Source organism: Staphylococcus sp. GDY8P120P (assembly GCF_017892065.1).
Lineage (GTDB): Bacteria > Bacillota > Bacilli > Staphylococcales > Staphylococcaceae > Staphylococcus > Staphylococcus nepalensis.
The window spans coordinates 57,672-115,342 of the sequence record NZ_JAESKI010000012.1 but is presented as its reverse complement, the minus strand read 5'-3'; the positions used below and the strand labels follow the sequence as shown (position 1 = coordinate 115,342).

Here is a 57,671-nt window from a genome sequence, read left to right as displayed (position 1 = left end):
CAGCCGCTGCTCGCATTATGGCTGAGGAAGGCGCGCACGTGTTAGCTGTCGATATATCAGAATCTGTCCATGACACTGTGAAAGCAATTAATAATGCCGGGTATAAAGCTTCAGGCTATACAGTTGATGTCTCAGATGAGCATGCTATAGAACGACTGGTTCAATCTATTGAATCGGATTATGGACAAATTGATGTATTATTTAATAATGCAGGTGTTGATAACCCAGCAGGCCGTATTCATGAATATCCAATTGATGTATTTGACAAAATTATGAGTGTAGATTTAAGAGGAACATTTCTCATGACAAAGTTTTTCTTACCATTAATGATGTCAAAAGGCGGTTCCATTATTAATACTTCGTCATTTTCGGGCCATGCTGCAGACCTAAATCGTTCGGGTTATAATGCCGCAAAAGGAGGCATTATTAATTTTACGCGTTCAACGGCAATTGAATACGGCCGTGAAAATATTAGAGCAAATGCAATCGCTCCCGGTACTATAGAAACGCCACTTATAGATAAATTGACGGGGACAAAATCCGAGGAAAATGGACAAATATTCAGAGAAAATCAGAAGTGGATGACGCCTTTAGGTCGATTAGGAACGCCTGAAGAAGTAGGTAAACTTGTTGCATTTTTAGCATCAGATGATAGCTCGTTTATCACTGGTGAATCAATTACAATCGACGGTGGTGTGATGGCATACACATGGCCAGGTGAAATGTTGAGTGATGATAGTTGGAAAAAATCCACTAAATAACGAATTGCTAAATTCATATAATTTGAAACCAAATGTTATAAAGTGGTATTAAAAAGCCGTGAGCAAATCAATTTGATTAATGCTCACGGCTTATCTTATTTCATATTTAGTTTATTACCAGATGATTTCATCCACTGTTTCATCATTTAGAGATTTGACTATTTCAGTTACTAAGGCTACAGAGTTTTTATAATCGTCTGTATGCAATACGGAAACATTGGAGTGCATATAACGTAGTGCAACACCAATTGATACTGTAGGAATACCTTCGTTAGCGACATGAATACTACCAGCGTCAGTGCCGCCACCAGGCGTGGAATCTAATTGAATATCTATGTTATGTTTTTGAGCAACTGCTTTGATGTGTTTTGTAAACCCAACATGGCCTATGTTGGATGCGTCCATAATAATGACAACCGGTCCTTGACCAATAGCCGTTTCGCTTGTTTGGCCAGACATGCCTGGTGTGTCATATGCAACAGCTACGTCTACTGCAAGTGCTAAGTCAGGTTTGATTTTATTAGCTGCAACTTTGGCACCACGAAGACCGACCTCTTCTTGTACATTTGCACCCGAGACTAAGTTAATATCGATAGATGCGTTGGTAAGGTTATTTAAGACATCTACCGCAAGGGCACAACCATAACGATTGTCAAAAGCTTTTGCAGTTAAATATTTATTGTTCGCAAGTGTTTCAAATTCACTATATGGTGTGACCATATTACCAATTTCAATACCGAATTGTTCAGCTTCTTTCTTACTTTTTACGCCAATATCAATAAACATATCTTTGATTTCTACGTTTTTTTTACGTTCTTCAGGCGATAATACATGTGGTGGTTTTGAACCAATGATGCCCCTGATTTTTTTGCCATGATCCGTTGTGATTGTCACTTTTTGTGATAACATAACTTGGTTCCACCAACCGCCAATAGGTGTGAATTTTAGGAAACCATCGTTATCGATTTTAGTCACTACAAAACCAATTTCATCTAAATGGCCTGCCACCATTAATGTTTTATTTCCGTTAGTAGTAGATTTTTTTCCAAATATACCCCCTAAATTGTCTTCGACGATTTCATCACTTACGGGTGTTAAATAATCGCGCATAAGTGTTTTTACCGCTTTTTCATGTCCTGCGATGCCATCCACATCCGTTAACGTTTTTAATAATTTTACTGAATTGTCCATATAATTCCCCCTAATATGATAATTATATTTATTTTATCATGAACTGCTAGATATTCTAATGGATTGCACTTTGGACCCTTCATTTGTAAAAAATATAACACGTTAATTTAATTCTTAGTAATTTGCTAAGACTAAAAAGGTGCAATCGAATCTTTTCCGTGATTCAATATAAATATAGATAAAGTGGGGGGATCAATTATGACGGAAATTAAACATTTAACATTTGGCTCAAATGATGCACCTATTAAAGTGGAATCATTTATAAATTTTGCGTGTCCTTATTGTAAAAATTATTTTTATGCTGCTGATACTGTATTAACGCCTTTAGTTGAGCAAGGAAAGGTGCAGCATGTCATTAAGCATTTTGATAAAACAAAACAAGCATTATTGAAAGGAACAGTAGCCAATATATATCTAGATTATCAACAACCAGAAACAACCTTAGAGATTATACGTGAGTTATATCAAACTCAGAACCAATGGAAAGTCGACTTTTCTACAATTGAAGCAAAGATGAAGCAAGCCTTTAATCTTTCACCTCATAAAGAAGCAGATGAACGTTCTTTAGCTATTCATGAAGAAGCATTTGAAAGAGGTATTAAAGGTATTCCTATTGTTTTTATCAATGATAATCCATTTGAATTTAATCCTTTAGATGATGATCAAGAAACAATAGAAGCCAAGTTAAACAAACAGATTAAATAAAAATAATAAGAAAAAACGCTCTGATATTTCAAAGTTTGACATTCACTTTAAATTATTAGAGCGCTTATTTTTGATATCAGTTATGTTCAAGTAGTTTTAATTTATAATCATATATAGATTGTAAGTTGCCGTCTTTCTTTTTGATAATAATATGTTCTTTGGATATTTGGGTAGGTGAGGCTGCACCTACCGCAGCGGCGATGTTAAATAACCCTTCGTGTAAACTGGTTACAAAATTAGTGACGCGATATTCTTTTTCTTCTATAATTAGGCCTTTTTCTCGTTTAGGGTCAGTGGTTGCGACGCCTACTGGACATGTGTTCATATGACATTGTCTACTCATAATACACCCGACGCTAATCATCATACCACGTGCAACATTGACTAAATCAGCACCTAAACCTAAAGCAATGGCGATTTTATCGGGTGTTACAAGTTTACCTGATGCAAAAATTTTGATGTGTTTACGAATACCATATTTTTCTAAAGTACCTGTCAATATAGGAAGAGCAGTGAACAATGGTAGACCCACGCTATCTTGTAATTCTTGGAATGTTGCGCCGGTTCCACCTTCACCGCCATCAACCGTAATGAAGTTAGGGTATTGATCTGTTTCAATCATAGTCCGCACAAGTGTTTCTACTTCTGAAACTTTACTTATAACCATTTTAAACCCAACAGGTTTTTGGCCATGTTGTTGTAGTTTTGTTATCCAATCCAATAAATCTTTAGAATTATTAATCGATTCAAAACGGTTTGGTGAATTAATCGTTTTCCATGGTTCTACTTTACGAATTTTTGCGATTTCTTCTGTCACTTTATTACCTTGCATGTGGCCACCACGTGTTTTCGCACCTTGGGCCAATTTAATTTCAAATGCTTTTATAGTCGTTTGTTTAGCCAAATTTAAAAAAGCATCCATATCAAATTGGCCATCTTCATTGCGAACACCAAATAAACCAGGCCCGATTTGGAAAATGATATCAACATTTCCAGATAAATGGTGTTTAGACAAACCACCTTCACCAGTATTCATCCAAGTTCCAGCTCGTCCTAATCCTTTTGATAGTGCTCTGATGGCATGACTTCCTAAAGCACCATAACTCATTCCAGATTGACCAACTAAACGTTTTAATTTAAACGGATGCTTTAATTCAGAACCTATGATAATGGCGTCTTCATCTGCTAAATAAAAAGGATCGATTTCTGCTTCAATCCGATGTTCATCTCGATCAAATAAGCGTTCGTTATCAATGGTATAAATAAATGACGAAATCATAGGTGACTGATCAATATGTAATTCTGTAGATTGTAATGGAAACATGGTATTTTGAATATAAAACCCATCTTCATAGTCATTTTGCGTGCCATAACTCGTCATTCTCGAATTATATTTTCCAGCTAATACAATATTAGTGAAATCATTTCTGGAAAAAGGTTTTCCTTTAGTATCTGCTAAAAATAAATATTGACGCAACTCAGGCCCTATTTTTTCACCGAAATAGCGAATACGCGCTAATAATGGATAATTGCGTAACACACTATGTTGTTTTTGGCGCTTATCTTTTATAAGTAAGATAGCCCCTAAAATTAGTACACTTAATATGAAAATAACAATGATAATGTTAACGATGAACTGCAAAATGGACAGTATAGTCATGTAACATTCCCCCTTTATATAATTATATACTACAATAAATCATACATTTTACAATGATATAAATATGTTATTCGAAATTTTATTTTTAAAAACACAAAAATTATAAAGTAACTTATAATTGAGGTATAGAATTATGTTATATTATTGATAAATAATCATAAGGAAGGTGTCATATGACTGACAAGCCATCAGAATCTCATATTACTCAATTTACACATACAAATATATGGCAAAAACAAAAAGTAGTAAAAAGAGATTTCTGGTTAATCCCCATTTATATCTTAGCGAATAATATCATACCGCTAATGTTATTAATATTTTTATTAGCCTTATACTCTGCTTTTAATTTAGATGATACTTCGCTTTTTAGTAATCATAATGTATTGATTATTGGCGGTGTCATAGCAGAAATAAGTATTATTTTCAGCTTTTATTTGATGCATATAAACGATAATTTGAAAACAATGACTACAAAAAGATTCAAACAAGTTCGTAAGTATGTACTTGTTATTTTTATTACATACATTTCTACTATTGGTTTAAATAGTTTTTATGATTGGCTTATGACACTTTTACCAGAAACTTTGCAATATAGTGAGACGCAAAACCAAATGATATTGGAGGATATGTTTGAAAATAATTGGATGCTTCCCTTTTTATTTGTGGACATTGTTGTTTTGACGCCAATCATTGAAGAATTATTATTTAGACATTTAATTATTCATGAATTAGGTAAAAAAATAACGTATGGTGTTGCAAGTGTACTCTCTGTTATATTATTTGCTGGTATACATGTATTAGGCGCAACATCGCCATTTGAAATTGGTAGTTATATATTTATTGCGTTAGGATTAGTATTTGTATATTTAAAAAGTGGTAAAAATTTAGCTGTTTCAATCTCTTTACATGCTTTCAATAATTTAATTTCTTTTATTGCTATAGTCTTTTTAAAATAAATAGTTATTTCATTTAATGGCATATTGAGAGTATAGATTAAAGTTATTTAACTTTTTCTAATGAATGACATAATAAAGTAATTATATTAGGGAATACGACTTATATATGTATTTAGGAGGTTCAAAATGTTAGAACTCAGAAATGTTTCATATCAAATAGATAACCGTAAAATCATTCAAGAGATTAATTTGAAAATAGAATCAGGGGAAACGATTGCTGTTGTTGGGCCTTCTGGAAGCGGTAAAAGTACATTATTTCGCCTAATTAATAATTTGATAAGTCCAACGCAAGGAGAATTATATCTAAATGGGGACGCATATGAAACGATTAACCCAGAAGAATTACGTATGGAAGTGAGTTATTTGCTACAAGAAAGTGATTTGTTTGATAGAACGATTGGCGATAACTTAGCTTTCCCTGCTAATATAAGAAACGATAAATTTAATCGTAAAAGAGCTAAAGCACTATTGAAAGCGGTTGGTCTAGGACACTATAACTTTAATACCAGTGTAAGTCATCTTTCTGGTGGAGAGCGACAACGTATAACCATAGCTAGACAGTTAATGTATAAACCAAAAATATTATTACTAGATGAAGCTACGAGTGCTTTAGATATACATAATAGTGAAAAAATTGAATCTCTCATTTTTAAACTTGCCGATGAAGGTGTAAGTATATTGTGGATTACACATAGTAATGACCAAAGTATGAGACACTTTCAAAAACGCATTAGAATCGTTGATGGTCAAATAGAGAAGGAGGAGGATTTAAGATGAGCACGACAGCTTTAGTACTTACCGGCACACTCTTACTTTTCCCAATTATCGTCTCATATAAAGAGAAGTTACATATCATAAAAGATTTGTTAATTGCTACTATTAGAGCGGTCGTTCAATTAGTTATCTTAGGTTATTTACTTCATTTTATATTTGATGTAAATCAAGCTTGGTTATTATTATTATTTGTCTTAATCATAATTGTTAACGCCTCTTGGAACACTATTAGTAGGGCTTCGCCAGTCATGCATAATGTTTTTTGGATTTCTTTCATTGCTATATTTGTCGGGGTTGCGTTACCATTATTTGGGGTTATATTAACTGGAGCAATTGATTTTAAACCCAATGAAGTTATTCCGATAGCAGGAATGCTTGGAAGTAATGGGTTGATTGCTATTAACCTTGCTTATCAAAATTTAGACCGTGAATTCGTGAAAGAAATGAGTCAAATAGAAGCAAAATTAGCATTAGGCGCAGATCCAAAACTATCTTCAAAAGGTACAATACGTGAAAGTATAAAAACAGCGATTGTACCAACGATTGATTCTGTGAAGACATATGGTATTGTGTCTATACCAGGTATGATGACTGGTTTAATTATTGGCGGTGTAGCACCATTAGAAGCAGTGAAATTTCAACTGATGGTCGTGTTTATTCATACGACTGCAACTATTATGTCAGCATTGATTGCAACTTATTTAAGCTATCGTCAATTCTTTAATCAACGCGATCAATTAATTGGCCGTCATATATCAGAAGATAATCGATGAAAATGTATATGATTGTTACAGTGCATGTCTGGCTATAGTGCATGCTAGTTATATATGCGAGAGAACTACAAAACGATGCACGATTTAGAAATACCTTGATTGCTGATTGCCCATTTATTTACAATCAATTTGTGCGGCAGGGGACAGAACATGAGACCAAATTCAATTTTGGATTTCTGTTCGTTTCCTGCCTTTAATTTGGAAATTAAAAATTTTACATATAGTGACATATTCATATATATTGACGAATGGTTTATAATAAAACAGTTATAAAATTTTTGAAATCAAAGCAAAGAGAGGAGGATATTTATGTCAATTATGCGTATTATTACGTTTATTTTAAGTATATTTATTGTTGGAATGGTCGAAATGATGGTTGCAGGGATTATGAATTTAATGAGTAATGATTTACAAGTCTCTGAACCTGTCATAGGGCAATTAGTAACTTTATACGCTATTACATTTGCCGTAGCTGGTCCTATATTAGTGAAGTTAACCAACCGTTTTTCACCACGAAAGGTTTTACTATGGGCTTTAGCAGTGTTTGTTGTAGGAAATCTTATTATTGCTATAGCGCCTAACTTTTCTATTCTAGTAGTCGGACGAATATTATCATCTGCAGCAGCTGCTTTAATTGTAGTTAAAATACTAGCGTTAACAGCCTTGTTAACTGCACCTCAACACCGTGGCAAAATGATAGGTATTGTGTATTCAGGCTTTAGTGGCGCAAACGTTTTTGGTGTACCGATTGGCACAATTATAGGTGATTTAGTTGGTTGGAGATATACATTTCTATTTATTGTTGTTATTAGTATACTTGTAGGGGTTTTAATGTATGCGTATGTTCCGAAATTAAGCAGTTATCCATCTACCAATACAGAAACAGATTCGAAACGTTCAAGTAGTTATTCTAAAGTGCTGAGACCAGTTGAAGTAACAAAATACTTAGGTATCACATTCTTATTATTAGTAGCGAACTCAGTTACATTCATATATATTAATCCATTGATGCTTTCTGGGGGACATGATCTGTCATTTGTTTCTGTTGCATTATTAATTAATGGTGTAGCAGGTGTAATAGGTACCTCAATGGGTGGTTTTTTATCGGATAGACTTACAAGTAAACGTTGGTTAATTATCGCTACTACTATATTTATTATCATGATGCTTATCCTTAATGTTTTCTTACCAGGAACAGGCTTATTATTAATGGTTATCTTTATTTGGAATATTATGCAATGGAGTACTAATCCAGCTGTTCAAAGTGGTATTATTGAACATGTTGAAGGTGATACAAGCCAAGTAATGAGTTGGAATATGTCCAGTTTAAATGCCGGCATCGGTATTGGTGGTATTGTGGGTGGTTTAGTTGTATCTAATTTAAACGTATATGCAACTACCTACTTCTCAGCTGCGATTGCTATCGTAGCATTCATTTTAGTGATTAGCCTTAAAAATGTCGCAAAATATAAAAATACTCAAATAAACACATAGAAAACAGCGGAGCCAAAAGGCTTCGCTGTTTTTATAAAGTGCATATTAAAAAGTTACAACGCCGATTAACATAGCAATGAGTAACATTACGATTGCAAATCCCCAAACCCAGAAGAAAGCATACTTAATATAAGTACCCATGTTTGCTTCTGCAAGACCTATAGCTAACCATAGCGCTGGTGAAAATGGACTGACGAATGTTCCTATAATATTACCAATAACCATAGAATAAGCTGTAGAAATACTAGGTACACCGAATTGACTTGCTGTTTGTTCTACGATTGGTAATACAGCAAAGTAATAAGCATCCGTACTCGTTAATAAATCTAGAGGTACACCAAATATACCCACTATAATATGTAAATACGGACCTACTGCGTCTGGAATAATATGAATAAAGCTGAGTGCAATAGATTCTAACATACCAGTTTCATTTAATACTCCTAAGAACATGCCTGCTGCAATGATAACTGCAGCCATCATTAAAGCATTTGGCGCATGCGCTTTTAAACGACTCATTTGTTCATCGACATTTGGGAAATTAATAATTAAAGCAATTGCAACACCAATCATAAATGCGAATTCTGGTGGAGCAATGTTAGCTAACATTGCTACAATGACTGCGATGGTTAATGCGACGTTCACCCAATTAATCCAAGGTTTTGTAACAGCAACACCACGGATAGGGAACTTAATATCTTGATCATGCTCATAAATTTCTACTAATTTATGTATGTCCACGTCTTGAGTATCTGGTAATTTACCAGAACGAATATCACGGCTGATGCGTGTTTTTTCTCTGAAACCTAAATATACAGCAAATATGAGTATAAGGAAGAACCCTATAATTTGAATAGGAATAACACCATACCATAGCTCGTTCACGTTTTTTATGTTTAAGACTGAAGCCGTACGCGCCATCGGGCCGCCCCAAGGTACCATATTCATAATAGCGGCACTTAAAGCAAGTAATAAAAGTAATAGATATCGATTCATATTTAAGGCTTTATACAGTGGTAATAATGCAGGAATTGATAGCAAGAATGTTGTTGCACCTGCACCATCTAATTGCGCGAACGTACCAATGATTGCTGTGACAATACAGACGATGATGACGTTACCTCTCGTTAACAAAATTAACCTTTTCACTAAAGGTTTAAATAAACCACTGTCACTCATGATTCCAAAGAAAATAATGGCAAAGATAAACATGATGACAACGTTGATTACTTGATCTAACCCACTATTAAAGAAATCTACTAAGTCTCCAATACTATAACCTAATATTAAAGCCCCTATACTTGGTATTAAAATCATACCTACCACAGGGCTGATACGTTTGGCTATCAATAAACCAACGATTAAAATGATAATAATGAGACCAACAATTGTTAACCAAATATTATCTTGTTGCATAAAACATCCCCTCCATAAACTTAAAGCGCTTACATAAATCATTTAACGCTTTACCACACACACTTAAAAAGTGATTATTTATAAGTGTAACAGAGATTAGGGATTGATTTTAATATTTTATAATGATTTTAATATAATTTTACTTATATTAAACCATAAGAAAAGCAAATCGCTACATAGATTAAAGATGTATTTTGATAAAGTGACTTATTTGAAAAAAGGGAGGCATGTTTGAATGTATTAAATAGTACATTGATACAAACTTCTTTGTGACTCTTATGTTTTTATAGTGTTTAACATATACATAACAATAGCATCCATTTTAAGTTTAATGGAGTGCTATTGTTGAAAAAGGTATTGAGACATAAATAATGTTTTAATCTTGAATATTGTGTTGGCAGGAGGTGAATGGAATAAAAATATAAAGCCTTACTTTACTAAAGAAAAACAGGTCTAAAAAGCTATTTCAAAAGTGCTACTTCTAAAGTGCTACTTCTTCATTTATGAAGATTAGTAGCACTTATGCATGAGTCGAAGCTCATGTAACCCACTGGGGGCTAGTAGCACTTATGCATGAGCCGAAGCTCATGTAACCCACTGGGGGCTAGTAGCACTTATGCATGAGTCGAAGCTCATGTAATCCATTGGGGGCTAGTAGCACTTATGCAAGCAATTCGGCTCTGGACTATTTTTTCTAGTTCTTCTTGATGGCGTGGATAAACGAAATCATTTTATAAAAATTTGGTTTTTGTCCCAGTCCTCATTTTTTGGAACATTTTTAGCGAATTGTATAGATTCAATAGATAAGTTTGATTTTTTATTAGAAAAATGAGCAATCAATGCAGAAATAAAAATATATGCAAATGTTCCCATAATATAACCTAATTTCAAATCTGAAATTAGCAAGTATGATTGATAGAGTAAAACGACAATGGCTGCCGTAGCGATGACCACTAGTACTGGATAAGGCAATTTAAAGAAAGATTGCTTATAAGCTTCAGGATATTTTTTAGGTAATTGTGTAACAGCTAGCGCAGGGAAAGCAAATACGATAAGTGAAATACCTGTACCTAACTGTGCGACAACATCTAGAGACATACCACTTACAATTGGTAAAATTCCGATAATATAAAATATTAGTAATAACCAATGTGGCGTGCCAAAGCGTTTATTAACAGTGCCTAACGTCTTGGGCAAGTATCCATCTTCGATAGCAATTAATAAACTTTTTGTGACCCACGTGAATGTTGCGTTCAGAGTCGTAGCTAAAGCGAACATCGCTCCTCCAACCATAAAGCAAATAAATACTGGTGATGGTAGCACTTCTTTAGCGACACTTGTTAAAGGTCTGCCTGCAACTTCAGGTATTGGTAAAACCCCAACTGCAATAGAGGCGATAAAAGCATATAATAACCCTACAAAAATAGTAGCTACAACGATTACAAGTGGTATATCTCTCTTAGGGTTTTTCATTTCTCCACCAAGTTCAGCTACTACTTGAGCTCCACCTGTAGCGAATGAAACGAGACCCACTGCTGTAAAGAAACCAGTAAAACCATCAGGAAACATGGATGAGGTGCTGAATACGCTAAAATTAACATGAGGTAAACCAAAAAGAATAAAGAATGATAAAGCTAAGATTAAAGTTATTACCATTAAGTTACCGACGATTGAAGCAGATTTAATGCCCACGATATTAACTACAAACAAAACGGTGAGTAGTAAAAAGGCTACAGTTCTTACTGGAACACCAGGGAGTAAACCTTCAAGATATTGTGCAAAAGAAAGCGCATATAAAGATAATGTTATTTGTAAAAAGATGAATAATAATAACCAAAAAACACCTGTTTTAGGTGACAGTAACCGACTAGTATATTGATACATACCCCCTGTAGTAGGTAAACTAGAAGCTAAAATTGCTATAGGTAACATCGTAAGTAATGTTATAAGTGATGATAGAATGAATGCTGGCGTAATGCCACTTCCTGTCATTTGTATACCAATACCCGTTAAGGACATGACACCAGCGCCAATAATTTGTCCGATAGCAATACCCATAACATCAGATAAACTCAGCACTTTTTTTAAATGTTTTGATTGTTGCATTAGAACACCTCTTTATTTTATGTAAATTGAAAATAATAAAAGCATCATAACACAAATTATATTTAAATCATATTACACTAATCGGAAAACTTGGTTTGTTCTTTAGAATACTTTTGTAATGGCTTGAATTGCACTATTCATAGTAAAATGAAAATAAATAAAAAATAAAGGGTGAGTGCTTATGGTTGAAAAAAATAAAAATATAAAGGTAGATGCATTTATTGATGGATTAAACGATTGGCAAGCCTCTTTTAAATTACTTAGAACAATTTTGCAAGAAACTGAATTAGTAGAAGATTATAAATGGATGCATCCTTGTTATACTTTAAATCATAAGAACGTTGTAATTATACAAAATTTTAAACAATACTGTGCTTTGTTATTTGAAAAGGGGGCTATCATGGAAGACCCCTATCATTCATTGATTCAACAAACAAAAAATGTTCAAGCAGCGAGACAATTAAGGTTTGAAAGTCTAGAAGAAATCAAAAACAGAAAAGATGAAATTAAATGGTATATTGAGGAAGCGATTCGTCTTGAAAAGTCTGGAGAAAAGGTACCTATGAAAACAACAGAAACATATCATATGCCTGAAGAATTAAAAAATAAATTAGAAGCATCACCAGCATTAAAAGAAGCATTTAATCATTTAACACCAGGTAGACAACGTCAATATATGTACTATATTGGAAATGCTAAAAAGGCATCAACAAGACAAAATAGAGTTGAAAAATATATTGAGCATATTTTAGAAGGCAAAGGGATGAATGATGACTAATCGCTCAATAAATTGGCGTTTTACTATACAAATCAGTTGTAGTTTGTAAACACACATTGCATGTTTTGTGTGTTACGAATATAAAAAGGGTTGTATAGTTATATCATATGTTTAAGTTAGTAAAAGCACGTATCACCACTTGATTAAACTGTTATAAAGTTATATAAAAAATATAATAATGTTGCAAGTTGATAATTTATCGTTTATAGTTTGCTCGGATAAACAAAAGATAAAAATACAAACGAAATTAAATTATTTAAGGAGGTGTAGTCATGGCAAGAGCGTCTAAACGTACGCAACTATTACAAGCAGCAGCGGCTATTGTTAACGAACAAGGCAGTGAATATTTAACTCTGGATGCAGTAGCCAAAAAAGCAGGTGTAAGTAAAGGTGGTTTACTGTATCACTTTAAAAATAAATTTGCGTTAATACAAGGACTTGTAGATCATGCAGATGAATTGTATAGAAATAATGTCAATGAGCATGTACAAAAAGACGATCAAGATGAAGGTAAATTACTTCGCGCCTTTATTGAAGCTACAAGAGAACACCGTTCAGAAAATGCATCCATTACTTCTGGAATGTTGGCTGCACAAGGTATAAACAGTAATTTATTATTGCCGTTACAAGATACCTATAAAGCATGGCAAGATAAAATAGAACGAGACGGACTTGATAAAGTAGATGCGACAATTATAAGGTTGGCAGTAGATGGTTTATGGTTATCAGAGGTGTTTGGATTAGATGCATTAGATGAGTCAATGAGGTCAAAAGTTTTAGAAAGATTAACATCTTACACTGAAAAAAATCGAATGCGACGAAACGATGCATAAAAAAGTTAAAATTATAAAAAAATAATTAAATTCTCAAATCATGAGAAGTACTGATAGTATAGGGATAAATGACGAGACATCATCATTTATCCCTTTTTTTGGCCGTTTTAAGGGTTGAAACTAAACCGTCCAGTTGGTACACTATCCTATGTGATAAAAACTCTGTTGGAGGTTTATATATGAAAAAAGTTATGCTAACAGCAGCTTTAACAGGTGCTGGAGATACTGTAGATAAAAATAAAAGTGTTCCTGTAACGCCTCAAGAAATTGCAGATTCAGCAATTAAATGTGCAAGAGCAGGAGCTACTGTAGCACACATTCATGCAAGAGACCCAGAAACAGGGGGTATAAGCCATGATGTTGAATTTTTTAAAGAAGCAGTCAGATTAATTAGAGAAGCTGATGAAGATATTATTATCAATATTACTTCAGGTGGTGGCGGAGACTTTATCCCTAACCTTGAAGATCCGTATACAGCGGCTAAAGGCTCAGATATGCAAACACCTGCTGAGAGACACGAAGCAATTGGTGCCTTATTACCAGAAATGTGCACGCTTGATTGTGGAAGCGTGAACATGGGAGATGCTGTGTATTTAAGCCCAGCAGATTGGTTAAGAAAACAAGCACAACTTGTAAAAGATGCAGGCGTAAAACCTGAATTAGAATGTTTTGATAGTGGACATATTTCGTTTGCTAAACAATTAGTTAATGAAGGCCTTATTGAAGGTGAACCAATGTTCCAATTCTGTTTAGGCATACCGTGGGGCGCTGAAAATGACGCGGAAACAATTGAATATTTTAAAACACGTATTCCTGACAATGCACATTGGTCAGCGTTTGGAATTGGAAGAATGCAATTGCCAACTGTAGAAGAAGCAGCAAAACGTGGAGGCAATGTGCGCGTTGGATTAGAAGATAATTTATATTTATCTAAAGGTGTCAAAGCTTCTAACGAGCAACTTGTTGAACGTGCGGTTGAAATATTAAAAGATTTAGATATAGAACCGATGACGCCAGCTGAAGCGCGCGTGAAATATCAACTTAGAGATCCAAAAGGAGGCAAATAATGAAATTTGCAGTGGTAGGTACAGGTGTTATAGGTAGTGGTTGGATTACGCGTATTTTAGCCCACGGTCATGAAGTGGTAGCAACTGATCCGAGTGAAGGTGCTTATGAAAGAATGTTAAAGCAAGTAAAACAAAATTGGCCATATGCTGAACAATTAGGTTTAGCAGAAGGTGCATCTTTAGATAAGCTTTCATTCACAGCAAATTTAGAAGAAGCTGTAAAAGATGCTGATCATATTCAAGAAAATGTTCCAGAAATCGAATCAATTAAAGATCAAGTATTAACTGAAATTGATGCTTACGCTAAGCCAGATGCAATGATTGGATCGAGTACTTCTGGAATTATGCCTTCAGAATTACAACAAAATTTAAAACACCCTGAACGTTTAGTGGTGGCGCACCCGTTCCACCCAGTGTATATTTTGCCATTGGTAGAAGTTGTCCCTGGCAAACAAACGAATGAAGCTACAACGGTTAAAGCTGAAGAAATATATGAAAGTATTGGCATGGATGTATTACATGTGAGACATGAAATTGAAGGTCATATCGCTGATAGGTTAATGGAAGCATTATGGAGAGAAGCATTACATATTGTTAATGACGGCGTAGCGACAACAGAAGAAGTAGATAAAGCATTTACACATGCAGCAGGATTACGTTACGCACAATATGGGCCATTTATGACGTTCCATCTTGCAGGCGGCGAAGGTGGCATGCGTCATATGTTGAAACAATTTGGACCAGCATTGAAAAAACCATGGACAAAATTAATTGCGCCTGAATTAACTCAAACACTATATGATGATGTCGTTAATGGCTGTGAAATAGCTTCACAAGGTCAGTCAATGTCTGAATTAGATCAAAAACGTAATGAATTCTTAGTTAAAGTAAAAAAATTAGCGGAAGCTTATTGGCCGGGAGATACTGCCTCAATGAAAAAAGTTACAAAATAAACGGAGGTTAATATGACTCAATTTCAATATCGAACAACTGTTAAAGATATTTGGGTAGACCATAATCAGCATATGAATGATGCTGAATATAATCGTGTATTTAGTGATGCTACAGATGCTTGGCTTGCGGAGCTAGGTTTAGATATGGAAGCCATTGACAAACTTCAGTACACCATTTTTACTTTAGAGAATCATGTTATGTATTTAAAAGAAATTAAAGTAGATGAACCGATTACGGTAAAAGTGGCATTATATGATTATGATGCTAAACGGTTGCACGTATTTATGAATTTAGTAGATTCTCAAAACACACGCTGTGCAACGTATGAAGTGATGCTCATGGGGATGGACACAACGACTGGTAGACCATCAGCGTTCCCAGGAAAAATTAAAAATGCTATAGATGATTATGCGCAGTTGGGTGGGATTCAAGTAAAACCAAAAGAATTAGGACACCTTATTGACATAAAACGAAAATAAAATTTTAGAATTAATTTTGAGCTATTGAATGTAAATTTACTTCAATATTTTAATAAACAAAATTTACAGTTATAAATTGTTTATTTTCATTTATTGAGTTATCTTAATATATAGTATGGATAAAATAAGTCGAAATTAATCTTTTTGACCGACACATGAATAAAGTAGGGCTAGTTGTGCTACATGTTTTTACTTATTTTCGGATTTGTATAACATCCACAGGTAGCCCTATATTTATAAGAAACTTTTAATTGAGAATATAAGTATAGAAAGGAATTAACACATGTTAAGTATAAAAAACTTATCTAAAGTCTATGGCGGCACAAAAAAAGCTGTCGATAATATTTCATTAGAAATTGAATCTGGTGAATTTATCGCATTTATAGGTACAAGTGGAAGCGGTAAAACAACTGCTTTAAGAATGATAAATAGAATGATTGAAGCTACAGAAGGAGAAATTGCAATCAACGGCAAAAATGTTCGTAAAATGAATGCTGTTGAACTACGTAGGAAAATTGGTTATGTAATTCAACAAATTGGATTAATGCCTCATATGACCATTAAAGAAAATATTGTATTAGTCCCTAAGTTATTAAAATGGTCTGAAGAAAAGAAAGAGAAAAAAGCGAAAGAGTTAATTAAACTTGTCGATTTACCTGAAGAATATTTAGATAGATATCCTTCTCAACTTTCTGGCGGGCAGCAACAACGTATTGGTGTTGTTCGTGCATTAGCTGCTGAACAAGATGTCATTTTAATGGATGAACCGTTTGGCGCATTAGATCCAATCACGAGAGACACGTTGCAAGACTTAGTGAAACAATTGCAACAAAAATTAGGTAAAACATTTATTTTTGTTACACATGATATGGATGAAGCGATTAAACTGGCAGACAAGATTTGTATTATGTCTGAAGGGCAAGTCGTTCAATACGATACGCCAGATAATATTTTACGTCATCCTGCAAATGATTTCGTCCGCGACTTTATTGGTCAAAATAGATTGATTCAAGATAGACCTAATATGAGAACTGTTAAAGATGCAATGATCCGACCAGTAACAGTACATGCAGACAGTTCATTAAACGAAGCGGTTAAAATTATGAGAGAACGTCGCGTGGATACAATATTCGTAGTTGGAAACAATAGTAGGCTGCTTGGTTATTTAGACATTGAAGATATAAACCAAGGACTACGTGGTGGGAAAGAACTTATAGACATGATGCAACGTGATATTTATAGAGTGAGAGTAGATAGTAAATTACAAGATACAGTACGCACAATCTTAAAACGTAATGTAAGAAACGTACCAGTTGTAGATAGCGATGAAGAAACACTGATTGGATTAATTACAAGAGCAAACTTAGTTGATATTGTTTACGATAGTATTTGGGGCGAATTAGATGAAGATATCAGCGCACAAAAAAATGCTATTGTTGAGCCCGACAATGTAGGAGCTGATAAGTAATGAAAGACTTTATAGATCAATATGGTGGGCAACTGATATCTAAAACAGTTGAACATTTCTATATCTCAATCATCGCTTTATTAATTGCTATTGTAATCGCGGTACCAATAGGGATTTTACTATCTAAAATGAAAAGAACATCTAATATTGTATTAACAATTGCTGGGGTGCTTCAAACAATCCCAACATTAGCGGTATTAGCTGTCATGATACCGATATTTGGTGTTGGTAAATTACCTGCAATCGTAGCATTATTTATATATGTATTATTACCAATTTTAAATAACACTGTATTAGGTGTACAAAACATAGATGACAATATTAAAGAAGCAGGCACAAGCATGGGTATGACACGCTTTCAATTAATGAAAGATATTGAATTACCATTAGCCTTACCGCTTATTTTAGGGGGTATCCGACTATCTTCTGTCTACGTAATTAGTTGGGCTACTTTAGCCAGCTACGTAGGCGCGGGCGGTTTAGGTGATTTTGTATTTAACGGATTAAACTTGTATGACCCATTAATGATTATAAGTGCAGCGGTATTAGTTACTGCATTAGCTTTATTCGTAGACTTCTTACTTTCAATCGTAGAAAGATGGGCTGTACCTAAAGGATTAAAAGTATCCAGATAATTTGAGGAGGACATTATGAAGAAATTGAAACAATATTGTATTGTGCTTGTGTTGTGTCTGACGGTCTTATCTGGATGTAGTTTACCTGGATTAGGTGGCAACAGCTCAGAAGATGATGTCAAAATTACAGCGCTAGCAACAAGTGAATCACAAATTATGTCTCATATGTTGAGACTGTTAATAGAACATGATACAAACGGTAAGATTAAACCGACACTAATCAACAATTTAGGATCAAGTACGATTCAACACAATGCGTTAGTTAATGGTGACGCTAACATGTCAGGTACAAGATATAATGGTACAGACTTGACTGGCGCATTAAACGAAGATCCGATTAAAGACCCTAAAAAAGCAATGAAAGTAACACAAGATGGTTTCCAAAAGAAATTCGATCAAACATTTTTTGATTCATATGGTTTTGCAAACACATATTCATTTATGGTAACGAAAGAAACTGCAGAAAAATATAATTTAGATACTGTATCAGATTTGAAAAAGCATCCAGAACTTCGACTTGGAGTGGACAGTTCATGGTTAAATCGTAAAGGTGATGGCTATCCAGGGTTTACTCAAGAATATGGATTTAAATTTGACACGATTAGACCAATGCAAATTGGTTTAGTATACGATGCGTTGCATTCAAATAATTTAGAAGTAGCAGTGGGTTATTCCACAGATGGCCGTATTGCAGCTTATGATTTAAAAGTATTAAAAGATGATAGACACTTTTTCCCACCCTATGATGCGAGTGCGGTAGCTACAAATGAATTGTTAGACAAACATCCAGAATTGAAGCCAATTATTGATAAATTAGCTAAGAAAGTATCTACAGATGAAATGCAAAAATTGAATTATCAAGCAGACGGTGAAGGTCAAGAGCCTGCTGTGGTTGCAGAAAAATTCTTGAAAGCACATAATTATTTTGAAGACGATAAGAAAGGTGGTCAAAACTAATGGAAGGTAATTTATTACAGCAATTAGTAGAATATTATTCAGTTAACTATGGCTACCTTTGGGATTTATTTTTAAAACATTTATTAATGTCTGTATATGGTGTATTATTTGCATCCATTGTCGGTATCCCAATTGGTATCGTCATCGCAAGATACAGTAAGTTCTCTGGTTTGATTATTACGATTGCGAATATTATCCAAACAGTTCCAGTCATTGCGATGTTAGCGATTCTTATGTTAGTTATGGGGTTAGGTACGACAACAGTTGTAGTCACAGTCTTCTTATATGCTTTATTACCAATTATAAAAAACACCTATACAGGTATTATGGGTGTAGATGTAAATATTAAAGATGCTGGTAAAGGCATGGGGATGACACGAAACCAAGTGTTGAGAATGATTGAACTACCTTTATCGCTTTCAGTCATTTTAGGTGGATTAAGAATTGCACTTGTAGTAGCAATTGGCGTTGTAGCAGTGGGATCATTTATCGGTGCGCCAACTTTAGGCGATATTGTTATTCGCGGTACAAACGCTACAGATGGTACGACATTTATCTTAGCTGGTGCAATACCTATCGCATTAATTGCTATTTTAATTGATGTAGGTTTAAGATTATTAGAAAAACGCTTAGACCCAGCACACAGAGCAGAGAAAAGAAGTAAACAACAACCACAAACGATTAATGAATAGAAGGTCGTGAAACAGTTGGCAATATTATCGATTAATTATAATTCAAAAACAATAGGCATGCATCATCATTTTATGGTGGTTTTACCAGAAGATGCAAGTTATTTTAACAAAGAAGCACAGCCTAAACCCTTAAAAACTTTATTATTATTACATGGTTTATCAAGTGATGAAACGTCCTATATGCGCTACACCAGTATTGAACGCTATGCGAATGAACATCAACTTGCAGTTATTATGCCTAATGCAGACCATAGCGGTTATAGCAATATGGTATTTGGCCATAAATATTATGATTATATATTAGAAGTGTTTGATTATGTACATCAAATCTTGCCATTATCTCATAAAAGAGAGGATAATTTTATTGCAGGTCATTCTATGGGTGGCTATGGAACAATTAAATATGCTTTAGCTGAGGGCCATCGATTTGCAAAAGCTTGCCCATTATCTGCTGTATTTGATGCTCAGGCATTTATGGATTATAAATGGTACGATTACTCAGGAGAAGCAATCGCTGGCATATCTAAAAATGCAAAGGGCAATGAACTAGACCCATATTATTTAGTTGAACAAGCTATGCAACAACATAAAGCGATACCAGAATTATTGATTATGTGTGGCACAGAAGATGAATTATATGAAGATAATAAGAAATTTATTAATTATTTAGACGAAAAACAAGTGTCATACTTATTTGAAGATGGACCAGGCGCACATGATTATGCTTATTGGGATTATGCGATTAAACGTGCGATTCAATGGTTCGTTGAAGCATAATCATAAAGTGTTATCTTTTTAATTCTAAAATAAAAAGAAGACAATTTTCCAAATTACTGGGAAATTGTCTTCTTTTATGTGAAATGGGTTATTTTAATGTAGCTCTAATGTCATTTAATACGGGATGCTATATTTTGATTAAATGCACAGTACTATAATTATTATCGAAATACAAGGATATAAAGGTATATTATTTGAATTTTCTGATAATGGTAAACATATAATACAGATTTATATATTGAATGATCAAAGTAGAGGTATTGTGCTAATGAGATAAAATATTTGGTCACGGTAACTCATAAATAAGATAGTTTATATAAATGTTAAATTTCTTTCTAGGTATATTTATACACTATATGCACTGTTTTTTAGCAATATTAACCACTTAGTGTTATTTTGGATATATTGACTTTTGAAAAATCATTTGTTTTTTTGATAAGTAAAAAGTCATATCTATATTATAGTAATTATTTTAAAAGGGAGAAAAATGTTTTTGTGGTTTGATAGTCAAAGCCACTGATAATAATTACTGCTTGTTTCATGGGGGATTAGGAGGCAAAAAATATATGGAAACAGAACGACCGTTTGAAGGAGATAATCGGCTTCTTCTAGGTATTTTTTTAAGTGTGATCACATTTTGGTTGTTTGCTCAATCACTCGTTAATATTGTTCCCGCACTGCAATCATCTTTTGATACGAACTATGGAACAATTAATGTAGCTGTAAGTTTAACAGCATTATTATGTGGTCTATTTGTCGTTGGTACAGGTGGACTTGCTGATAGGTATGGCAGAGTTAAAATGACTTACATAGGTTTATTTTTAAGTATATTAGGTTCTTTACTTATTATTATACCTGGATTCATTCCATTACTCGTTATTGGGAGAGCCATACAAGGATTATCAGCAGCTTGTATTATGCCTTCAACATTGGCAATTATCAATGAATATTATATTGGTAGAAGGCGCCAACGTGCGTTAAGTTACTGGTCTATAGGTTCATGGGGCGGTACAGGTATCTGCTCATTCTTTGGTGGTATTATGGCTACATTTGTAGGCTGGCGTTCTATATTTATAATATCTATAATCGTAGCATTATTATCTATGTATTTAATGAAACATGCGCCGGAAACGAAAGCAGTTCAAACTGAGCTATCCAAACGTGCCAAATTTGACATCGTAGGATTAATTATACTGATAGTTGCAATGCTGAGTGTCAATCTAATTATTACACAATCTTCAAATTATGGTTTCTTTTCACCGTTTATTTTGATGTTAATTGTGATATTCATCATTTCAATTATTGTATTTATATTATTTGAAAGTAAAATTAAAAACCCATTAATCGATTTCAAGTTGTTTAAACATAAAGCGTATAGTGGTGCTACAGTCTCTAACTTTTTATTGAACGCTGTAGCAGGTACATTAATTGTTGCAAATACGTATTTTCAATCAGGTTTGCATTTCACATCTTTTCAATCAGGTGTAATGACAATCACTTATTTAGTAGCAGTTTTAGTTATGATTCGCGTTGGTGAAAAAGTTCTACAAGCAATCGGTCCCAAAAAACCGATGCTTATAGGGGCAGGGCTGAACGCTATAGGTATTATCTTAATTTCATTAACATTTTTACCGACAACAGTTTATGTTGTTAGTTGTGTGCTGGGTTATTTAATATACGGTATCGGTTTAGGGATGTACGCAACACCTTCAACAGATACAGCTGTCACCACAGCACCAGAAGACAAAGTTGGTGTAGCGTCCGGCGTTTATAAGATGGCGTCATCGCTAGGTAATTCATTTGGTGTAGCTATTTCAGGTACCATATTTAGTATGATGACAGCGAAGCAAAATATTCATGTGGGCGCCATGTATGGTTTATGGTTTAATGCTACACTTGCAATTATTGCGTTTATTGCTGTGTGGTTGCTAGTACCGAAACGCCAATTTAATAATTAAATATAATAAGCTAGCTCGTAAATTGAGCAGAAAAGATGATGCACCCCAAAAGTTGGATGGACAATTTGACTTTGAGGGTGCATTTTTAAATGCATATTATTGATTTAAGGAAGTAGTAATATAATTTTGTGCGGTAAAACTAAGTTAATTGTATATTTTAATGAAAATATTGGTTATCATCTAAGATACATATTATAATTTAGTGAACGTTTACATAGGAGGGGTAAATTTGAAAAATACACTATGGCAAAATGAAAAAGAGCGACTCGCTTTATTAAAACGGCTTGTAAAACATCCAACGGTTACGAATACCCAAGGTGAAAAAACTTTTCCTAGTTTAGTGCACCAATTATTGTCACAACTTAATTATTTTCAAAAAAACTCTGACCATATACAAAAAGTGTTGACTGAAGATGATAAAGAAGCACTCATCGCTTTTTATCATGGTACACGGACAGGTAAAACAATCGTTCTAGTAAGTCATTATGATACAGTAGGGGTATCCGAATTTGGTTTTTCAAAGGATATCGCTTGTGACCTTGATAAATTAGCTTATTATTTTCAACAAAATAAAGGCTATCTAGATGAAGATGCTGTAAATGATTTAATCAGTGGAGATTATTTATTTGGACGCGGAACAATGGATATGAAAGCAGGTTTGATGTTGCACCTGTCATTAATTGAGTTAGCTTCAGTGGAAGCGTGGGATATTAACCTTATATTAGTAACAGTGCCAGATGAGGAAGTAAACTCTTCCGGTATGAGAAAAGCAGTAGAAAAACTCGCGGCATTAAAAACTGAATATCATTTGGATATTCAATTACATTTAAACAGTGAGCCTACGTTTCAACAAGCATCTATTGATGACCAACATTACATATATTCAGGGTCAATTGGAAAAATAATGCCTGGTGTGCTTTGTTATGGTAAAGAAACACACGTAGGCCAACCACTTGAAGGATTGAGTTCTAGCTTTATGATGAGTTACATTACGCAAGCACTGGAATATAATACCCAATTAAAAGAGTGCTTTGAAAATGAATCAACGCCTTTGCCTGTTACATTGATGACGAGAGACCTCAAAGATACATATGATGTTCAAACACCTTTTAAAACCATGGGATTATTTAATATATTTTTATTCAAAAAGACTCCGAAAGATATCTATAGCGCTTTTATTAATACTGTGATTACGGCTGTAGAACGTTGTGAATCAGAATGGCTTTCTATATTAGAAGAAGAAAATTATCAATTTGATACGAAAATAAACGTTCTGACTTATGAGCAACTTAAGCAGTATGCAATCAAACGATATGGTGTGGATCATATAAATCAAGTTATAAACCAGACAATCAAAGAAACAAGTGAGTTACATTTACAAAGCGTTAATGTCGTAGATAAATTGATGCAATTATGTAAAAATATTGCGCCTGCTGTTGTAACATTTTTTGCTTCACCATACTACCCTGCGGTTAATACTTCGTATGACGAGGGTATAGAATCAACGATTCATTTAGTCCAAAACACACTGAAAAATCAATTCCAACGTAATAGTGAACGTGTACATTATTTTAATGGTATAAGTGACGCCAGTTATTTGAAGTTTGAAACTGATATGGATGATATGACATTATATGCTCAGAATGCGCCCAATTTTAATCAAACGTATTCAATTCCTTTTGAAGCCATCAAAATGATTAGCGCACCTACATTAATGCTGGGTCCCATCGGTAAAGATGCGCATCAATTAAGTGAACGTTTGCATAAACAAAGTGCATTTGTAGAATTACCAGTTATATTAGAAACTGTTATTAAATCATATATTGAATCATAAAGATTATCATATTTACTGTTTAAGTATAATTCTACTTGTTAGTGGATAAGCTATTACGATATATTATGAAGTATAAATTTAAATATTGGTTTTTAGGGTTAATTTTAAACGGAAAATGGAGTGTCAAATATGGTAGAAGCCTATAAAGATTTTTGGAAAAAATATATAGATTTTCAAGGTAAATCAAATAGATTAGAGTTCTGGACACCAGTATTGATTCATATCATTTTGGTATTTATTGTAGCTATCATAGGCATTATTTGCTTTGTTACAGGGGTGTTTACGGTTGCAGCAATCATATCCGCTATCGTAGGCGTTTTTGTATTAGCGATGATTGTGCCTATGTTTGCAGTCACGTTACGGCGATTTTACGACGCCGGTAGAAAAAGAAGTACTGCTATTTTGCTTATTGGTATAACTATCGTGGTGAATATTTTATTTGATATAATTCAAATCAATAGCATCGCTGTGATACTTAACGTGATTGCGTGGCTTTGTACAATTATATTAATTGTTGAAACTTTACTACCATCACGTCACGTTGGTGAATCAGAACTAAAATGGTTGTAATGCGTTTCCAAACACTTAAATAAATGTACATCTGTGAACCATTCCGAATGAATATGAGATTAACGATAGTTGACCGAAACAAAAATGAATTGACGCCTAGCTTAAAAAGCACTACTTTTAAAGCGCCGTATCTAATGAATAACTAATGCATGAAACTAACTCATGAGACTTATTTTTATAGTCATCCATGTATGGACGTATAGACGGAATAAGGAAACCTTTTAATCAATAGAGGTTCTATTTCGTCTATTTTTTATATTATTTGTTAAAGATTAAAAATTTTCAACTGAATATTATCAGAAAATTCATTGTATTGAAAAAATGAAACCTTTAATATAAAGAAAAAAGGAGGACAGAAAATGGAATGGCTAAAATTGTTAGGTATTTTAATTATCGTATTAGGATTTTTATTTAAAATTGATACAATCGCTGTTATTTTAATAGCCGCGGTGGTAACAGGAATTGTATCTGGATTGGATATACACGCAATTCTTGAAACATTAGGTAAAGCATTTGTTGATAATCGTTTAGTAACACTTTTTATCTTAACACTACCTATGGTCGGTTTAATTGAGCGATTTGGCTTAAAGAAGCAAGCTTCGAATATGATATGCAAAGTAAATAAGGTGACGAGTGGTCGTTTAATGACAATATACTTATTGATAAGAGAGATTGCAGGTGTCGCTTCAATACGTATTGGTGGGCATCCGCAATTTGTTCGTCCACTAATTAACCCAATGGTGCAAGGGGCTTTAAGAACACGTTATAATTTGCAAGAAAATGAAGTAGAACCAGAAGATATTGAAAAAATTAAAGCTCAAACTTCTGCTATGGAAAATTATGGTAATTTCTTTGGACAAAATTTGTTTGTTGGTGCGGCTGGCGTACTCTTAATGGTGGGAACATTTCAATCATTAAATATAAAAGTAAATGCTATAGACCTTGTTCTAGCATCATTACCCATTGCTGTTATCGTTTTTATGATTGTATGGATTAATAATGTAAGGTTTGATAAATATTTAGATAAAAAGTATGGCAACAAGCAGGTGAAACCACATGAGTGATCAAACATTAAATCAGATTTTAGAAATTTTTTACATATTGATTGGCTTACAATTACTTTATACCGCTTATCGTGTACTAAAAGCCACCTCAAATAAAAAGAAATATGGTACAGCATTATTTTGGATTTTATTAGCCATCTTATTTATTGGCGGTCCATATATACCCAATGTTGTTAATGGCATATTTATTTTAGTTATGGGGGCATTAACGCTATGTAAACAAGTCGTTATTAAAAACATTGTAGATGTAAATGATACACAAGGAGATAAAGGTTCGAAAAAATATGGAAATAAATTATTTATACCAGCTATAGTGCTGGCAGTCGCTGCGGTTATTGTTTCAAACTGGACACCATTAGGCGGAGCTATCGGACTAGGAGTGTCTTCTATATTAGGACTCATTGCTGCTTATATAGTCATAAAACCAAATGGAAAGTATGTATTGTATGATAGTGATAGACTAACACAGCAAATTGGTACAGTAGGGATATTGCCACAATTTTTGGCAGCGTTAGGTGTGCTATTTACCGTTAGCGGCGTTGGTGATGTCATTTCCAAAGGGATATCCTCATTTTTGCCCGAGGGAAATCATTTAATAGGTGCTGCGGCCTATGTGATTGGTATGGTACTTTTTACAATGTTGATGGGGAATGCATTTGCTGCTTTTACAGTTATCACAGCAAGTATTGGTGTTCCTTTTGTTATTGCGCAAGGTGGGGATCCAGTTATTGCAGGTGCACTAGCAATGACAGGTGGATTTTGTGGAACGTTATTAACACCGATGGCTGCTAATTTTAATACATTGCCAGTCGCACTATTAGAAATGAAACAAGAATTTGGTGTTATTAAAGCCCAGGCGCCTGTGGCGTTTATATTGATTTTGATTCATATAGGATTGATGTACATTTGGGCTTTTTAAGTAATTTGATGAATATTTAAACAATGAAAGGAGATTTCAAATGATGAAAATTTTAGTAACAGGTTTTGACCCTTTTGGAGGAGATACAATCAATCCAGCATTAGAAGCGGTTAACTTATTACCATACGAGATACAAGGTCATACGATAGAAAAATTAGAAATCCCGACAGTTTTTAACAAAAGTAAAGTAACCATAGAAAATAAACTTAAAGCAACCCATTTTGATATTGTCTTAGCTATAGGGCAAGCTGGTGGTCGATTTGAATTAACACCAGAACGCATAGGTATCAATATAGATGATGCACGTATACCTGATAATGAAGGCAATCAGCCTATAGATGAGATGATACAATCATCAGGTGACGCTGCATATTTTTCTAATTTACCAGTAAAACGTATGACAGAGGCAATTAAAACAGCGGGTGTACCAGCAAGATTATCTAATACAGCAGGTACGTTTGTATGTAATCATATTTTATATCAATTGGGGTTTTTACAAGCAACTCAGTTTCCAAATATTAAATTTGGTTTTATTCATGTCCCTTTTATTCCAGAACAAGTTACAGACAAACCAGAACAACCTTCTATGTCCATTCAAACTATCGCAAAAGGATTGAAAGCTGCGCTTGAATCCATTATTGAATCAGATGAAGATATCAAAGTCGCTCTAGGAGAAACGCATTAAGTATACTTTCTAATCAGTTAATGTAATAGAATAGCAGTAAAATCCATCTAGATAACGATTTAATTTAATGTTATTTACAAGTTCTTATTTGAGAGAAAAATATATCCAAAATTAATTTAATAGAAGTTAAGACATGATTTAGAAAAAGGAAAAGGCGTGAGACAGAAAAATACAAGCGCACTAGCGCTTGTATTTTTTTATGTTTTGTTTTTTAAAATAGTTTAATGATCATGTTCTGTTCTTATATAGTCCATACGAATTTCGTTATAAGTTTTTCCAAAGTAAGTCGGTTTCTTATCATCAGTTACCTTAAATCCAATTTGCTCATAAAAATGAATAGCATTTTCATTCTCTTCGACTACCCATAGTGTTACATTATCAGGATAAGACAACTCTAACGCGCGTTGTGTAAGCGCATAGCCAATCATATGACGTTGATACTCTTCTAGTAAATACAGCGCAAATATTTCACTCCAGTCATCCGAAGAAGAAGAGGACTGTGTTTTACCGTAAGATATAAACCCTACGACTTCATTGTCGACAATCGCAACTAAGGTTGGCACATTGTGTAAAAAAGACTGTTTAATAAATTGTTCTTTATCAAGATTTTCTAAGTAATTATTTTTGGAAAGGTGATTGTAGGTTTCTAGCCAACTTTCATAGTGAACAATTGCTTTACCACGCTTATCTGTTTCTGTTAAGGGTCTTATAGTAAATTCCATACAAAACTCCCCCTTTGTCTACCAAATTGAATTTATTATAGCATCAAAAGTTTATAAAAGAAATTTTTTAAATACAAAATGATATTCATTAAAAAATATATAACGGGAACATATTGCTATACTTACTAAGTTATTTTAAGCCTTGTTTTATGCATTTGTTGTTGTAATTGAACCGCTTCTTTTTTGACTAATCTACTATAATATGTATGCGCAAAGTGCATTGTAAAATTAAAAACAACCCGCTAAATGACCAATACAAACCTAGTGCAGCAGCAGAATGTAATGAAATGTACGTAATGAAAATGGGAGAGAGCACCATTAATATATAGTGAGTTTTTCTTTGGTCTTTAGGATAATGTATTGTATTCACGAGAGGTTGAACAAAATAAATAAGTGCTGCGATGAATGACATCCATAAATTAGGTTTCGTTAAATCGAACCATAAAAAATATGGAAAACGGTCAATACCACCATTACTAGGGAACTTTAGTGTAATAATAAGACCAAATAATATTGGGAATTGGGTTAAAATAGGTAAGCAACCAATGAGGCCTTTCAATGGATTGATACCATATTGCTTGTAAGTAGTGATAAGTTTTTTGTTAGCTTCGCGTTTGTCTTCTTGTGTTTGTGCCTCATTTAAATGTTGTTTGATAACATCTACCTGTGGTTGAACTATTTTTGTTTTTTCTCTCATCAGATGCATATTTTTAACTTGGATTAACATAAAGGGCATTAAAAATAGTCGGATAATCAGAACAATAGCAATGATGACTATACCATAGTTATTAACAAACAAATGACCTAGCCCATGCAAAAGTGTATCAAGAGATCTAACAAAAATATAATAAACGATGGTTCTCTTCTTGATTTGAATAACCACAAGCAGTTAAACATAAAGACAGACCCATTAAGGCTGTACATTTTCTATTCATAAAAAATACCTTCCAATCTGCAATGTAATAAACTTAACTTTAACACAATTGTATGTAATTTTTAATCGTTTCCAAAGTAGCTTTAAGGGTGTTTTTAGAAAAAGAAATATATTTTATATAAAATGCAAATTGTTAAGATTGAGAGAAAAACGAAATATTTAATGAATAAACTGGAGTTATGTCATAATGAAATTGTTACAATAAATAAGGAATGTGATAATTATGCAAATAGGGGTCATTTCTGATTTACATGTAGATAGACATAATCAATTAACACCGAAAGACTATCAAGCAGCTTTAGTTCGTATCATACAAAAACGACAAATTGAATTACTATTGATTGCCGGAGATGTGTCAAATCATTATCAACGAACGAAACAATTTATAGAAAATATTGAAATAAACGCGCAAATAAAAGTGTTATTTATCCCGGGGAATCATGATTTTTGGTCAGCAGAAACTGGGATTACATCATCTGAAATTTTAGATACTTATATTAAAATGGATAATTGTTTAATTGATCAACCCTATGTTGTCAATGATGAATGGGCCATTGTTGGTAATACAGGTTGGTATGATTATACGTATGCCAATTCTAAATTTTCATTGGAACGGCTTGCACGAAGAAAGTATTATGGTGCTACTTGGCAAGATAAAGTGAAAATAGATTGGCCAATGGAAGATAGAAAATTATCAGCTATAGCTGCTAAACAAACAATTAAAGATATTGAAAAAGTAAAACACAAAAAAATTATATTAATGACCCATATTGTTACACATCCTAAATTTGCTGTCCCTATGCCACATAGGATATTCGATTATTTTAATGCATTTATAGGTACATCAGATTTTAATAGTATTTATACAAGTTATGATATCAAGTACAGTATTATGGGCCATGTTCATTTTAGAAATACATTTGAAGAAAATGGCGTGACGTATATTTGCCCTTGTTTAGGGTATCAACGAGAGTGGCGTACGTCTGATATAGAGCAAGAGATTGATCAGGCTATGCATCAAATTGTGATTGATTAATGGGTGTTTTGTTTTAATTACTTTTATTGAAAATGTAGGCTCATGCGACCAGGTGTGTTGTAACTTGCTTCTAGTTTTTCTTTTTTAATTTTAATAATTTGGTATTTATTTGGAAAAATAGCAGGGAATATAATTGATTTTTTTAATCTTGACCATAATGGATCGATATAATAATAATGATGTTTATCATAACCAATAAGTACTGTGACATGAATATTAGAGACTAATTTCTGAGATTGATTGTCAAATTTAAAAGTGCGTTTAAATGGTTTACGGCCTAAAACAGTGTGATAAATGATAACAGGTTGGCCATGATCAAGCGTGTCACATAATGTTTTAAGTGATTGACCCGTACTGTCAATCATACGCGCATCATATTTTTGTAAATATGGAACTAAAGCATTTGGAAAGATTGTTTGGTGGTAGCCGCGTTTAACCCATAAATGATGGCCTACATAACCTTTGTACGGATTATTATCATGTTTAGGCCAATGTTTCATAATATGGGAGGCGAGCACATTATGATTGTTGAATTGTAATATCATTGCGCATGCGATACCTTCACATCCCATAATCATTGGGATTGGAAATAGTTGACTGATTGGTTTAACTGCTAATATTTTTTTGTTCATAATGAGTGACTCCTGTTTCAATTTATGAGTAACAATTAACTCTAGTTAATATTTTTATTATATATCTATTGCCGTGAAGCGCCTATAAAGTTGCTTAGCATATTGTTAATATTAGAAATTATTTTATAAATTTAGTTATAATAACCAAAAGGGGTTGGAAGAGATGAAATATAGAATAGAAACAATATCAAAAACGTCAGTTATAGGTGTTCAAAAAGAATATATAACTGGGCAAAAAGCACAAGAAAATATTTTTAAATTCTGGATGGAATTCGAAGCAGCAGGCCATAAAGATCAGTTAAAACTTCAAAGCAATCGTCATTTAGACGGCTTGTTAGGCGTCTTTACACCCAAGGCCAATGGAGAGATGCATTATTTAATCGGTGTAACGAATGAGGAAGCGCAGAATAATTGGCAACAAGTTGATTTAGCTGAAGGAAGGTACCTTGTCTTTGACGCAAAAGGACCGGTTCCAGAGTCAATAAAACGAGCGATGCAAACCATTAACAGAGATATCTTACATACTTTAGATTATGAATTGAGAAACGCACCTTTTTTTGAATTATATAAATCAGGTGATGTAAATTCAGAAGCATATGTTACAGAAATTTGGTTGCCTATTTTGTAACAAATGATGTTAATAGAGTAGATAAAATTCAATCAAGAGATATAAAAAAGAACAGGGTAAAGAACACATTTTCTAAAAATTGTTCGCCCTGTTCTTTCATTTAAATGATTAAAATAAGATATCTATTTTAATTGTTTATTAAATAAAATAGATTTAAAGACAATTTCTAAACAAATAATGAGTATAGCAGTTATAACTAAAATAGTGATATATGGTAAAACACTGTATTCGCCTTGTAAACCAACAAGTGGTGACATTATGCCGCCAAGTATAAACTGGAATAAACCTAAAAGGCTTGAGGCATTACCACTACCGCCCGTTCGTGATTCCATCGCTAGGGCAAAACTTAAAGGCCCTATGCCTGTTACAGGACACACGTTTAAAAAGAATGCAATAATTAACACCCACAATGGTAGATGAAGTGTTAAAGTTACAATGATTAGTATGACGCCCACTATTTGAATTGTTGTCAAAATAATTAACAATAGATATCTATTCATATATGCAACCAATTTTGCTGTAAGTTGACTCATAATGATTAGCCCAACGCCGTTAAATGCAAATAAATAGCTGAATTGTTGAGGAGTCATGTCGTAAATTTTCTGTGTAATAAACGGTCCTGCAGCTGAAAAGCTAAATAACATGACGTATGTTAAGCCTTGTAAAACCATTGGAATAATAAATGCAGGTTTTTTAAATAAGGCACCGAAGTCTTTAAAGATAGCACTAAAATTCAATTTAGAGAGATTTGTTTTATGTGTTTCTTCTAAATGCAACATTGATAATATCAATATGATGATACTCACTACAGTTAAAATTAAAAATATGGCTTTCCAATTGGATATGGTTAATGCATAGCCACCTATAATTGGAGCAATAATTGTAATAATGCCATTGATCACAAGTAAAGAGGCAAGTCCTTTAGCTAAAGCCTTACCTTCATGTTGGTCGCCCATTGTCGCTTTAGCGATAACAATAGCGCCTCCCCCAGTTAAGCCTTGAAATAGTCGCAATAGAAGTAAAAGGCTCATAGAGGTTGTAAAAACGGCAAATAATGAGGCAATGGCATAGATTGAAATAATGATTAAAGCCATTTTTTTACGTCCATATGCGTCAGATAGGGGACCGAAGATAAATTGACCGATAGCGAGTCCAATCATCGCAAATGATAAAGTGAGTTGAACCTGCGATACAGAAGTATTAAAATCACTTTGCACATTTGGTAATGAAGGTACATACATATCTATAGTTAAAGGTCCAAACGTAGTCATTATACCCAACACAATAATGACCATGGTTGGTAATTGACGATTTGAAATTTTGTCCATGTTTGAAACTCCTTTGAAATTGTCTCTAATCCCTTATTATAAACATGTTAAGTCATTTTGTAACTATTGTTTTGAATTTAAGTTCATGATGAGCCTAATATGATGAGAGACGTGGATTGGTTATATGGTAAGTGGATGGTTTATATCACACACGACATACATTTTTATGGTAAAGTATGATACTAGATAATACATGTAATTTTATATTTTGATAGTAATCATCCGAAATAATTTGGAATTTACTAAGGAGTAAAATAATGAATTTAACTAAAACGCACTATGAAGTTATTAAATTTGTAATTGTAGGTGGCATGAACACTTTTAATTATTATATCGTTTATCTTTGTTTATTGAAATTACTAGACTTGAATTATTTAGTTAGTCATATAAGCGGCTTTATCATCAGTTTTATTATTTCATATTATTTAAATTGTTACTTTGTTTATAAAGTAACGCCAACGTGGAGGAAATTTTTGAAATTTCCATTAACGCAAGTGGTCAATATGGGGATGCAAACTTTATTATTATATATTTTTGTTCAATGGTTTAGCATTTCATCAGTTATAGCCCCTTTTGCAGGGTTGGTTATCACAATACCAGTTACATTTTTACTCTCTAAATATATTTTAAGAGACTAATAAAGGACGTATAGAATCTAAACAGTATGCGAACAATGGAAGGCTTCATAGATGCAATAAAAGATAAGGTACAATGGTAACGACATTTAAATATTAAAACGGCCGGCGGGGTAATGAGATCTATTTAGAACAATTGATTTCGGCTCCGCTTATTTTTTATTCTCACTCAATATTATAATTAATATTAGGAAAGGCTAAAAAAATAATTAGTGTTTTTATATTAAATAATTTTTGAATAAAAATTGTTGTAAATATGCTGGTGATAAGTCATAATGAGTATTCAATAATGTTGAAGGTGGAAATAAAGATGAGTCAAAATGAAAAATTGAAAACAGCTCAAAAAGGAGCGTTTTTAAGTTTAACCGTTTATGTCATATTATCAATCATTAAATTTATAGTAGGCTATTTATATAATTCAGCGGCTGTTAAAGCAGATAGTTTAAATAATATGACGGATATTATTGTGTCATTAGCAGTGATTATCGGTTTAAAAATCTCTATTAAACCTGCAGATAAAAACCATCCATATGGTCATTTGAAATCTGAAAATATTTCATCATTACTTGTTTCGTTTATTATAATGTTTGTCGGTATTCAGGTTATTATAGAAAATGCCCCAGAGTTATTGACTGACGAGCATGAAACGCCTAATATTATAAACATTTACGTCAGTGTCATTAGTGGTTTGATTATGCTGGCTGTATTTTACATTAACCAAAGCATTGCTAATCATACAAAAAGTAGCTCATTGAATTCTGCAGCTAAAGATAATTTATCAGATGCGTTAGTGAGTATAGGGACAGCAATTGGTTTAGTGTTCACGCAATTTGGTTTTCCTATTTTTGATACGATATTAGCTATTATTTTAGGTTTACTTATTATATATACAGGTTTTGGTATTTTCAAAGAGTCTATCTTTACATTAAGTGATGGTTTTAATGAGCAAGAGTTAGAGGCTTATCGAAATTATGTATTAGAAATTGAAGAAGTGATAGATGTTCAAAATATTAAAGGCCGTTATCATGGAAGTAGTATCTTTGTAGATGTGACCATTGTGGTTGAATCTAATATATCCCTAGAAGAAGCGCATCAAATTTGCGATAAAGTAGAACAACATATGCATAGTAAGGGTATATCTTCAGTTTATGTTCACCCAGAACCCAGATCAATTCAGTAGAATAAATAACTAAAATTTTATATAAAAAGCGATGTAAGCATCTAATATGATAGACACTTACATCGCTTTTTTTTAGCAAAAAAAATATATAATGAGGGGTAAATTCACTATTTATGTTTTTACCACCAGCCGTTTGCAACGCGAAATTCAATTGCTGCATCGATTGAGCCATAACGGTCTTCAGCATATTGAATCATCCCTTTAGTTTGCTCTGTTACTGAACCAGTACCCCAAGCTTCTTTAGTTTGTCCTAAACCTCTGTAGCCTAATTCATTTACGGCATCCGGATTACCGCTTGATTCTGGCATTACAATATGATCCCATAATGCTTTTGTACCGCCTGCAGCAATAAATTCACTATAAACACCATTGTTTGCTTGTGTTGTTTCTGCAGCATCAGCTATAGATGCGTTTGAGTTTAGGCCAACTCCAGTTGTAGCGATAGTAATTGATGCAAAAGAAGCTAATAATAATTTTTTCATTGAGAAAAATCCTCCTATTAATTTTTTGTTTGAATGAATTATACTTTGTTTAATTATTGATTTTTTGTGTTAAAAAAATGACATCTTGTTTTATTAATATGTTGTTTCTTATTCAACGATTTCAACTATAACATCATTAGATAGGCTATAGGTTACAGTTAAATAAAAATAAAATGTCATTTATGAATAAAAGAATACAATTATTTCAAAATACAGTGTAAATTGTTATAATTTTAATATATAGAGTGACGATTTAAATAGAAATAAGCGTCATATAAATATTTTTAAGCTTTTTTTAATATGATTGATTGTAACGGTTTTGTAAATGTAGTAAGTAATATCATTTTAATTAATGGAAAGAAGGAATAGTATGCCAAAGTTAATTTTATGTAGACACGGTCAAAGCGTGTGGAATGCAGAGAATCTCTTTACAGGTTGGGCAGATGTTGATTTATCTGAGCAAGGGAGAACCGAAGCAATAACTTCAGGTAAAAAAATAAAAGACCAAGGTATCGCAATTGATGTTGTATTTACTTCATTATTACAACGTGCTATTAAAACAACCTATCATCTATTAGATGAATCTCATCAATTATTTATCCCTATCGTTAAAACTTGGAGACTAAATGAGCGTCACTATGGTGGGTTACAAGGTTTGAATAAAGATAAAGCAAGAGAAAAATTTGGAGAAGAACAAGTGCATACGTGGAGACGTTCATATGATGTAGCGCCACCTAATCAAAGTGAACAACAAAGAAATGACTATTTAAATGATCGAAAATATGAACACTTAGATAGAAGAGTGATGCCAGAATCTGAAAGTTTAAAAGATACGCTCGTTAGAGTTATACCTTATTGGAATGATCAAATATCACAACAATTATTAGATGGTAAGACTGTCTTAGTTTCTGCCCATGGTAATTCACTGCGAGCGTTAATTAAATATATAGAAGACGTTTCCGATGAAGATATAGTAGGGTATGAAATTAAAACGGGTGCACCATTGATTTATGAACTTACAGATGACTTAAAAGTAATCGATAAGTACTATTTATAATTATCATAAGATATCTATTTTTAAAATAAAGTTTAAGTATCGCATTAATATAGTAACTTAAACGGTATAATAAGTGACTGATTTCTCAATACACCTATTTTTATGTGTTTTAGAAATCAAGTCACCATTGAGAAGCGGAATGACGAAATCAAAGGTAATTGTTTTTGGTTTTGAAATTTCGCTCTTTTTATTTATTTCGCTTATGTTGCTGGATAATTTTACGGGCACGTTTTCTTGTTTTGATATTTGGACTGTTGAGATTACGACGTGCTGTTTGTAAATCTAATTTCATAATAAGTTCCTCCTTTATCTAAAGTTATTATGCAAGATAAAATCAAAAAAGTAAATAGTAATTATTACGATTTGCAAAGGTGCATCTATTTTTTAACTTAAACAGCATCAAATTAAACCAAAAATTTCAAGTTTTTTAATGCTAAAAACATATAAAATAGGTATAATGCAGAAATGCGACTAACATAAGTTGATAAATTTTTAAAATATAGGAGTAAGAAAATGGATAAGAAAACAAAAATTATAATGATTTTGATGATGTTGTGTGGTGGTTTTTTTGGGTTATTAAACGAAACGCTATTAACAACAGCATTACCTAGTATAATGAGAGATTTTAAAATAGATTATACGCAAGTACAATGGCTTACAACAGCTTTTCTATTAACGAACGGTGTTGTTATTCCATTGTCAGCGATGATTATCCAAAGATTTTCAACAAGAAAGGTATTTTTAACTGCAATATTTATATTTTTTATAGGAACAATCATTGCAGGATTTAGCCCAAACTTTACTATTTTATTAAGTGCAAGAATTGTTCAAGCGCTTGGTTCCGGAATTATGATGCCTTTGATGATGACGACCATTTTAGATATATTTGAACCGCATGAAAGAGGTAAATATATGGGGACATTTGGTTTGGTTATAGGTTTAGCGCCAGCTATTGGCCCAACGCTATCAGGCTACCTTGTAGAATATTTTAACTGGCGTTCATTGTTCCATGTAGTAGCACCGATTGCGGCACTTACATTTATTGGTGCACTTAAATTCGTGAAAAATGTTGGAACGAATCGTAAGACACCTATTGATGTTTTCTCCATTATCTTATCAGTTATAGGATTTGGCGGTTTACTCTATGGTACAAGTTCAATTTCACGTGATGGATGGAATGATCCTGTTGTATTAACAACTGTAATAGGTGGCATTATTTTAGTGGCCCTCTTTATCTTGCGTCAAACGCGTTTAGACAATCCATTACTTGATTTTTCAGTATTTAAAGATAGCCAATTTGCGATAGGTATTATTATTATGGCCTTCACTATGATTTCAATGATTGGTTCTGAAACAGTATTGCCAATGTTTGTACAGAATATTATGAATGATTCTGCACTTCAGTCAGGTTTAATATTATTACCAGGAGCCATTGTTATGGGTATTATGTCAGTGATTTCTGGTTTGTTATATGAAAAATACGGTGCTAAATTATTGGCATTTATTGGTATGTTTATCGTAGTAATTACAACGTCTTATTTTGTAATAATGGATGAACAGACATCATCAGCATTATTAGCAACTGTGTATGCAATTCGTATGATTGGTATAGCGCTTGGGTTAATGCCACTGATGACACATACTATGAACCAACTTTCACCAGAGATGAATGCACATGGCTCTTCAATGACCAATACTGTACAACAGATTTCAGCTTCTATTGGTACAGCAGGTCTAATAACGATTATGAGCCAAGTTGCTAAGAACTATACGCCAGATATGTCTGATTTTAAGGATATGGGCCAAAAGGAAATGGCAGCAGAGGTCCAACATCAAGCGTTATTAAGTGGTTATCATGGCGCATTTTGGTTTGCAGTCATTATATCCATCTTGAGTTTGATTAGTGTGTTTATGTTGAAAAGCAAACGACAAATTAGATTAGAAGAGGACAAAAATTAATAATCTAAACACAGTTATATTTTGTTTCTATTTTTGTAGAAACTTGTAAAGCGTATTAATAATATGATAATTTGATATCAACCTAATGCTTATGAAGAATGGAGCGTATATACTATAGAACACTCGATGCACTTAAACAACGAACCCTTTCAATTAATGAAAAATGGCATAAAAACGATTGAAATTAGATTGAATGATGAGAAAAGGCAAGACATTAAAAGTGGCGATTGTATCATATTTGAAAATTTAGAAAGTAAAGAAACGCTAAAAGTCATAGTTATAGAAACGGTAGTATTTACTTCGTTTCAATCTTTACTGAAGCAATATTCTAATAAAGAAATAGGAGCTAAATCAGAAGATCAATTGTCTCAAAAAATAGCTGCTATATACCAAATTTATTCTCAAACTGATGAACTTCATTATGGTGCATTAGCTATTAGAGTGGAAGTAGTTTGATGAAAACGAAGGATGCACCTTGTTTTATTTATATATAAGGTGTACGCGTTGACATTTTTTTAAATTAATGGAAATTAGATTTTATAGAGAAAGTGGGACAGAAATTATATTTTATAAAATGATTTCGTAGCCTCACCAAGAATGATGAGAAAAAAGCATACAAGAGATTTGGCTCATGCATAAGTGCTACTAAGCTTCATAAATGAAGAAGTAGCACTTTAGAATTAGTACTTTAGAAGCGGTGTTTTAAAAGCTTGATATAAGTGCACTTTTATTCCAAACATCTACTGCCAATATGATATTTAAGGCTGACACATTATGTATGTATCAGCTTCTTTTATATGCTGTTAGCAATGGTATCTAGCCATTGAAATATATAGATTATATACCAATTTCTTAATAATTGTTATCTATGTTTTACTTATTCAGTATAGAGATGATTACATGAGTCAAATTTTTAAACACAAAGTAATTAAGCTGAAAATAATTAGTATTGTTCTAGTACATACCGTGATTTCATTGTATGATAAACAGTATGGATAAATAATACGATATAAGTAGGTTTTGTACTAGGGGTGGGAATATGAAAAAAGTTATGACGGTGACTATTATTTCAATAATAATGATGGTTGGATGTAGCAGCGGGAAATACGCTGAAGCAATTGATCAAGCAGTAAAACAACAAGCACAATATCAAAAAGTTTTAGCAGATAAACAAAAAGGCGATGTCGAATCCACATACGAAAAAAAAGATTCAAATATATATGTTTACGAGAATGGCAAATATGTAATCATCGCTTATAAACCTTTAAAAGATGATGACGAAATTCATTATTATACGTATAAGATAAAAGATGATAAAGCGCATTACTTAGAAAATTTTAACACTAAAGGTTATACTCAAAAGCATGAGCCAGACTATAAAGAAGAAAATATGGACTTAGAGGAATCATAATATAAAGAAGAAGGTGCACGTTAAATAATGAAAAAACGATGGTTAAGTTTGTTATTGATAACAGTATTATTATTGGTTTCAGCCTGTTCAAATGACGACGACGAACATGTACATAAAGATGATAAATATGGTGAAAACGGTAAAATTAAAATCATTGAGTATGGAGATTTTAAATGCCCGTATTGTAAAAAGGTAGAACAAAATATTATGCCTAAATTAAAAAAAGAATATATAGATACTAATAAAGTAGATTATCAATTTGTTAATATGGCCTTTTTAGGAAAAGATTCAATTAAAGGTGCTAGAGCAGGGCATGCTGTAAAACAAATTGCCCCTGAGCATTATTTAGATTACCAAAAACGGATGTTTAATCAACAACCAGATTCAGAAAAAGAATGGATTACTGAAAAACTCGTTGATCAACAAATAGATCAATTAAATATTTCTACTCTTAAAAAAGAAGAAATTAAAAAAGATTATAAAACCAAAAATAGTAAATCTTGGAAAGCTGCTGAGAAAGACCAAAAGCAATATAAAGACAATCACATTAAAACGGCGCCAACTGTATATATCGCTGGTGAAAAGGTAGAAGATCCATATAAATATAAAAATTACAAAGAAATATTAGAAGCAAACGAATGAATAGAATAACGTAATAACTAGCTCTATTTTGTTAGTAAGGTTTCTTTTTAATGTGTCATAAAAGGTCTGTATTGGTAAATTTAATATAAACGTATACTCAAAATAGTTATTTATTATTCAATGCGTTTTGAAGCTGGAACACTAAAGTGTTCCAGCTTTTTTTAATTCTATATTAACTAGGCGTACTATAGAAAAGACGTTAACAAAGCATTTTAAAATAAATCGTAATAATTACGAAATAATTTCAGAATAACTATTGCACTTTCATAAAGGTAGGGTTATAATTTTAAATCGTAACAGTTACTATTTAAGGAGGAGAAGAAATGAAAAAATCAATATATTTAATGTCTATTATCATTATATTATCGATGATCGCGACAGCGTGTGATGTGTCTAAATCGAATAGTGATAAAGAAGACGATGGGAAAATAGAAATAAATACTACAGTATTTCCGCTGAAATCATTTGCTGATCAGATTGGTGGCAAATATGTTTCGGTGAAATCGATTTATCCGCCCGGTACAGATTTACATAGTTATGAGCCAACCCAAAAAGAAATAATGAATGTAAGTAAAGGGGATATGTTTTTATATACAGGTGATGATTTAGACCCTGTTGCTAAAAAAGTAGCTTCAACGATAAAAGACGATGACATAAAATTATCACTAGAAAATAAAATCGATAAATCTGAATTATTAACAGACCAACATGACGAGGATCATGGAGGACATGAGGGACACGAGCATCATGAAGGACATCATCACGGCGGGTACGATCCACATATTTGGTTAGACCCTCATTTTAATAAGGTGTTTGCAAAAGAAATTAAAGATGAATTAATTAAAAAAGATCCAGATCATCAATCATATTATGAAGAAAATTATAAGAAATTAAAAAATGATTTAGATACGATAGATAACAAAATGAAAGACATCACTAAAGATAAACAAGGGAATACTGTGTATATCTCCCATGAATCAATGGGATACCTGTCACAAAGATATGGTTTTGTACAAAAAGGCGTGCAAAATATGAATGCCGAAGATCCATCTCAAAAAGCATTGACAAATATTGTTAAAGAGATTAATGACTCAGGAGCTAAATATATCTTATATGAAGCAAATGTTTCTAATAAAGTTACTGATACGATTCGCAAAGAAACTAAAGCTAAGCCATTAAAATTTAATAACATGGAATCATTATCTAAAGAAGAATTGAAAGATGAAAAGTTAACCTATCAAAATTTAATGGATAAAAATATTAAACATATTGATATGGCATTAAGCGACAATATTAAAACTGAGGAAAAACATTCACATAATAAACATGATAAAGCTATTGCTGATGGGTATTTTAAAGATAATCAAGTAAAAGATAGAAAACTAACAGACTTTCAGGGACAATGGCAATCCGTATATCCATACTTACAGGATGGTACATTAGATGAAGTGATGAAACATAAAGCTGCTAATGATGATAAAATGGATGAAAAAGAATATAAAACATATTACGAAAAAGGTTATAAAACAGATATAAATAACATAGACATCACAAAAGATACGATTACTTTTGAAAAAGATGGCAAAAGAATGACGGGCCATTACGTATATGATGGCAAGGATATATTGAAATATGAAAAAGGTAATAGAGGCGTACGATATACATTTAAATTAACAGATGATAATAAAGCATTGCCAAAATTTGTTCAATTTAGCGATCATAATATAGCACCTAAAAAATCAGCTCATTTCCATATTTTTATGGGAAATGATAAACAAAAAGTTTTAAAAGAATTGGATAATTGGCCAACATATTACCCACAAAAATTAAATGAAGAAGAAATAAAAGAAGAAATGTTAGCACATTAAGCTGTTAACATATTGGTCTATTTTAAAATTATACATTTTAAAAATGAGGATGAATAAAATTTTGTTATAAGGGAATGATTATAAAGCAATACAAATGTGAGCTTTTTTATTGATATATTTAATATACTTGGTATAATTAATGTATTAATAAAAGTTACAAATTTGGAGGTATGAATTTATTATGACAAAATTTAATTTTGATCCAGCGCATTCAGTAGTAGAATTTTCAGTTAAGCATTTAGTGATTTCAAATATCAAAGGTAGATTTAATGATTTTAATGCATCACTTGAAGGTGATTTAAATGATTTAAATTCAATCAAAGGCGAGCTTACGATTAAAGCAGATTCAATTGATACACGTGTAGGTGATCGTGATAATCACTTGAGAAGTGGTGATTTCTTAGATGCTGAGAATTATCCTGAAATTAAATTTGAAGTTACAAAAGTCGAAGAACAATCTGTTACTGGTAATTTAACAATTAAAGATGTTACAGAAGAAGAAACTTTTGAATTATCATATGAAGGACAAAGTAAAAACCCTATGAATGGCGCAACAACTGCTGGTTTTGTTGCTAATGGTACTATTAACCGTGAAAAATTCGGTATCACATTTAACCAAGCACTTGAAACTGGTGGCGTTATGATTGGCAAAGATGTGCATTTCCAAGTAAGTCTTGAATTTGCATTAGAAGACTAATATAGTTATTTAAATATAGCAGTGAGGCCGGTGGGCATAATGGTGCCCTTCGGCCTTTAATTATCATACTCATTATAGATAGTTGCAGTAGAACAATAAAATCTATTTTACAATGTTAGTCGTTGATATCACGCTTGTTTTTAGGGCCCGTTTGTATCGGTTGACCGTTTTTCACGATAATATTTAATCATTATATAAATGATAAAAATCCAAGATATGATAATTAAGGCGATTGAAGAAATCATGACATAGTTTTTGTTTGTAAAGTCACCGCCTGTAAATAGTGTGCCAATCAGATTGGGGATGCATAATAATAGAATAAGACCTGCGTAAAACTTTTGTTTTAAAATAAAGCAAGTCACCATTGTTATTAGTAAAAGGATTAACCCAAGGGTGAAATTAGTTGTTTGATTAGGTGACCAAATTATATAAAGTGGATAGTTTCGTAATAAATATTCACTTAATAGATATAAACCAAAAATAGCTGAAGATGAAATTCCAATAATAGCATAAGTTATTTTACTGTCACCCCAGCGCATAATTGATTTTTTGACAAAGCATAAAATAAAGATAAATGATCCCAAAAAGATAAGAACGAAGTAACAAATTAAAGCAATCGTTAATTGAAATGAATGATCTAACATTCTAGGTATCGCTGTCATGATAAACATAAAAGATATGAAATATAAAATATATTTAAATAATCCTTGAGTCATATTTAAATTTTTTGCAAATTTATCTGCATATGATTTAATGGGTGTGTTTAATAGATCCTCGATATTATCGTTGTTTTCTTCTGCAAGTGTAATATGGTCACGTAATTCTTCTTCAATTGAATTTACTTCGTCTTCATTTTTTCCACGAAATAATAACTCAATTCTCAACTTTAATAAAAAATCTTCCGCTTTTTTACTCAACATTGTTAACCCTCCACATTAAATTGTTCATACCATTATTTAAATCGTTCCACTTGTATTTAAAGTTAGCTAATTCCATTTTACCTTCTTCCGTGATGCTATAGTATTTACGCTTTGGCCCGCCCGAATCTGATTTTTTTGAAATAGAAATCACATAGCCTTTTTTACTTAACCTTAATAGCACAGGATAAATACTGCCGTCGCTGATTTCAGGAAATTGTTGAGATTCCAATTTATCCAAAATTTCATATCCGTAAGTTTCTCCTTGAGAGATGAGCGCTAAAATTGCACCATCTAACAAACCTTTCATCATTTGATTTGAAATTGACATGACATCCCTCTTTTCACTATCTTATGATAAAAGATAGTATGGATTTTAAAACTTGTCAACTATCTTATAATAAAAGGTAGTTGATAATTTAATAACAAATATACCACATAACTAAAATAGATTTAACGGGGTATATAATGACTAAGAGAGGAGGCTAATGATGGCAACAGAGCTACCTAAAATTGGACGTCCAGCTACAAATGCATTGCAATCTATTGGTGTTATGACTTTAGAAAAAGTAGCAGAATATGACCGAACGTCTATTTTAGATATTCATGGCGTAGGACCAAAAGCGATAGATAGATTGGACAAAGCCTTAAAAGAACAAGGACTATCATTTAAAAATGAAAAATTATCTGAAATACCGTTTGAATTGGTTGGAGATGTGGCGTGTGATAATGAGCCAAAACGTCGAATAATGTTAGACTTTCTACTAGCTTCTGCATTAGCCGATAAAACAAAGTTATCACAAATTGTGGTTTCTAATTTCATTTGGAAGGTACCAGGCGCATTTGAATTAAAAAGCTTAGATGAATTTTATAATGAAATAGAAGCACACAGCACAGAAATTAAAAAAATTGAAGTTACACATCATTTAACACACGGAAAATTCGGGGCAATGCACGGTATTCAGACAAATGTTAATGGTATGAAAATTTACTTTGCAGATTTTATTGAATTTGAGAGTCACAGTAAAAATGCAAAAATAAAAATCGTTACGTCTTACGTCATTATGAACGAATCATAAGAAGGAGTATATTAAATGGGAATAGAAGTGAACGAAAATAAAATTATTTTCAAAAGAGATTTTGAAGCAACAGCAGAACAAATTTTTCAAGCTTATACAGAACGTGCTTTATTTGAACAGTGGTTTCACCCACAAAATGCAACAACTGAAGTATTTGAATTCAATATTAAAAAAGGAGGACAAGCCTTTTTTGCAATATATACTAATCAAGGCGCCAGTTATACATTAACAAAATATAATGAAGTAAAAGAACCGAATTTGATTGATTATTACGATTACTTTGCTGACAAGGAAGGTCATATTGATAAAAATATGGCTGGTATGCATAATATCATTCAAATAGAACAAAAAGATGACACGATTACACGTATTATTTCTACAGCTGAACTACCTCATCCAAAATCAGCACGGCAATTATTAGATATGGGCGTAGAAGATGGTATGAATAGCACGTTTGATAATTTAGAATCACTTTTAAAAAATATGTAAAAAGTCAAAGATATGTAAAAATTAGAGTGCTCACACATCGTCACTTTTAGTTATAATAAAAGTGAAATGAGGTGAGTGTATTGTATAAACGTTATTTAAAAGTTTTGGGGTTGTATGCTGTTAGTACGCTTGTACCAGCTGTTTTGTTAAATGAAAAAAGTTTACGTAGCAGCACATTCAAATGGTTTTTACGTACTTTAGCAGGTTATGGTATTTTTGCCTATGGCCTACACACACTGACAAAATTAAAAAAATAATAAGAAAACTAGAATAAAAAGTTTCGTTAGTTAACAAGCATTTATGATTTTATTCAGGCAACCATGGTAAGGAATGAAAAATTTGGTTAAAGTTTATGCTCACTCTAGTTATCTATTGCCGATATCATCTTAAATGAGGTTGAAAGATAAATACCTCTGACTAAAACATAAACGTCAATTTCTATATTTTTTCAATAGAAATTGACGTTTATTTGTTTTTATAAAATTTTCAAACTTGTTAAGCTATTATTTTTCTGATTTCTACATATCCTGATTCATTCATTTAATTGGTTAAACCTACGAACTAATAAGCGAGCTAGCTTTACATTTTATATTAATAAAATAGTGATTCGACATTTGTATTAATTACATTTTGGTACCAATTAAATGAATCTTTTTTTCTTCGCTCTAAGGTGCCATTACCCAAGTTATTTCTATCTACATAAATTAGGCCATAGCGTTTTTTCATTTCGCCTGTAGTAAATGAAACGATATCAATGATACCCCACGGCGTATAGCCCATTAAATCAACCCATCTTCATCTACGGCAGCCGTTGGTTTTTCAGATATTTATTTTACGGTGGATAAATTAGATAATGGAGAGGCTAAAATATTAACACTAAATGACGGGGATCCTTGCTTAAGGTATGAACAAGTATTTTATACTACGACTGGCGTACCATTTGATTGTTCACATCTTCTATATCATTATAAGCATGCGCATTTCTATATACCATCTCAAAAATAAGTGTTTAAATATAAAAATAGCTTACACCCTATTAAATTTGAATGAAAAATAATACAATAGATTTATACGTGTGGGGTGTTTATTCGATGAAATTTATAAGGGGGGAGTGTCATTATGATAGAAAATCATAAATCTATTAAAGATACATATATGTCTAGAGAAACAATTGATAATATTAACAATCAGGTACAGATGAAAGAAGTTATGTTTGATCAAACCCGCGGACGTTATGCTTTAAAATCAATTATGTCAGGCTTCTTATTAGCTATTGTGACAGTTTTTATGCTAGCGCTTAAGACACAAATGGTTGGTGCAAATGAAGGTGTCATTAACTTATTAGGCGCTATTTCATTTAGTTTAGCCTTAGTATTAATTGTGTTAACACAATCTGAATTATTAACTAGTAATTTTATGTATTTAACAGTTGGCTGGTATTATAAGTTAATCGGTATGAATAAAGCTTTTATTATCATGTTAGTATGTTTCTTTTTTAATATGATTGGTGGCATCATATTATTTGGCTTGATGAAATTTACGCCAATTATGACTTCTGAAATAGTTACAAGTTTGACTGAACTTGTAGATGGAAAAACGATCGATACGTCATGGTATGCCATTTTAGGTAAAGCTATTTTCTGTAACTTTTTTATAAATATTGGTATCTATGTTTCTATTCAATTTAAAGATGGTTTATCAAAAGCCTTTTTCATTGCATGTGGTGTGATTGTCTTTGTATTTATGGGATATGAACATGTGGTGTTTAATGCTGGATTATATGCAGGCATGTTATTTTATAACTTTGATGCTGTCGTTTGGTTACATGTTTTAAAAAATATCGTATTTGCCTTTATTGGTAACTTTATTGGTGGAGGTCTATTCGTAGGCTTAGTCTATGCTTACTTGAATGGTAAACGAGATAGCTTGCATAATTAAATAAATGAACCAATTAAATATAGTTAATTGAGCTGTGGAGTACCTCTCACGTTAGGTTTCTTCATAGCTTTTTTTAGTTTAAGCGCTGTCTATTAATAAATAGATTAGCCTCGAATATAAAATCAGCAAGTGGTGTAAAGGGGTTTATATCGTATTTTAAATAATCGCTAAATCACTCAACAAATTGTTTTTGGCGCTCTAGTGTTCTAGTGAGTAAATAAAACAAATCAATTGACTCATTTATAAAGAAACAATATTGTATTTATTGTGATTAATGATCTCAGTATAGTTCAAATCATTGCATAGATGAGAAACGTTAGGGAGTGACATAATGTCTGAATATAATATTAGAATTGCTGTTATCGATGATGCAGTAGAATTACAAAAATTAATGTATGAGGCTTTTACGCCGTTAAGAGAATTAGGTATTGATTGGCCATCTGTCAATGCTACTGTTGAAATGGTTGAAAAGAATTTACAAACTGGTACAACATTTGTCTTGGAAAATGAGACAGAAATTATTTCTACAATAACAGTGCGCTATCCTTGGGAAAGTAAACGCCGTATTTCTATTTATCCATTTGTATGGTGGTTTGCTACTAAGCCATCATATGATGGACAGGGTTTAGGCGGTAAATTGTTGAGATATGTTGAAGAGACATATCTCAGAGACACACTGAAAGTACCAGCAGTTACGTTAGGAACTTCTGCGCGTAAACATCCATGGTTATTAGATATTTACAAAAAAAGAGGTTATGAAATATACGCAGAGCATGAAAGCGATGATGGCGATTTAGGCGTTATTATGAGAAAAGTATTGATTCCAGAACGATTTGATGAAGACGTGTTGGGCGAACCGCCGTTTTAATGATATAAAAATTAAATAAATGATAGGGAATTCCTTTAGTTTTTCACTAAGGGGATTCCCTATTTTTTTACTTTTTGTGAATTTGTTCACAAAAAGCATTGGAAATATATTACAATTCAAGTGTAAAGGGAGGGGGCGCCATGGGAGAAAATATACTCGTTATACATGGTATGAGACGAGGTTATCAAAATGAGGCGTTACAACGATTCATCTATAGACTAATGAAAGAAAGTGGTATCAACTTTCACATTACATTTTTGGAAAGTGATATTAACCATTTATATAACATGATTTCAAGTCTAGTGAAACAAGGTGTACATGAATTTAACATCGTACCGCTTTTATTATTTTCAGCTAAACATTATTTGCAAGATATCCCGACAATATTACAGCATCTTAAAAACAATTACCCGTATATAGAGTATCAGGTTACACAACCATTAGGAACACACTACCATATCGTTAACATCATAAATGAAAGAATTAAAAACGCGCTGTATGTTAGCCCATCCATTAGCAAAATAGTTTTTATTGCGCATGGTAGTGAACGTTATAAGCAACCGAATGAACAACTTAAACAAGTAATAAATAATTGTAATGTTGCTAATAAACCTATCAATATGGTGATGCTATATGGGGATTATAGCTATAAAAAACGGTTACCTGAGATATTGGCAGAGGGCGGAGAAATATTGGTAGTTCCTGTCTTTTTATACGATGGGTTTTTAGTTTATAAAATGAAAAGTGAAATTCAATATATGAGAAATAATAGCTGTATTGAATTTACAAAATCATTAAATTTTCACCCTTTATTGGAATTGATTATTAAAGACCAAATTACCCAATTGGAGGCACGTAATCATGTACCCGATACAACTCAATTTAGCTGATAAGCAAGTTGTCATTATAGGTGGCGGAAAAATTGCTTATCGAAAATTTCAACAATTAGTTAATGAGGATATTATTTCATTAACAATCATAAGCAAAACATTTTTACCAGAGTTCTTTGAAACAGAACACCCCAACTTGAAATTAATAACTAAAACTTATGACAGTAAAGACATTAAAAAAGCAGATATGATTATCATCGCAACAAACGATACCTCAGTAAATAATCAAGTTAAAAAGGATGCACTACCACATCAACTTGTTAACCATACAGGGGACAAAACACAATCAGATTTCTATAATATGCCAGAAATTCAGTACCATGATTTGAAAATTTTATTTAGATCAAATGGTACAGACTATAACAAAGTCAAGAAAGTATCACATGCAGTACAGCAGTTTTTAGCAGAAGTATATGAGGAGGATAAACATGTCTAAAAAACGATTAGTAATGATAGGAAATGGAATGGCAGGTTTACGCACGATTGAAGAAATATTAGAAAGAGACTCTGAGCAATACGAAATTACTATCATTGGTAAAGAACCCTACCCAAATTATAATCGAATCATGCTTTCTAATATTTTGCAGAAGAAAATGTCTGTTAAAGAAACCATTATGAATAGTTATCAATGGTATAAAACACATGGCATTGAATTGGTTACAAATGATCCAGTTATATCAGTTAATCGTGAGAAAAAAGAAATTATCACAGAAAAAAACAAACAATTCCATTACGATATTTGTATATTTGCTACAGGGTCAAGTGCGTTTGTGCTACCAATTCCAGGTTCTCAATTAAATAGTGTAATAGGATGGAGAACCATAGATGATACTGAACGTATGATTGAGATTGCTCAAACAAATAAACATGCAATCGTAATAGGCGGTGGTTTATTAGGTTTAGAATGTGCACGCGGTTTAATGGATCAAGGCATGGAAGTTACTGTAATTCATCTTGCAGAATGGTTGATGGAAATGCAATTAGATAAAAAAGCCGGTGAATTACTTAAAGCAGATTTAGAAGCTCAAGGTATGCATTTTAAAATGGAAGCACGTACAGAAAAAATATTAGGTGAACATGATGTAACAGGGATAGAATTAGCAGATGGGACTACCTTGAAAGCAGATTTAGTTGTGATGGCTGTAGGCATTCGTCCATATACACAAGTGGCACAATCATGTGGGTTGGAGGTAAATAGAGGTATTGTGGTGAACGATTTTATGCGAACAAGTGACGAATCCATTTATGCAGTGGGAGAATGTGCTGAACATAGAGGACAAACTTATGGATTAGTAGCTCCATTATATGAACAAGGCAGGGTGTTAGCAGATTATTTAACACATATGCCAACTGAAGGGTATCAAGGATCGACTACGTTCACATCGTTAAAAGTATCAGGTTGTGATTTATATAGCGCTGGACAAATACGTGAAGATGCTGAAGTGAAAGGCATAGAAATCTTCGATAGCGTTAATAAACATTATAAAAAAGTTTTTCTAAAAGGAGACAATATTGTTGGCGCAGTGCTATACGGTGACATAGAAGATGGCTCCAGATTTTTTAATATGATGAAGAAAAAAGAAGAAATTCAAGACTATACTATGGTTTCGCTTTTACATAAAGGCAGTGAATCAAGCGGTCTAAATATTGCGGATATGGCTGACGATGAAACAGTCTGTGGCTGTAATGGCGTCAATAAAGGTACTATCGTTGATGCGATAACACAAAATGGGTTAACAAGTATTGACGAAGTAACGCAATTAACGAAAGCAGGTAATTCTTGTGGAAAGTGTAAAGGACAAATAGGACAAATTCTTGAACATACACTAGGGGATGATTTTGTAGCAAATAAACCGGCAGGCATTTGTGCATGTACTGATTTGACACGTGATCAAATTGTAACGCAAATTAGAGCAAAATCACTTAAAACCTCTAAAGAAGTGCGTCATGCTTTGGATTTTAAAGATAAAAATGGGTGTCCAAAATGTCGTCCAGCTATTAATTATTATCTCAATATGATCCACCCGTTCCAACATACAGATGAAATTGAATCACGTTTTGCCAATGAACGCTATCATGCCAATATTCAAAATGACGGCACATTCTCTGTTATTCCTCAAATGCGGGGCGGTGTCACAGACGCTGAACAACTGATTAGATTAGGCGAAGTTGCTAAAAAATACAACGTGCCACTTGTTAAAGTGACAGGGTCACAGCGTATTGGCCTTTATGGAATTAAGAAAGAATTATTACCTAAAGTGTGGTCAGACTTAGGCATGCGTTCAGCGTCAGCGTATGGTAAAAAAACACGTTCAGTAAAAAGTTGTGTGGGTAAAGCATTTTGTAGATTTGGTACACAATTCACTACACGTTTAGGCATTCGTTTAGAAGAAGCATTTGAATATATTGATACACCGCATAAATTTAAAATGGGTGTTTCGGGGTGTCCCAGAAGCTGTGTAGAATCAGGTGTGAAAGACTTTGGTGTTATTAGCGTTGAAAATGGTTTCCAAATTTATATTGGAGGCAATGGCGGTACTGAAGTAACTATTGGCCAATATTTAACAACAGTCGAAACGGAAGATGAAGTTATCAAATTGTGTGGGGCGTTTATGCAATATTATAGAGAAACAGGTATTTATGCAGAGCGTACAGCCCCCTGGTTAGAACGTTTAGGTTTTGAAAATGTGAGCACAATCTTATTGGATGAAAAAAAGCAAACAACACTATATGAACGTATTATGAAAGTTAAAAGTGCAATGGATAAAGAGCCATGGTCAGCACTTTTAAACCATAAAAAAGCACGACAAATATTTGAAGTAGAGAAGGTGTAAATCATGGATTCTAAAACTAAAATTAAAGTGTCTTCAATTGATTCATTAACGCCCTTGATTGGTAAAAAAGTTGTTATTGAAGATAAAGAAATCGGCCTATTTTTAACTGAAGATGGACAAATCCATGCAATTCAAAATCGATGTCCACATAAAGATGGTCCATTATCAGAAGGTACTGTTAGCGGAGACTATGTATATTGTCCGTTACATGATCAAAAAATTGATATGAATACAGGATTAGTGCAATCGCCAGATACGGGTTGTGTAGAGGTTTATCAAGCGGTGATACACGATGGGGATGTTTATATATGTCTTTAAATAAGAAGGGGAAGGTATACCTTGTTGGCGCTGGGCCAGGCGATCCAGATTTGTTAACACGTAAAGCAGAACGTTTGATAAGACAAGCCGATATTATTTTATACGATCGGCTTGTAAATCCGTTTATTTTACAGCTAGCTAAGCCTGGTATAAAAGTCATTAACGTTGGAAAACAACCTTACCACAAACATATTCAACAAGCTGAAATTAATAGGCAACTTATTGATGCAGCTAGTTCACATGGTTGTGTTGTGAGATTAAAGGGTGGAGATCCAGCTATTTTCGGACGAGTGCGTGAGGAAGTCGTTGCTTTAAAGGCACAAAATATTGATTGTGAAATTGTACCTGGTATTACTTCTGCTAGTGCAGCAGTGGCAATAATGGGTCAGGGCCTTACTGGACGGAAAATTGCTACAAATGTTACTTATACAACGGGGCACTTTTGCAAAGAGAATCATAAAAAAGTAGATATAAGTGCAATCTTAAAAAACGGCACGTTGGCTATTTATATGGGAATTAAAAATTTAAATGAAATGATGACTCAAATCTACCAGAAAACAGAGATAGATTACCCAGTAGTTGTTGTATATAACATTTCTACTTATCAGGAAAAAGTAATTAAGGGAACTGTGACGACAATTGGTCAAATTATAAAAAGACAAGCAGGATCACCTGGCTTGGTTTTAGTTGGTTCATTAATGTCTGAAATCGATTGTGAAAATTATTTTAAACAAAAGGCGACAAAAAATTACTTAATTACTGGAGGTTACCAACTTGCTATAGATAAAGCATTATCACTATATAGCGAAGGGCATTTTTGTATCATTAATCCAGAAGATAGGTCAATGTATCATGAAACACAATTAGAACTTATTAATGAGATAACAGAAAAGTATACATTTGATGAATATATAGAATTAATTGAATAACCGATGATATGAAGCGCGCGAAACGCTTATGAATCTGTCATGATTATAAAAAAAGCATACCTTAACGCATAATAAACACTTCCCTAAAATCAACTATTAATATTGATTTTAAAGAAGTGTTTTATTTAATTATATCAACTGTGCAAATAACAGTTAATTTTGGATAATTAGGGCTTTTTTATATTCAATTAGGTAAATCCCTAATATATAGAATTTGTGAAAAAAAGTACAATTTAATTAAGAAAAGCAAAAAGATAACTACAACACAGATATGCATATGATATAGATTTTATAGGTAACGATGTTGAGAGGGTGTATAAAATGAAAAAGTTTGGAATGAAGTTTTTCAGACCAACTGAAAAATTCAATGGTGATTGGTCTGTATTAGAAAGTAAAAGTAGAGAATGGGAAAAAATGTATCGAGAACGTTGGAGCCACGACAAAGTCGTAAGAACAACCCATGGCGTCAATTGTACGGGTTCGTGTTCATGGAAAGTGTTTGTGAAAAACGGCGTTATTACATGGGAGAACCAACAAACCGATTATCCAAGTTGCGGCCCAGATATGCCTGAGTTTGAGCCTAGAGGTTGCCCGCGTGGTGCATCGTTTTCTTGGTATGAGTATAGCCCTTTAAGAATTCGTTATCCATATATTCGTGGTAAATTATGGGAATTATGGACAGATGCATTAGAAAAGCATCACAACAATACAGTAGCTGCATGGGCATCGATTGTAGAAGATGAAGAAAAGGCTAAAATTTATAAACAAGCACGTGGAAAGGGTGGCCTTGTACGAACAAATTGGAAAGATGTTTCTAAATTAATTTCAGCTCAAATCATTTACACAATTAAAAAATTTGGACCAGATAGAATCGCAGGCTTTACTCCAATCCCTGCTATGTCTATGTTGAGTTACGCTTCTGGTGCGCGTTTTGTCAGCTTGCTTGGTGGTGAGATGTTAAGTTTTTATGATTGGTACGCAGATTTACCGCCTGCATCACCACAGATTTGGGGAGAACAAACAGACGTTCCAGAATCAAGCGATTGGTATAATGCTTCATATATTATGATGTGGGGTTCTAACGTGCCTCTAACAAGGACACCAGACGCACATTTTATGACAGAAGTCCGTTATAGAGGTACTAAAGTTATTTCAGTTGCACCGGATTACGCAGAAAACGTTAAATTTGCAGATAATTGGTTAGCACCACATCCAGGAACTGATGCAGCAGTTGCACAAGCCATGACACATGTTATTTTACAAGAATATTATGTTAATCATCCTAACCCATATTTTATTAATTATGCTAAACAATACACAGATATGCCGTTTATTATCATGTTAGACGAAGACGAAAATGGATACAAGGCAGGACGTTTCTTAAGAGCAGAAGACATAGGAACACAAACAGCACACAGCGATTGGAAACCAGTTGTTTTTGATAAATTGACACAACAATTAACTGTACCAAATGGCACAATGGGTCAACGTTGGGAAGAAGGTAAACAGTGGAATCTTAAATTAGAAAACGAAAATGGTAACAAAATAGAACCCGTTTTAAGTCTTGTAGAAGATGAATATGAATTAAAGCAGATTCAATTTCCGTTCTTTGATAACGAAGGAAACGGTATTTTTGAAAGGCCGATTGCTGTTAAGGAAATAACATTAGCCAACGGTGAACAAAAATACGTTGCTACGGTATATGACCTGATGACGAGTCAATATGGCATACAGCGCTTTGGGCATGAATTAGAAGCAAAGGGATACGAAGATGCCACATCATATTATACGCCTGCTTGGCAAGAAAAAATCACCAGTGTTAAATCAAGCGTAGTAACGCAAGTTGCAAGAGAATTTGCACAAAATGCGATAGATACCAAAGGAAAGTCTATGATTATCATGGGCGCCGGCATTAACCACTGGTTTAATTCAGATACAATTTATCGTTCTATTTTGAACCTTGTATTACTGTGTGGTTGTCAAGGCGTTAATGGCGGCGGTTGGGCGCATTATGTTGGTCAAGAGAAATGTAGACCAATTGAAGGTTGGAATACAATAGCATTTGCAAAAGATTGGCAAGGCCCGCCTCGATTACAAAATGGTACAAGTTGGTTTTATTTCGCTACGGACCAGTGGAAATATGAAGAATCTAATGTAGATAGTATTAAATCTCCGTTGGCAGAGAATATTAAACATCAACATCCGGCAGATTATAACGTATTAGCTGCAAAATTAGGATGGTTACCATCATATCCACAATTTGATAAAAATAGTTTGGCATTTGGTGAAGAAGCTAGAGATAATGGTGAGTTTAATAATGAGGCAATATTAAAAAGGGCCATCGATTCAGTTAAAGCTAGAGAAACTAAATTTGCAATCGAAGACCCTGATTTAAAGAAAAATCATCCAAAAACTTTATTTTTATGGCGCTCAAATTTAATTTCAAGTTCCGCAAAAGGACAAGAATATTTTATGAAACATTTACTTGGAGCTAAATCTGGTTTGATGGCTGAACCTAACGAAGAAGCTAAGCCTGAAGAAATCAAGTGGAGAGATGATACAGAAGGTAAATTAGATTTGCTTATATCATTAGATTTCAGAATGACTGCTACACCTTTATATTCAGATATCATTTTACCGGCTGCAACGTGGTACGAAAAACACGATTTATCGTCTACAGACATGCATCCATTTGTGCATCCATTTAATCCAGCCATCGATCCACTATGGGAGTCTCGCTCAGACTGGGATATTTTTAAAACATTGAGTAAAGCATTATCTGAAACAGCGAAAACCCACTTAAATGGTGTCTATAAAGATGTAATCACAACGCCTTTGGCACATGATACATCGCAAGAAATCTCCAATGTTAATGGCATTGTTAAAGATTGGACTAAAGGTGAAATAGAGGCAGTCCCAGGTAAAACGATGCCCGGGTTTGCAGTGGTTGATAGGGATTATACAAAAATTTATGACAAATTTATTACGGTAGGTCCACTGCTTGAAAAGGCAAAAATAGGTGCGCATGGTGTGAGCTTTACTGTTGCCGAACAATATGAAGAATTAAAAAGTATGGTAGGTACATGGAGCGATGCAGATGCGCGTTCAATCAAGCATGAACGGCCTAGAATAGATACCGCAAGGCGCGCCGCAGATGTAGTGTTAAATCTTTCTTCAGCAACAAATGGCAAATTATCTCAAAAATCTTATGAAGATTTAGAGCAACAAACAGGTATGCCATTGAAAGATATTTCAAGTGAACGTGCTTCTGAAAAAATTTCGTTTTTAAATATTACGGCACAACCTAGAGAAGTTATACCGACAGCGGTTTTCCCGGGTTCTAATAAAAATGGCCAAAGATATTCACCATTTACAACGAATGTAGAACGCTTAGTACCATTTAGAACATTAACTGGAAGACAAAGCTATTACATTGACCATGAAATTTTCCAACAATTTGGCGAGAATTTGCCTGTTTATAAACCAACATTACCGCCGATGGTATTCGGTGCGAGAGACAAGAAAGTGACGATGGATCAAAATACTCTTGTACTACGTTATTTAACACCTCATGGCAAATGGAATATCCACTCCACTTATCAAGATAATCAGCACATGTTGACATTGTTTAGGGGAGGACCAACAGTGTGGATTTCATCTGAAGATGCGAAAGTACATGACATTCTAGATAATGAATGGTTGGAAGTGTATAACCGTAATGGTGTTGTAACAGCTAGAGCAGTAGTATCACATCGTATGCCGAGAGGGACAATGTTTATGTATCACGCACAAGATAAACATATTGAAACACCTGGCTCGCAATTAACGGATACGCGGGGCGGATCGCACAACGCACCTACACGTATACATTTAAAACCAACACAGCTCGTTGGAGGTTATGCTCAGATCAGTTACCACTTTAATTATTACGGGCCGATAGGTAATCAAAGAGATGTTTATGTAGCAGTGAGAAAACTGAAGGAGGTAGACTGGCTTGAAGATTAAAGCACAAATTGCAATGGTATTGAATTTAGATAAATGCATTGGTTGTCATACATGTAGCGTTACATGTAAAAGCACTTGGACTAATCGCCCCGGCGCAGAATATATGTGGTTCAATAACGTTGAAACAAAACCAGGCATTGGGTATCCAAAAAGATGGGAAGATCAGTCACATTATAAAGGTGGTTGGGTTTTAAATAAAAAAGGAAAATTAGAACTCAAGTCTGGTAGTAAATGGGCAAAAATCGCGCTTGGAAAAATATTTTACAATCCAGATATGCCTGTAATCAAAGATTATTATGAGCCGTGGACTTATAATTACGAACATTTAACTACAGCCAAAGCAGGAAATCATTCACCAGTAGCAAAAGCCCACTCTATTATTTCAGGAGATAAATTAGATTTAAAATGGGGGCCAAATTGGGAAGATGATTTAGCTGGAGGACACGTAACAGGTCCCGAAGATCCTAATGTTCAACGTATTGAAGAAGATATTCAATTTAAATTTGATCAAACGTTTATGATGTACTTACCTAGATTATGTGAACATTGCTTAAACCCAAGTTGTGTAGCTTCATGCCCTTCAGGTGCTATGTATAAACGAGATGAAGATGGTATTGTCTTGGTTGACCAAGAAGCGTGTCGCGGTTGGAGATACTGTATGACAGGTTGTCCTTACAAAAAAGTTTA

General features: G+C 33.2%; 57 protein-coding genes and 2 pseudogenes (2 of these 59 cut by a window edge). 46 read left to right on the top strand and 13 right to left on the bottom strand.

Annotated elements, in window-relative coordinates:
- A protein-coding gene (locus KA900_RS09060; protein ID WP_119488106.1) for an SDR family oxidoreductase crosses the window boundary here: on the top strand, nt 1-761 show its 3' portion. Its footprint begins 58 nt before the window's first position; 761 of the gene's 819 nt are visible here — the last part of the coding sequence; the start codon falls outside the window, past its left edge; the stop codon is at nt 759-761.
- A gap of 114 nt (nt 762-875) precedes the next feature.
- Here KA900_RS09060 and KA900_RS09055 read toward each other — a convergent pair whose 3' ends face one another.
- Complete coding sequence (locus KA900_RS09055; protein WP_103373361.1) at nt 876-1,952, bottom strand: M42 family metallopeptidase; 1,077 nt, start codon at nt 1,950-1,952, stop codon at nt 876-878.
- 198 nt (nt 1,953-2,150) lie between these two features.
- Between KA900_RS09055 and KA900_RS09050 the strand changes: the two genes are divergently transcribed.
- Nucleotides 2,151-2,657 (top strand): thioredoxin domain-containing protein, encoded by a 507-nt coding sequence (locus KA900_RS09050; protein WP_119488105.1) that lies wholly within the window; start codon nt 2,151-2,153, stop codon nt 2,655-2,657.
- 76 nt (nt 2,658-2,733) lie between these two features.
- On the opposite strand, the gene KA900_RS09045 is transcribed toward KA900_RS09050, so the two are convergent.
- Nucleotides 2,734-4,317, bottom strand: coding sequence for an FMN-binding glutamate synthase family protein (locus KA900_RS09045; RefSeq protein WP_096808475.1), 1,584 nt, complete (start codon nt 4,315-4,317; stop codon nt 2,734-2,736).
- Nucleotides 4,318-4,490: 173 nt separating this feature from the next.
- Between KA900_RS09045 and KA900_RS09040 the strand changes: the two genes are divergently transcribed.
- From KA900_RS09040 to KA900_RS09025, 4 genes are all read left to right on the top strand, one after another.
- Nucleotides 4,491-5,273 (top strand): CPBP family intramembrane glutamic endopeptidase, encoded by a 783-nt coding sequence (locus tag KA900_RS09040; RefSeq protein WP_096808476.1) that lies wholly within the window; start codon nt 4,491-4,493, stop codon nt 5,271-5,273.
- Nucleotides 5,274-5,399: 126 nt separating this feature from the next.
- On the top strand, nt 5,400-6,050 hold the full coding sequence (locus KA900_RS09035; protein ID WP_096808477.1) for an ABC transporter ATP-binding protein: 651 nt from the start codon (nt 5,400-5,402) through the stop codon (nt 6,048-6,050).
- Complete coding sequence (locus tag KA900_RS09030) at nt 6,047-6,820, top strand: ABC transporter permease (RefSeq protein WP_096808478.1); 774 nt, start codon at nt 6,047-6,049, stop codon at nt 6,818-6,820. Before KA900_RS09035 ends, KA900_RS09030 begins: the two co-directional genes overlap by 4 nt.
- A 309-nt stretch (nt 6,821-7,129) precedes the next feature.
- Nucleotides 7,130-8,314, top strand: coding sequence for an MFS transporter (locus tag KA900_RS09025; protein ID WP_115341955.1), 1,185 nt, complete (start codon nt 7,130-7,132; stop codon nt 8,312-8,314).
- Nucleotides 8,315-8,359: 45 nt separating this feature from the next.
- Here the strand turns inward: KA900_RS09025 and KA900_RS09020 are convergent, their stop codons facing one another.
- Together KA900_RS09020 and KA900_RS09015 are read right to left on the bottom strand one after the other, a co-directional pair.
- Entirely contained in the window at nt 8,360-9,730 is a 1,371-nt protein-coding gene (locus KA900_RS09020; protein WP_096808480.1) for a CitMHS family transporter, read from the bottom strand.
- Between the two features lie 726 nt (nt 9,731-10,456).
- Nucleotides 10,457-11,836: an APC family permease gene (locus KA900_RS09015; protein ID WP_115341956.1), complete on the bottom strand. Its 1,380-nt coding sequence runs from the start codon at nt 11,834-11,836 to the stop codon at nt 10,457-10,459.
- Nucleotides 11,837-12,017: 181 nt separating this feature from the next.
- On the opposite strand from KA900_RS09015, the gene KA900_RS09010 reads away from it, so the two are divergent.
- The 16 genes from KA900_RS09010 (at nt 12,018) to pcp (ending at nt 27,506) form a co-directional block, all read left to right on the top strand.
- The gene (locus tag KA900_RS09010) at nt 12,018-12,614 is read left to right on the top strand and encodes a YdeI/OmpD-associated family protein (RefSeq protein WP_115341957.1); all 597 of its coding nucleotides are present in this window, start codon (nt 12,018-12,020) and stop codon (nt 12,612-12,614) included.
- Nucleotides 12,615-12,886: 272 nt separating this feature from the next.
- Nucleotides 12,887-13,447 carry a TetR/AcrR family transcriptional regulator gene (locus KA900_RS09005; RefSeq protein WP_096808483.1) on the top strand — a complete coding sequence of 187 codons (561 nt, stop codon included), beginning with the start codon at nt 12,887-12,889 and terminating at the stop codon, nt 13,445-13,447.
- Between the two features lie 179 nt (nt 13,448-13,626).
- A complete protein-coding gene (locus KA900_RS09000) occupies nt 13,627-14,514 on the top strand; it encodes a beta-keto acid cleavage family enzyme (protein WP_096808484.1) in 888 nt (295 codons plus the stop codon).
- A complete protein-coding gene (locus tag KA900_RS08995) occupies nt 14,514-15,467 on the top strand; it encodes a 3-hydroxyacyl-CoA dehydrogenase NAD-binding domain-containing protein (protein ID WP_096808485.1) in 954 nt (317 codons plus the stop codon). The genes KA900_RS09000 and KA900_RS08995 overlap by 1 nt, the downstream gene beginning before the upstream one ends.
- A 12-nt stretch (nt 15,468-15,479) precedes the next feature.
- Complete coding sequence (locus KA900_RS08990) at nt 15,480-15,947, top strand: thioesterase family protein (protein ID WP_115341958.1); 468 nt, start codon at nt 15,480-15,482, stop codon at nt 15,945-15,947.
- A 283-nt stretch (nt 15,948-16,230) separates the two neighbouring features.
- Nucleotides 16,231-17,415 carry a betaine/proline/choline family ABC transporter ATP-binding protein gene (locus KA900_RS08985; RefSeq protein WP_103372831.1) on the top strand — a complete coding sequence of 395 codons (1,185 nt, stop codon included), beginning with the start codon at nt 16,231-16,233 and terminating at the stop codon, nt 17,413-17,415.
- Nucleotides 17,415-18,050 (top strand): ABC transporter permease, encoded by a 636-nt coding sequence (locus KA900_RS08980; protein ID WP_096823757.1) that lies wholly within the window; start codon nt 17,415-17,417, stop codon nt 18,048-18,050. The genes KA900_RS08985 and KA900_RS08980 overlap by 1 nt, the downstream gene beginning before the upstream one ends.
- A 15-nt stretch (nt 18,051-18,065) precedes the next feature.
- Entirely contained in the window at nt 18,066-19,007 is a 942-nt protein-coding gene (locus KA900_RS08975) for an osmoprotectant ABC transporter substrate-binding protein (RefSeq protein WP_096808489.1), read from the top strand.
- Nucleotides 19,007-19,699 (top strand): ABC transporter permease, encoded by a 693-nt coding sequence (locus tag KA900_RS08970; protein WP_096808490.1) that lies wholly within the window; start codon nt 19,007-19,009, stop codon nt 19,697-19,699. Before KA900_RS08975 ends, KA900_RS08970 begins: the two co-directional genes overlap by 1 nt.
- Before the next feature lie 15 nt (nt 19,700-19,714).
- A complete protein-coding gene (locus KA900_RS08965) occupies nt 19,715-20,476 on the top strand; it encodes an alpha/beta hydrolase (RefSeq protein WP_103372830.1) in 762 nt (253 codons plus the stop codon).
- Between the two features lie 566 nt (nt 20,477-21,042).
- Nucleotides 21,043-22,434: an MFS transporter gene (locus KA900_RS08960; RefSeq protein WP_103372829.1), complete on the top strand. Its 1,392-nt coding sequence runs from the start codon at nt 21,043-21,045 to the stop codon at nt 22,432-22,434.
- A gap of 229 nt (nt 22,435-22,663) precedes the next feature.
- Nucleotides 22,664-24,268 carry a M20/M25/M40 family metallo-hydrolase gene (locus KA900_RS08955; protein ID WP_210139461.1) on the top strand — a complete coding sequence of 535 codons (1,605 nt, stop codon included), beginning with the start codon at nt 22,664-22,666 and terminating at the stop codon, nt 24,266-24,268.
- A 129-nt stretch (nt 24,269-24,397) separates the two neighbouring features.
- Entirely contained in the window at nt 24,398-24,838 is a 441-nt protein-coding gene (locus tag KA900_RS08950) for a DUF805 domain-containing protein (RefSeq protein WP_096808494.1), read from the top strand.
- A 359-nt stretch (nt 24,839-25,197) separates the two neighbouring features.
- Complete coding sequence (locus tag KA900_RS08945) at nt 25,198-25,902, top strand: DUF969 domain-containing protein (protein WP_115341960.1); 705 nt, start codon at nt 25,198-25,200, stop codon at nt 25,900-25,902.
- Nucleotides 25,895-26,821: a DUF979 domain-containing protein gene (locus tag KA900_RS08940; RefSeq protein ID WP_115341961.1), complete on the top strand. Its 927-nt coding sequence runs from the start codon at nt 25,895-25,897 to the stop codon at nt 26,819-26,821. The genes KA900_RS08945 and KA900_RS08940 overlap by 8 nt, the downstream gene beginning before the upstream one ends.
- 43 nt (nt 26,822-26,864) lie before the next feature.
- Nucleotides 26,865-27,506, top strand: coding sequence for a pyroglutamyl-peptidase I (gene pcp, locus KA900_RS08935; RefSeq protein WP_115341962.1), 642 nt, complete (start codon nt 26,865-26,867; stop codon nt 27,504-27,506).
- A gap of 221 nt (nt 27,507-27,727) precedes the next feature.
- On the opposite strand, the gene KA900_RS08930 is transcribed toward pcp, so the two are convergent.
- Together KA900_RS08930 and yidC are read right to left on the bottom strand one after the other, a co-directional pair.
- On the bottom strand, nt 27,728-28,228 hold the full coding sequence (locus KA900_RS08930) for a GNAT family N-acetyltransferase (RefSeq protein ID WP_096808498.1): 501 nt from the start codon (nt 28,226-28,228) through the stop codon (nt 27,728-27,730).
- 125 nt (nt 28,229-28,353) lie between these two features.
- Nucleotides 28,354-29,163, bottom strand: a pseudogene (gene yidC, locus KA900_RS08925) (membrane protein insertase YidC).
- A 222-nt stretch (nt 29,164-29,385) separates the two neighbouring features.
- On the opposite strand from yidC, the gene KA900_RS08920 reads away from it, so the two are divergent.
- Nucleotides 29,386-30,198, top strand: a complete 813-nt coding sequence (locus KA900_RS08920; protein ID WP_096808499.1) for a metallophosphoesterase — start codon at nt 29,386-29,388, stop codon at nt 30,196-30,198.
- 23 nt (nt 30,199-30,221) lie between these two features.
- On the opposite strand, the gene KA900_RS08915 is transcribed toward KA900_RS08920, so the two are convergent.
- Nucleotides 30,222-30,830, bottom strand: a complete 609-nt coding sequence (locus KA900_RS08915; RefSeq protein WP_096808500.1) for a C39 family peptidase — start codon at nt 30,828-30,830, stop codon at nt 30,222-30,224.
- Between the two features lie 163 nt (nt 30,831-30,993).
- On the opposite strand from KA900_RS08915, the gene KA900_RS08910 reads away from it, so the two are divergent.
- Nucleotides 30,994-31,458, top strand: coding sequence for a GyrI-like domain-containing protein (locus KA900_RS08910; RefSeq protein ID WP_096823759.1), 465 nt, complete (start codon nt 30,994-30,996; stop codon nt 31,456-31,458).
- Between the two features lie 122 nt (nt 31,459-31,580).
- Here the strand turns inward: KA900_RS08910 and KA900_RS08905 are convergent, their stop codons facing one another.
- Nucleotides 31,581-32,786, bottom strand: a complete 1,206-nt coding sequence (locus tag KA900_RS08905; RefSeq protein WP_096808501.1) for a putative multidrug effflux MFS transporter TcaB — start codon at nt 32,784-32,786, stop codon at nt 31,581-31,583.
- A 257-nt stretch (nt 32,787-33,043) separates the two neighbouring features.
- On the opposite strand from KA900_RS08905, the gene KA900_RS08900 reads away from it, so the two are divergent.
- Nucleotides 33,044-33,424, top strand: a complete 381-nt coding sequence (locus KA900_RS08900) for a GtrA family protein (protein ID WP_103372825.1) — start codon at nt 33,044-33,046, stop codon at nt 33,422-33,424.
- A 307-nt stretch (nt 33,425-33,731) separates the two neighbouring features.
- Nucleotides 33,732-34,601, top strand: a complete 870-nt coding sequence (locus KA900_RS08895) for a cation diffusion facilitator family transporter (protein ID WP_096808503.1) — start codon at nt 33,732-33,734, stop codon at nt 34,599-34,601.
- Between the two features lie 119 nt (nt 34,602-34,720).
- Here the strand turns inward: KA900_RS08895 and KA900_RS08890 are convergent, their stop codons facing one another.
- Complete coding sequence (locus KA900_RS08890) at nt 34,721-35,083, bottom strand: aggregation-promoting factor C-terminal-like domain-containing protein (protein ID WP_115341963.1); 363 nt, start codon at nt 35,081-35,083, stop codon at nt 34,721-34,723.
- A 370-nt stretch (nt 35,084-35,453) separates the two neighbouring features.
- Between KA900_RS08890 and KA900_RS08885 the strand changes: the two genes are divergently transcribed.
- Nucleotides 35,454-36,140 carry a 2,3-diphosphoglycerate-dependent phosphoglycerate mutase gene (locus tag KA900_RS08885; protein ID WP_096808505.1) on the top strand — a complete coding sequence of 229 codons (687 nt, stop codon included), beginning with the start codon at nt 35,454-35,456 and terminating at the stop codon, nt 36,138-36,140.
- Between the two features lie 187 nt (nt 36,141-36,327).
- Here the strand turns inward: KA900_RS08885 and KA900_RS08880 are convergent, their stop codons facing one another.
- The gene (locus tag KA900_RS08880) at nt 36,328-36,432 is read right to left on the bottom strand and encodes a putative metal homeostasis protein (protein ID WP_017722768.1); all 105 of its coding nucleotides are present in this window, start codon (nt 36,430-36,432) and stop codon (nt 36,328-36,330) included.
- A gap of 221 nt (nt 36,433-36,653) precedes the next feature.
- On the opposite strand from KA900_RS08880, the gene KA900_RS08875 reads away from it, so the two are divergent.
- The 6 genes from KA900_RS08875 (at nt 36,654) to KA900_RS08850 (ending at nt 42,717) form a co-directional block, all read left to right on the top strand.
- Nucleotides 36,654-38,099, top strand: coding sequence for an MDR family MFS transporter (locus KA900_RS08875; RefSeq protein WP_096808506.1), 1,446 nt, complete (start codon nt 36,654-36,656; stop codon nt 38,097-38,099).
- Between the two features lie 126 nt (nt 38,100-38,225).
- Nucleotides 38,226-38,555 carry an ASCH domain-containing protein gene (locus KA900_RS08870; protein WP_103372822.1) on the top strand — a complete coding sequence of 110 codons (330 nt, stop codon included), beginning with the start codon at nt 38,226-38,228 and terminating at the stop codon, nt 38,553-38,555.
- A gap of 583 nt (nt 38,556-39,138) precedes the next feature.
- Entirely contained in the window at nt 39,139-39,510 is a 372-nt protein-coding gene (locus KA900_RS08865; RefSeq protein ID WP_103372821.1) for a cystatin-like fold lipoprotein, read from the top strand.
- Between the two features lie 27 nt (nt 39,511-39,537).
- Nucleotides 39,538-40,152 carry a DsbA family protein gene (locus tag KA900_RS08860; protein WP_103372820.1) on the top strand — a complete coding sequence of 205 codons (615 nt, stop codon included), beginning with the start codon at nt 39,538-39,540 and terminating at the stop codon, nt 40,150-40,152.
- A 323-nt stretch (nt 40,153-40,475) separates the two neighbouring features.
- Nucleotides 40,476-42,020 (top strand): zinc ABC transporter substrate-binding lipoprotein AdcA, encoded by a 1,545-nt coding sequence (gene adcA, locus KA900_RS08855; RefSeq protein WP_210139459.1) that lies wholly within the window; start codon nt 40,476-40,478, stop codon nt 42,018-42,020.
- A 181-nt stretch (nt 42,021-42,201) separates the two neighbouring features.
- The gene (locus KA900_RS08850; protein ID WP_096808510.1) at nt 42,202-42,717 is read left to right on the top strand and encodes a YceI family protein; all 516 of its coding nucleotides are present in this window, start codon (nt 42,202-42,204) and stop codon (nt 42,715-42,717) included.
- 140 nt (nt 42,718-42,857) lie between these two features.
- On the opposite strand, the gene KA900_RS08845 is transcribed toward KA900_RS08850, so the two are convergent.
- Both KA900_RS08845 and KA900_RS08840 read right to left on the bottom strand, forming a co-directional pair.
- Nucleotides 42,858-43,637, bottom strand: a complete 780-nt coding sequence (locus KA900_RS08845) for a hypothetical protein (protein WP_107644167.1) — start codon at nt 43,635-43,637, stop codon at nt 42,858-42,860.
- Nucleotides 43,627-43,965 (bottom strand): PadR family transcriptional regulator, encoded by a 339-nt coding sequence (locus KA900_RS08840; protein WP_103372697.1) that lies wholly within the window; start codon nt 43,963-43,965, stop codon nt 43,627-43,629. Before KA900_RS08840 ends, KA900_RS08845 begins: the two co-directional genes overlap by 11 nt.
- Before the next feature lie 160 nt (nt 43,966-44,125).
- On the opposite strand from KA900_RS08840, the gene KA900_RS08835 reads away from it, so the two are divergent.
- The 3 genes from KA900_RS08835 to KA900_RS08825 all read left to right on the top strand — a co-directional run bounded on the left by KA900_RS08835 (nt 44,126) and on the right by KA900_RS08825 (nt 45,459).
- Nucleotides 44,126-44,713 (top strand): helix-hairpin-helix domain-containing protein, encoded by a 588-nt coding sequence (locus KA900_RS08835; RefSeq protein ID WP_119488207.1) that lies wholly within the window; start codon nt 44,126-44,128, stop codon nt 44,711-44,713.
- 15 nt (nt 44,714-44,728) lie between these two features.
- Nucleotides 44,729-45,202, top strand: coding sequence for an SRPBCC family protein (locus KA900_RS08830; RefSeq protein ID WP_096808514.1), 474 nt, complete (start codon nt 44,729-44,731; stop codon nt 45,200-45,202).
- A gap of 80 nt (nt 45,203-45,282) precedes the next feature.
- Entirely contained in the window at nt 45,283-45,459 is a 177-nt protein-coding gene (locus KA900_RS08825) for a hypothetical protein (protein ID WP_170006822.1), read from the top strand.
- A 334-nt stretch (nt 45,460-45,793) separates the two neighbouring features.
- Here the strand turns inward: KA900_RS08825 and KA900_RS08820 are convergent.
- Nucleotides 45,794-45,991 (bottom strand): annotated as a pseudogene (locus KA900_RS08820) (family 1 glycosylhydrolase); the annotation flags it as partial.
- A 48-nt stretch (nt 45,992-46,039) separates the two neighbouring features.
- Here KA900_RS08820 and KA900_RS08815 point away from each other — a divergent pair.
- From KA900_RS08815 to narH, 10 genes are all read left to right on the top strand, one after another.
- Complete coding sequence (locus KA900_RS08815; protein WP_369967516.1) at nt 46,040-46,207, top strand: UTRA domain-containing protein; 168 nt, start codon at nt 46,040-46,042, stop codon at nt 46,205-46,207.
- A 114-nt stretch (nt 46,208-46,321) separates the two neighbouring features.
- Entirely contained in the window at nt 46,322-47,140 is an 819-nt protein-coding gene (locus tag KA900_RS08810) for a formate/nitrite transporter family protein (protein ID WP_210139457.1), read from the top strand.
- 331 nt (nt 47,141-47,471) lie between these two features.
- Nucleotides 47,472-48,008, top strand: a complete 537-nt coding sequence (locus tag KA900_RS08805; protein ID WP_096808517.1) for a GNAT family N-acetyltransferase — start codon at nt 47,472-47,474, stop codon at nt 48,006-48,008.
- 140 nt (nt 48,009-48,148) lie between these two features.
- Nucleotides 48,149-48,898, top strand: a complete 750-nt coding sequence (locus KA900_RS08800) for a sirohydrochlorin chelatase (protein WP_119487910.1) — start codon at nt 48,149-48,151, stop codon at nt 48,896-48,898.
- Complete coding sequence (locus tag KA900_RS08795) at nt 48,870-49,334, top strand: precorrin-2 dehydrogenase/sirohydrochlorin ferrochelatase family protein (RefSeq protein WP_096808519.1); 465 nt, start codon at nt 48,870-48,872, stop codon at nt 49,332-49,334. The genes KA900_RS08800 and KA900_RS08795 overlap by 29 nt, the downstream gene beginning before the upstream one ends.
- On the top strand, nt 49,327-51,732 hold the full coding sequence (gene nirB / locus KA900_RS08790) for a nitrite reductase large subunit NirB (protein WP_103372694.1): 2,406 nt from the start codon (nt 49,327-49,329) through the stop codon (nt 51,730-51,732). The genes KA900_RS08795 and nirB overlap by 8 nt, the downstream gene beginning before the upstream one ends.
- 3 nt (nt 51,733-51,735) lie before the next feature.
- Complete coding sequence (gene nirD, locus KA900_RS08785) at nt 51,736-52,050, top strand: nitrite reductase small subunit NirD (protein ID WP_096808521.1); 315 nt, start codon at nt 51,736-51,738, stop codon at nt 52,048-52,050.
- Complete coding sequence (gene cobA, locus KA900_RS08780; RefSeq protein WP_103372693.1) at nt 52,041-52,979, top strand: uroporphyrinogen-III C-methyltransferase; 939 nt, start codon at nt 52,041-52,043, stop codon at nt 52,977-52,979. Before nirD ends, cobA begins: the two co-directional genes overlap by 10 nt.
- A 321-nt stretch (nt 52,980-53,300) precedes the next feature.
- Complete coding sequence (locus KA900_RS08775; RefSeq protein WP_096808523.1) at nt 53,301-56,984, top strand: nitrate reductase subunit alpha; 3,684 nt, start codon at nt 53,301-53,303, stop codon at nt 56,982-56,984.
- Nucleotides 56,974-57,671, top strand: partial view of a nitrate reductase subunit beta gene (gene narH, locus KA900_RS08770; RefSeq protein WP_103372691.1) — the start only. 871 nt of this gene lie beyond the right edge of the window; only the first 698 of its 1,569 coding nucleotides appear in the window; its start codon is at nt 56,974-56,976; its stop codon lies beyond the right edge, outside the window. The genes KA900_RS08775 and narH overlap by 11 nt, the downstream gene beginning before the upstream one ends.

Excerpts from the sequence above, each read along its gene's own strand:
- KA900_RS09055 (WP_103373361.1), bottom strand. The coding sequence starts at position 1,952 with ATGGACAATTCAGTAAAATTATTAAAAACGTTAACGGATGTGGATGGC.
- KA900_RS09050 (WP_119488105.1), top strand. The coding sequence starts at position 2,151 with ATGACGGAAATTAAACATTTAACATTTGGCTCAAATGATGCACCTATT.
- KA900_RS09045 (WP_096808475.1), bottom strand. The coding sequence starts at position 4,317 with ATGACTATACTGTCCATTTTGCAGTTCATCGTTAACATTATCATTGTT.
- KA900_RS09040 (WP_096808476.1), top strand. The coding sequence starts at position 4,491 with ATGACTGACAAGCCATCAGAATCTCATATTACTCAATTTACACATACA.
- KA900_RS09035 (WP_096808477.1), top strand. The coding sequence starts at position 5,400 with ATGTTAGAACTCAGAAATGTTTCATATCAAATAGATAACCGTAAAATC.
- KA900_RS09030 (WP_096808478.1), top strand. The coding sequence starts at position 6,047 with ATGAGCACGACAGCTTTAGTACTTACCGGCACACTCTTACTTTTCCCA.
- KA900_RS09025 (WP_115341955.1), top strand. The coding sequence starts at position 7,130 with ATGTCAATTATGCGTATTATTACGTTTATTTTAAGTATATTTATTGTT.
- KA900_RS09020 (WP_096808480.1), bottom strand. The coding sequence starts at position 9,730 with ATGCAACAAGATAATATTTGGTTAACAATTGTTGGTCTCATTATTATC.
- KA900_RS09015 (WP_115341956.1), bottom strand. The coding sequence starts at position 11,836 with ATGCAACAATCAAAACATTTAAAAAAAGTGCTGAGTTTATCTGATGTT.
- KA900_RS09010 (WP_115341957.1), top strand. The coding sequence starts at position 12,018 with ATGGTTGAAAAAAATAAAAATATAAAGGTAGATGCATTTATTGATGGA.
- KA900_RS09005 (WP_096808483.1), top strand. The coding sequence starts at position 12,887 with ATGGCAAGAGCGTCTAAACGTACGCAACTATTACAAGCAGCAGCGGCT.
- KA900_RS09000 (WP_096808484.1), top strand. The coding sequence starts at position 13,627 with ATGAAAAAAGTTATGCTAACAGCAGCTTTAACAGGTGCTGGAGATACT.
- KA900_RS08995 (WP_096808485.1), top strand. The coding sequence starts at position 14,514 with ATGAAATTTGCAGTGGTAGGTACAGGTGTTATAGGTAGTGGTTGGATT.
- KA900_RS08990 (WP_115341958.1), top strand. The coding sequence starts at position 15,480 with ATGACTCAATTTCAATATCGAACAACTGTTAAAGATATTTGGGTAGAC.
- KA900_RS08985 (WP_103372831.1), top strand. The coding sequence starts at position 16,231 with ATGTTAAGTATAAAAAACTTATCTAAAGTCTATGGCGGCACAAAAAAA.
- KA900_RS08980 (WP_096823757.1), top strand. The coding sequence starts at position 17,415 with ATGAAAGACTTTATAGATCAATATGGTGGGCAACTGATATCTAAAACA.
- KA900_RS08975 (WP_096808489.1), top strand. The coding sequence starts at position 18,066 with ATGAAGAAATTGAAACAATATTGTATTGTGCTTGTGTTGTGTCTGACG.
- KA900_RS08970 (WP_096808490.1), top strand. The coding sequence starts at position 19,007 with ATGGAAGGTAATTTATTACAGCAATTAGTAGAATATTATTCAGTTAAC.
- KA900_RS08960 (WP_103372829.1), top strand. The coding sequence starts at position 21,043 with ATGGAAACAGAACGACCGTTTGAAGGAGATAATCGGCTTCTTCTAGGT.
- KA900_RS08950 (WP_096808494.1), top strand. The coding sequence starts at position 24,398 with ATGGTAGAAGCCTATAAAGATTTTTGGAAAAAATATATAGATTTTCAA.
- KA900_RS08945 (WP_115341960.1), top strand. The coding sequence starts at position 25,198 with ATGGAATGGCTAAAATTGTTAGGTATTTTAATTATCGTATTAGGATTT.
- KA900_RS08940 (WP_115341961.1), top strand. The coding sequence starts at position 25,895 with ATGAGTGATCAAACATTAAATCAGATTTTAGAAATTTTTTACATATTG.
- pcp (WP_115341962.1), top strand. The coding sequence starts at position 26,865 with ATGAAAATTTTAGTAACAGGTTTTGACCCTTTTGGAGGAGATACAATC.
- KA900_RS08930 (WP_096808498.1), bottom strand. The coding sequence starts at position 28,228 with ATGGAATTTACTATAAGACCCTTAACAGAAACAGATAAGCGTGGTAAA.
- KA900_RS08920 (WP_096808499.1), top strand. The coding sequence starts at position 29,386 with ATGCAAATAGGGGTCATTTCTGATTTACATGTAGATAGACATAATCAA.
- KA900_RS08915 (WP_096808500.1), bottom strand. The coding sequence starts at position 30,830 with ATGAACAAAAAAATATTAGCAGTTAAACCAATCAGTCAACTATTTCCA.
- KA900_RS08910 (WP_096823759.1), top strand. The coding sequence starts at position 30,994 with ATGAAATATAGAATAGAAACAATATCAAAAACGTCAGTTATAGGTGTT.
- KA900_RS08905 (WP_096808501.1), bottom strand. The coding sequence starts at position 32,786 with ATGGACAAAATTTCAAATCGTCAATTACCAACCATGGTCATTATTGTG.
- KA900_RS08900 (WP_103372825.1), top strand. The coding sequence starts at position 33,044 with ATGAATTTAACTAAAACGCACTATGAAGTTATTAAATTTGTAATTGTA.
- KA900_RS08895 (WP_096808503.1), top strand. The coding sequence starts at position 33,732 with ATGAGTCAAAATGAAAAATTGAAAACAGCTCAAAAAGGAGCGTTTTTA.
- KA900_RS08890 (WP_115341963.1), bottom strand. The coding sequence starts at position 35,083 with ATGAAAAAATTATTATTAGCTTCTTTTGCATCAATTACTATCGCTACA.
- KA900_RS08885 (WP_096808505.1), top strand. The coding sequence starts at position 35,454 with ATGCCAAAGTTAATTTTATGTAGACACGGTCAAAGCGTGTGGAATGCA.
- KA900_RS08880 (WP_017722768.1), bottom strand. The coding sequence starts at position 36,432 with ATGAAATTAGATTTACAAACAGCACGTCGTAATCTCAACAGTCCAAAT.
- KA900_RS08875 (WP_096808506.1), top strand. The coding sequence starts at position 36,654 with ATGGATAAGAAAACAAAAATTATAATGATTTTGATGATGTTGTGTGGT.
- KA900_RS08870 (WP_103372822.1), top strand. The coding sequence starts at position 38,226 with ATGCACTTAAACAACGAACCCTTTCAATTAATGAAAAATGGCATAAAA.
- KA900_RS08865 (WP_103372821.1), top strand. The coding sequence starts at position 39,139 with ATGAAAAAAGTTATGACGGTGACTATTATTTCAATAATAATGATGGTT.
- KA900_RS08860 (WP_103372820.1), top strand. The coding sequence starts at position 39,538 with ATGAAAAAACGATGGTTAAGTTTGTTATTGATAACAGTATTATTATTG.
- adcA (WP_210139459.1), top strand. The coding sequence starts at position 40,476 with ATGAAAAAATCAATATATTTAATGTCTATTATCATTATATTATCGATG.
- KA900_RS08850 (WP_096808510.1), top strand. The coding sequence starts at position 42,202 with ATGACAAAATTTAATTTTGATCCAGCGCATTCAGTAGTAGAATTTTCA.
- KA900_RS08845 (WP_107644167.1), bottom strand. The coding sequence starts at position 43,637 with ATGTTGAGTAAAAAAGCGGAAGATTTTTTATTAAAGTTGAGAATTGAG.
- KA900_RS08840 (WP_103372697.1), bottom strand. The coding sequence starts at position 43,965 with ATGTCAATTTCAAATCAAATGATGAAAGGTTTGTTAGATGGTGCAATT.
- KA900_RS08835 (WP_119488207.1), top strand. The coding sequence starts at position 44,126 with ATGGCAACAGAGCTACCTAAAATTGGACGTCCAGCTACAAATGCATTG.
- KA900_RS08830 (WP_096808514.1), top strand. The coding sequence starts at position 44,729 with ATGGGAATAGAAGTGAACGAAAATAAAATTATTTTCAAAAGAGATTTT.
- KA900_RS08810 (WP_210139457.1), top strand. The coding sequence starts at position 46,322 with ATGATAGAAAATCATAAATCTATTAAAGATACATATATGTCTAGAGAA.
- KA900_RS08805 (WP_096808517.1), top strand. The coding sequence starts at position 47,472 with ATGTCTGAATATAATATTAGAATTGCTGTTATCGATGATGCAGTAGAA.
- KA900_RS08800 (WP_119487910.1), top strand. The coding sequence starts at position 48,149 with ATGGGAGAAAATATACTCGTTATACATGGTATGAGACGAGGTTATCAA.
- KA900_RS08795 (WP_096808519.1), top strand. The coding sequence starts at position 48,870 with ATGTACCCGATACAACTCAATTTAGCTGATAAGCAAGTTGTCATTATA.
- nirB (WP_103372694.1), top strand. The coding sequence starts at position 49,327 with ATGTCTAAAAAACGATTAGTAATGATAGGAAATGGAATGGCAGGTTTA.
- nirD (WP_096808521.1), top strand. The coding sequence starts at position 51,736 with ATGGATTCTAAAACTAAAATTAAAGTGTCTTCAATTGATTCATTAACG.
- cobA (WP_103372693.1), top strand. The coding sequence starts at position 52,041 with ATGTCTTTAAATAAGAAGGGGAAGGTATACCTTGTTGGCGCTGGGCCA.
- KA900_RS08775 (WP_096808523.1), top strand. The coding sequence starts at position 53,301 with ATGAAAAAGTTTGGAATGAAGTTTTTCAGACCAACTGAAAAATTCAAT.